General features: G+C 61.9%; 51 protein-coding genes and 1 tRNA gene (2 of these 52 running past the window's edge). 40 read left to right on the forward strand and 12 right to left on the reverse strand.

Going from position 1 to position 57,671, the window contains the following annotated elements; translation table 11 throughout:
• Positions 1-395: the beginning of a ribosome small subunit-dependent GTPase A gene (gene rsgA / locus F8O05_RS06595; RefSeq protein WP_158051966.1), read on the reverse strand. Its footprint begins 685 nt before the window's first position; the window shows 395 of its 1,080 coding nt (coding positions 1-395); it begins with the start codon at positions 393-395; the stop codon falls past the left edge of the window.
• A 17-nt stretch (positions 396-412) separates the two neighbouring features.
• Positions 413-1,861 carry a 3-phosphoshikimate 1-carboxyvinyltransferase gene (gene aroA, locus F8O05_RS06600; RefSeq protein WP_158051967.1) on the reverse strand — a complete coding sequence of 483 codons (1,449 nt, stop codon included), beginning with the start codon at positions 1,859-1,861 and terminating at the stop codon, positions 413-415.
• A 90-nt stretch (positions 1,862-1,951) separates the two neighbouring features.
• Here aroA and F8O05_RS06605 point away from each other — a divergent pair, with 90 nt between their 5' ends.
• Entirely contained in the window at positions 1,952-2,566 is a 615-nt protein-coding gene (locus tag F8O05_RS06605) for a sigma-70 family RNA polymerase sigma factor (protein ID WP_158052092.1), read from the forward strand.
• Positions 2,563-2,802 carry a zf-HC2 domain-containing protein gene (locus F8O05_RS06610; RefSeq protein ID WP_158051968.1) on the forward strand — a complete coding sequence of 80 codons (240 nt, stop codon included), beginning with the start codon at positions 2,563-2,565 and terminating at the stop codon, positions 2,800-2,802. The genes F8O05_RS06605 and F8O05_RS06610 overlap by 4 nt, the downstream gene beginning before the upstream one ends.
• Positions 2,803-2,932: 130 nt before the next feature.
• Here F8O05_RS06610 and F8O05_RS06615 read toward each other — a convergent pair whose 3' ends face one another.
• Positions 2,933-6,610 (reverse strand): multifunctional oxoglutarate decarboxylase/oxoglutarate dehydrogenase thiamine pyrophosphate-binding subunit/dihydrolipoyllysine-residue succinyltransferase subunit, encoded by a 3,678-nt coding sequence (locus F8O05_RS06615; RefSeq protein WP_225735781.1) that lies wholly within the window; start codon positions 6,608-6,610, stop codon positions 2,933-2,935.
• Between the two features lie 160 nt (positions 6,611-6,770).
• Here F8O05_RS06615 and guaB1 point away from each other — a divergent pair, with 160 nt between their 5' ends.
• From guaB1 to F8O05_RS06640, 5 genes are read left to right on the forward strand one after another with little or no spacing between them, the layout of a single operon-like run.
• On the forward strand, positions 6,771-8,207 hold the full coding sequence (gene guaB1 / locus F8O05_RS06620) for a GMP reductase (protein ID WP_158051969.1): 1,437 nt from the start codon (positions 6,771-6,773) through the stop codon (positions 8,205-8,207).
• 47 nt (positions 8,208-8,254) lie between these two features.
• The gene (locus F8O05_RS06625; RefSeq protein WP_158051970.1) at positions 8,255-9,610 is read left to right on the forward strand and encodes a hemolysin family protein; all 1,356 of its coding nucleotides are present in this window, start codon (positions 8,255-8,257) and stop codon (positions 9,608-9,610) included.
• Positions 9,607-10,644, forward strand: a complete 1,038-nt coding sequence (locus F8O05_RS06630; protein ID WP_192497067.1) for a hemolysin family protein — start codon at positions 9,607-9,609, stop codon at positions 10,642-10,644. Before F8O05_RS06625 ends, F8O05_RS06630 begins: the two co-directional genes overlap by 4 nt.
• A gap of 10 nt (positions 10,645-10,654) precedes the next feature.
• Positions 10,655-11,692 carry an ADP-dependent NAD(P)H-hydrate dehydratase gene (locus F8O05_RS06635; protein WP_158051971.1) on the forward strand — a complete coding sequence of 346 codons (1,038 nt, stop codon included), beginning with the start codon at positions 10,655-10,657 and terminating at the stop codon, positions 11,690-11,692.
• Positions 11,689-12,978 carry a glycosyltransferase 87 family protein gene (locus tag F8O05_RS06640; protein WP_192497068.1) on the forward strand — a complete coding sequence of 430 codons (1,290 nt, stop codon included), beginning with the start codon at positions 11,689-11,691 and terminating at the stop codon, positions 12,976-12,978. The genes F8O05_RS06635 and F8O05_RS06640 overlap by 4 nt, the downstream gene beginning before the upstream one ends.
• Before the next feature lie 21 nt (positions 12,979-12,999).
• Here the strand turns inward: F8O05_RS06640 and metX are convergent, their stop codons facing one another.
• Together metX and F8O05_RS06650 are read right to left on the reverse strand one after the other, a co-directional pair.
• Complete coding sequence (gene metX / locus F8O05_RS06645) at positions 13,000-14,211, reverse strand: homoserine O-acetyltransferase MetX (RefSeq protein ID WP_158051973.1); 1,212 nt, start codon at positions 14,209-14,211, stop codon at positions 13,000-13,002.
• 9 nt (positions 14,212-14,220) lie between these two features.
• Positions 14,221-15,552, reverse strand: a complete 1,332-nt coding sequence (locus F8O05_RS06650) for a bifunctional o-acetylhomoserine/o-acetylserine sulfhydrylase (RefSeq protein ID WP_158051974.1) — start codon at positions 15,550-15,552, stop codon at positions 14,221-14,223.
• Between the two features lie 126 nt (positions 15,553-15,678).
• Here F8O05_RS06650 and F8O05_RS06655 point away from each other — a divergent pair, with 126 nt between their 5' ends.
• The 5 genes from F8O05_RS06655 (at position 15,679) to F8O05_RS06675 (ending at position 21,774) form a co-directional block, all read left to right on the forward strand.
• Positions 15,679-16,461: a type 1 glutamine amidotransferase family protein gene (locus F8O05_RS06655; RefSeq protein ID WP_158051975.1), complete on the forward strand. Its 783-nt coding sequence runs from the start codon at positions 15,679-15,681 to the stop codon at positions 16,459-16,461.
• Positions 16,462-16,748: 287 nt separating this feature from the next.
• Entirely contained in the window at positions 16,749-17,402 is a 654-nt protein-coding gene (locus F8O05_RS06660; RefSeq protein WP_158052095.1) for a uracil-DNA glycosylase, read from the forward strand.
• A gap of 588 nt (positions 17,403-17,990) precedes the next feature.
• On the forward strand, positions 17,991-20,096 hold the full coding sequence (locus tag F8O05_RS14960; RefSeq protein WP_225735782.1) for an HNH endonuclease signature motif containing protein: 2,106 nt from the start codon (positions 17,991-17,993) through the stop codon (positions 20,094-20,096).
• Entirely contained in the window at positions 20,006-20,290 is a 285-nt protein-coding gene (locus F8O05_RS14965) for a hypothetical protein (protein ID WP_318655811.1), read from the forward strand. Before F8O05_RS14960 ends, F8O05_RS14965 begins: the two co-directional genes overlap by 91 nt.
• 32 nt (positions 20,291-20,322) lie before the next feature.
• Complete coding sequence (locus tag F8O05_RS06675) at positions 20,323-21,774, forward strand: amidase (RefSeq protein WP_158051976.1); 1,452 nt, start codon at positions 20,323-20,325, stop codon at positions 21,772-21,774.
• Between the two features lie 4 nt (positions 21,775-21,778).
• On the opposite strand, the gene F8O05_RS06680 is transcribed toward F8O05_RS06675, so the two are convergent.
• The gene (locus F8O05_RS06680) at positions 21,779-22,174 is read right to left on the reverse strand and encodes a Fe-S oxidoreductase (RefSeq protein ID WP_225735783.1); all 396 of its coding nucleotides are present in this window, start codon (positions 22,172-22,174) and stop codon (positions 21,779-21,781) included.
• Between the two features lie 152 nt (positions 22,175-22,326).
• On the opposite strand from F8O05_RS06680, the gene F8O05_RS06685 reads away from it, so the two are divergent.
• Positions 22,327-22,611, forward strand: coding sequence for a DivIVA domain-containing protein (locus F8O05_RS06685; RefSeq protein WP_158052097.1), 285 nt, complete (start codon positions 22,327-22,329; stop codon positions 22,609-22,611).
• Between the two features lie 154 nt (positions 22,612-22,765).
• The gene (locus F8O05_RS06690) at positions 22,766-24,082 is read left to right on the forward strand and encodes an FAD-dependent oxidoreductase (protein WP_158051977.1); all 1,317 of its coding nucleotides are present in this window, start codon (positions 22,766-22,768) and stop codon (positions 24,080-24,082) included.
• Between the two features lie 41 nt (positions 24,083-24,123).
• Here F8O05_RS06690 and F8O05_RS06695 read toward each other — a convergent pair whose 3' ends face one another.
• Positions 24,124-24,867 carry an SDR family oxidoreductase gene (locus F8O05_RS06695; protein WP_158051978.1) on the reverse strand — a complete coding sequence of 248 codons (744 nt, stop codon included), beginning with the start codon at positions 24,865-24,867 and terminating at the stop codon, positions 24,124-24,126.
• Between the two features lie 139 nt (positions 24,868-25,006).
• Here F8O05_RS06695 and F8O05_RS06700 point away from each other — a divergent pair, with 139 nt between their 5' ends.
• Together F8O05_RS06700 and F8O05_RS06705 are read left to right on the forward strand one after the other, a co-directional pair.
• Positions 25,007-25,780, forward strand: coding sequence for a gamma-glutamyl-gamma-aminobutyrate hydrolase family protein (locus F8O05_RS06700; RefSeq protein ID WP_158051979.1), 774 nt, complete (start codon positions 25,007-25,009; stop codon positions 25,778-25,780).
• A gap of 9 nt (positions 25,781-25,789) precedes the next feature.
• Positions 25,790-26,236, forward strand: a complete 447-nt coding sequence (locus F8O05_RS06705; protein WP_158051980.1) for a hypothetical protein — start codon at positions 25,790-25,792, stop codon at positions 26,234-26,236.
• 133 nt (positions 26,237-26,369) lie between these two features.
• On the opposite strand, the gene F8O05_RS06710 is transcribed toward F8O05_RS06705, so the two are convergent.
• Positions 26,370-26,684 (reverse strand): DUF4333 domain-containing protein, encoded by a 315-nt coding sequence (locus F8O05_RS06710; protein ID WP_158051981.1) that lies wholly within the window; start codon positions 26,682-26,684, stop codon positions 26,370-26,372.
• Between the two features lie 165 nt (positions 26,685-26,849).
• Positions 26,850-26,922: transfer RNA gene (locus tag F8O05_RS06715), tRNA-Arg, on the reverse strand.
• A gap of 73 nt (positions 26,923-26,995) precedes the next feature.
• On the opposite strand from F8O05_RS06715, the gene argS reads away from it, so the two are divergent.
• The 8 genes from argS to prfA all read left to right on the forward strand — a co-directional run bounded on the left by argS (position 26,996) and on the right by prfA (position 38,313).
• Positions 26,996-28,663 carry an arginine--tRNA ligase gene (gene argS / locus F8O05_RS06720; RefSeq protein ID WP_158051982.1) on the forward strand — a complete coding sequence of 556 codons (1,668 nt, stop codon included), beginning with the start codon at positions 26,996-26,998 and terminating at the stop codon, positions 28,661-28,663.
• 3 nt (positions 28,664-28,666) lie between these two features.
• Complete coding sequence (locus F8O05_RS06725; RefSeq protein ID WP_192497069.1) at positions 28,667-29,527, forward strand: LmeA family phospholipid-binding protein; 861 nt, start codon at positions 28,667-28,669, stop codon at positions 29,525-29,527.
• 176 nt (positions 29,528-29,703) lie between these two features.
• Entirely contained in the window at positions 29,704-31,071 is a 1,368-nt protein-coding gene (locus tag F8O05_RS06730; RefSeq protein WP_158051984.1) for a hypothetical protein, read from the forward strand.
• 79 nt (positions 31,072-31,150) lie between these two features.
• Positions 31,151-32,653: a diaminopimelate decarboxylase family protein gene (locus F8O05_RS06735; RefSeq protein ID WP_158051985.1), complete on the forward strand. Its 1,503-nt coding sequence runs from the start codon at positions 31,151-31,153 to the stop codon at positions 32,651-32,653.
• The gene (locus tag F8O05_RS06740; RefSeq protein WP_158051986.1) at positions 32,654-33,991 is read left to right on the forward strand and encodes a homoserine dehydrogenase; all 1,338 of its coding nucleotides are present in this window, start codon (positions 32,654-32,656) and stop codon (positions 33,989-33,991) included.
• Entirely contained in the window at positions 33,988-34,941 is a 954-nt protein-coding gene (gene thrB / locus F8O05_RS06745) for a homoserine kinase (protein WP_158051987.1), read from the forward strand. The genes F8O05_RS06740 and thrB overlap by 4 nt, the downstream gene beginning before the upstream one ends.
• Before the next feature lie 169 nt (positions 34,942-35,110).
• Positions 35,111-37,222 (forward strand): transcription termination factor Rho, encoded by a 2,112-nt coding sequence (gene rho / locus F8O05_RS06750; protein ID WP_158051988.1) that lies wholly within the window; start codon positions 35,111-35,113, stop codon positions 37,220-37,222.
• A complete protein-coding gene (prfA, locus tag F8O05_RS06755) occupies positions 37,219-38,313 on the forward strand; it encodes a peptide chain release factor 1 (RefSeq protein WP_158051989.1) in 1,095 nt (364 codons plus the stop codon). The genes rho and prfA overlap by 4 nt, the downstream gene beginning before the upstream one ends.
• Positions 38,314-38,564: 251 nt before the next feature.
• Here the strand turns inward: prfA and cysE are convergent, their stop codons facing one another.
• Both cysE and cysK read right to left on the reverse strand, forming a co-directional pair.
• The gene (gene cysE, locus F8O05_RS06760) at positions 38,565-39,161 is read right to left on the reverse strand and encodes a serine O-acetyltransferase (RefSeq protein WP_158051990.1); all 597 of its coding nucleotides are present in this window, start codon (positions 39,159-39,161) and stop codon (positions 38,565-38,567) included.
• A 30-nt stretch (positions 39,162-39,191) separates the two neighbouring features.
• The gene (cysK, locus tag F8O05_RS06765; protein ID WP_158051991.1) at positions 39,192-40,130 is read right to left on the reverse strand and encodes a cysteine synthase A; all 939 of its coding nucleotides are present in this window, start codon (positions 40,128-40,130) and stop codon (positions 39,192-39,194) included.
• 234 nt (positions 40,131-40,364) lie between these two features.
• On the opposite strand from cysK, the gene prmC reads away from it, so the two are divergent.
• From prmC to F8O05_RS06845, 16 genes are all read left to right on the forward strand, one after another.
• Entirely contained in the window at positions 40,365-41,249 is an 885-nt protein-coding gene (prmC, locus tag F8O05_RS06770; RefSeq protein ID WP_192497070.1) for a peptide chain release factor N(5)-glutamine methyltransferase, read from the forward strand.
• 12 nt (positions 41,250-41,261) lie between these two features.
• The gene (locus tag F8O05_RS06775; protein ID WP_158051993.1) at positions 41,262-41,939 is read left to right on the forward strand and encodes an L-threonylcarbamoyladenylate synthase; all 678 of its coding nucleotides are present in this window, start codon (positions 41,262-41,264) and stop codon (positions 41,937-41,939) included.
• Positions 41,940-43,211, forward strand: coding sequence for an MraY family glycosyltransferase (locus tag F8O05_RS06780; RefSeq protein WP_225735784.1), 1,272 nt, complete (start codon positions 41,940-41,942; stop codon positions 43,209-43,211).
• The gene (locus F8O05_RS06785) at positions 43,211-43,657 is read left to right on the forward strand and encodes a hypothetical protein (protein ID WP_158051994.1); all 447 of its coding nucleotides are present in this window, start codon (positions 43,211-43,213) and stop codon (positions 43,655-43,657) included. The genes F8O05_RS06780 and F8O05_RS06785 overlap by 1 nt, the downstream gene beginning before the upstream one ends.
• A 201-nt stretch (positions 43,658-43,858) precedes the next feature.
• Entirely contained in the window at positions 43,859-44,653 is a 795-nt protein-coding gene (atpB, locus tag F8O05_RS06790; protein WP_158051995.1) for a F0F1 ATP synthase subunit A, read from the forward strand.
• Between the two features lie 99 nt (positions 44,654-44,752).
• Positions 44,753-44,983 (forward strand): ATP synthase F0 subunit C, encoded by a 231-nt coding sequence (gene atpE, locus F8O05_RS06795; RefSeq protein ID WP_158051996.1) that lies wholly within the window; start codon positions 44,753-44,755, stop codon positions 44,981-44,983.
• A gap of 16 nt (positions 44,984-44,999) precedes the next feature.
• Positions 45,000-45,578 (forward strand): F0F1 ATP synthase subunit B, encoded by a 579-nt coding sequence (locus F8O05_RS06800; protein WP_158051997.1) that lies wholly within the window; start codon positions 45,000-45,002, stop codon positions 45,576-45,578.
• Entirely contained in the window at positions 45,578-46,369 is a 792-nt protein-coding gene (locus tag F8O05_RS06805) for a F0F1 ATP synthase subunit delta (RefSeq protein ID WP_158051998.1), read from the forward strand. Before F8O05_RS06800 ends, F8O05_RS06805 begins: the two co-directional genes overlap by 1 nt.
• Positions 46,370-46,416: 47 nt before the next feature.
• Entirely contained in the window at positions 46,417-48,057 is a 1,641-nt protein-coding gene (gene atpA / locus F8O05_RS06810; RefSeq protein WP_158051999.1) for a F0F1 ATP synthase subunit alpha, read from the forward strand.
• Between the two features lie 41 nt (positions 48,058-48,098).
• Positions 48,099-48,995: a F0F1 ATP synthase subunit gamma gene (locus F8O05_RS06815; RefSeq protein ID WP_158052000.1), complete on the forward strand. Its 897-nt coding sequence runs from the start codon at positions 48,099-48,101 to the stop codon at positions 48,993-48,995.
• Positions 48,996-49,026: 31 nt separating this feature from the next.
• Positions 49,027-50,493, forward strand: coding sequence for a F0F1 ATP synthase subunit beta (atpD, locus tag F8O05_RS06820; RefSeq protein WP_192497071.1), 1,467 nt, complete (start codon positions 49,027-49,029; stop codon positions 50,491-50,493).
• Positions 50,493-50,780: a F0F1 ATP synthase subunit epsilon gene (locus F8O05_RS06825; protein WP_404811359.1), complete on the forward strand. Its 288-nt coding sequence runs from the start codon at positions 50,493-50,495 to the stop codon at positions 50,778-50,780. Before atpD ends, F8O05_RS06825 begins: the two co-directional genes overlap by 1 nt.
• Positions 50,777-51,559, forward strand: a complete 783-nt coding sequence (locus F8O05_RS06830; protein ID WP_158052001.1) for a YaaA family protein — start codon at positions 50,777-50,779, stop codon at positions 51,557-51,559. The genes F8O05_RS06825 and F8O05_RS06830 overlap by 4 nt, the downstream gene beginning before the upstream one ends.
• Positions 51,560-51,727: 168 nt before the next feature.
• Positions 51,728-52,663, forward strand: a complete 936-nt coding sequence (locus F8O05_RS14765; RefSeq protein ID WP_192497072.1) for a DUF5684 domain-containing protein — start codon at positions 51,728-51,730, stop codon at positions 52,661-52,663.
• A gap of 97 nt (positions 52,664-52,760) precedes the next feature.
• On the forward strand, positions 52,761-53,855 hold the full coding sequence (locus tag F8O05_RS06840) for a DUF4192 family protein (protein WP_158052002.1): 1,095 nt from the start codon (positions 52,761-52,763) through the stop codon (positions 53,853-53,855).
• Positions 53,852-56,734, forward strand: coding sequence for an FtsK/SpoIIIE domain-containing protein (locus F8O05_RS06845; RefSeq protein WP_158052003.1), 2,883 nt, complete (start codon positions 53,852-53,854; stop codon positions 56,732-56,734). The genes F8O05_RS06840 and F8O05_RS06845 overlap by 4 nt, the downstream gene beginning before the upstream one ends.
• On the opposite strand, the gene F8O05_RS06850 is transcribed toward F8O05_RS06845, so the two are convergent.
• On the reverse strand, positions 56,718-57,671 hold the 3' portion of the coding sequence (locus tag F8O05_RS06850) for an asparaginase (RefSeq protein ID WP_158052004.1). It continues 63 nt past the right edge of the window; only the last 954 of its 1,017 coding nucleotides appear in the window; its start codon lies off the right edge, out of view; the stop codon is at positions 56,718-56,720. The two genes, F8O05_RS06845 and F8O05_RS06850, sit on opposite strands and share 17 nt — an antisense overlap.

Here is a 57,671-nt window from a genome sequence, read left to right on the forward strand (position 1 = left end):
TTCGCGACAATGATGCGCTCGATCCGGTCAGAATCATCGGCGGAACGGCGCAGCAGTGTCGTGCGTTCGGCGACCTTCACGATGCGCGCGAGCGAACCGGGGTCACCCGAGACATCACCCACGAGACCCACCCGGTCGCCGACGACGACCGACTTGCGGCCAAGCTCGCGGGCGGTCGTCGCAATCACGGTGCGTTCGCGCTTCTTGTGGCCCTCTTCGACGAGGCAGCGGTAGCGGCCCCGATCCACCGTGAGCACGAAGCCGTCGACGGCATCCTCGTGATCGGGCCGCTGCTTGGTGCGGGGGCGCGAACCCTTCCGATTCGCGCGCACCCGCACATCGTCTTCGGACCAGCGACCGTATTGGTCGTAAGCGTCAGTACGTTCCCAGCTCATTGGCGGCAGCTTTCCGGTTAGAGCTCGGTGGTGAGGAAACCGTTCGTGGTCGGATCGGTCTCGACCGGCGCGGAGGTGTCACCGGCGAGCATGCCCTCCCACAGCTCAACAAACTGGGGGAGCGTCTTCGAGGTGCTCTTGACGTCATCGAGCGTGATGCCCTCGACTGCGAGACCCACGAGCGCGCCCGAGGTTGCCATGCGGTGATCCTCGTAGCACTTCCACTCGGCGCCGTGCAGTTCGCCCGGGCGAATCACCAGCGCCTCGTCAAGTTCGTCCACTTCGGCACCGATTGCCGTGAGTTCGGTGGCAAGCGCGGTGACCCGATCGGTCTCGTGGCCGCGCAGGTGACCGATGCTCGTGAGCTTCGACTCGGAGGAAGCGAATGCGCACACCGCGGCGATATTCGGGACGAGCTCGCCCCCGGCATCCGAAAAGTCCATCGTGACGCCCTCGAAACTGCCACCCTGCACGATGCCGCGCTCGACCCGACAGGTGAGGAGGCCATCCGCAGAGAGCGTGACCTCGGCACCAAACTGCGGCAGAATCTCCCGCAGCAAGTCACCGACCTGGGTGGTCTCGAGCGGCCAGTTCGGGATGCGCACCTCGCCACCGGCGACCACGGTCGCGAGCAGGAACGGCGCGGCATTCGACAGGTCCGGTTCGATCGTCAGATCAATGCCCGAAATGGGGCCCGGCTCCACCCGCCAGGTGCGCTCGTCAATGCTGTGTGCATCCACCCCGCGATTGCGCAGCGACTCGAGCGTCATCTCGATGTGCGGGAGCGAGGGGACCGCGTCCCCCACATGCTTGAGGGTTAGGCCCTTCTTGAACCGAGGGGCGGCGAGCAGCAGGCCCGACACGAACTGGCTTGAGGAAGACGCGTCGATTTCGAGTTCGCCGCCTTCGACCTCGCCGGTGCCGTACATCGAGAACGGTAGGCGGCCGCGATTGTCATCGTTCACATCCAAACCGAGCCCGCGCAGGGCCTCAATCGTGCCGGACATCGGACGCTTGTGTGCCGCCTTATCACCGTCGAAGGTGACCGGGCCGAGCGCCAGCGCTGCCATCGGCGGTACGAAGCGCATCACATTGCCGGAGAGGCCGCAGTCAATCGAAACGCCGCCCTCGAGCTCTGCCGCCGGGGTGATCTGCAAGTTTGGTCCGTAACGGCCGGCACCCTCCTCGACCTCGCTGATCTGAGCACCCAGCTGGTGGACCGCCTCGCTCATGAGCTGCGTATCGCGGGCATGCAGCGGGTGGCGCAGCGTCGTAGGCTCCTCGGCAAGCGCTGCGAGGACGAGTTCCCGGTTCGTGATCGACTTCGAACCGGGAATCTCGACCTCGACATCGAGTGCTTCGGTAGCCGTCGGTGCGGGCCAAGGACCATCGTCAAGGACCAGCGGGTCATACTGCTGATCGCCGTAGATATCGAAATCGGGACCGGAATAATTGAAGATCTCCATCGGTTACACACCTTACCGGGCGAACGCAGGAGAAACGGAGGGCACGTGGCAGTCGGAATACTTGAGCGCGTCACCGTAGACTCGAAGACGATGAACGCTTCCGAGACTCGCAACGCTGAATACAGTGACGAAGAGCTGGCGGCACTGTTCGAAGAACAGGCAATGCCGCTGCTTGACCAGCTGTATGGACACGCCATGCGTATGACGCGCAACCCTGCCGATGCGCAGGACCTGGTGCAGGAGACCTTTACCAAGGCTTTTCAGTCTTTCCGGTCATTCCGGCAGGGCACGAACCTTCGGGCCTGGCTCTACCGCATTCAAACCAACCTGTACATCAACCAGTACCGCAAGGCGCAGCGCGAACCGTATCCGAATGCGCTCGAAGAACTTGAGGACTGGCAGCTCGGCGGCGCCGAGTCGTATACGGCTGAATCTTCGGCACGTTCTGCCGAGGCTGAGGCTTTCGACAATCTGCCGTCGGATGCGGTGAAGGACGCACTCGCCTCCCTCACCGACGAGTTCCGCATGGTCGTGCTGCTCGCCGACGTACAGGGGTTCGCCTACAAGGAAATTGCAGAAATTATGGACACCCCGGTGGGCACGGTCATGAGCCGCCTACACCGTGGCCGCAAGCTACTGCGCGAAAAGCTGCAGGACTACGCGACCGAATACGGCATCGGTGTTAAGAAGGAGGAAGACCAGTGAGCGACTGCGGTTGCGACAAAGCCAAAAACGGGCTCGAAGACTATCTGCGGAACGAAGTTGCCGCAGACTTCCGGGCCGAGATTGAAGCGCACCTGGAAAGCTGCCAGGACTGCTCGAGCGAAGCGCACATTCACACGGTGCTAACCGATGTGGTGCGGCGCACCTGCAATAGCGAGGCTGCTCCCGAAACTCTGCGCGAGCGCGTGCGGATCGCACTGCGCGCGACGAGCCACTAGCTTTACGTGATACGCCGGGCTTCTTCTTTGGGGAAGCCCGGCGTTTTTCGTTTCCGACGTTTCGGCCTCACGCTCGGGAAATGAGTTCGGCCCCTCCGGAAGAAATCCAGAGGGGCCGAAGTGCAGCTACCTAGTTGATTGCGGTCGAGATGAGGTCGGCCTGCTGGCTCTGGTGTGCCTTCATCGTACCCACCGAAGGCGCGGAGGCCTCCGGGCGGGTGACGCCGCGGATGGGGCGGTCGAGGTTCGGCACCAGCTGCGCCTGAATGAACGGCCAGGCACCCTGGTTCGAGGGCTCTTCCTGTGCCCAGACGAGCTCCGCATTGGGGTACTTCGCAAGTACGGCCTGGATCTCTTCCACGGGCAGCGGGTAGTACTGCTCGAGACGCACGAGGGCGATCGAGGTGTCACCGCGCTTTTCGAGCTGCTGCTTGAGCTCGTAGTGGAGCTTGCCCGAGTGCATCACGACACGGCGTACCGATGCGGGATCGGTAATGCGAGTGTCGTCGAGCACCGTGCGGAACCGGCCCGACATGAAGTCTTCGACGTTCGAAGTCGCACCGCGCAGGCGCAGCATCGACTTCGGAGTGAAGACCACCAGCGGCTTGCGCGGACGGGCGTAAGCCTGGCGGCGCAGCAGGTGGAAGTAGTTTGCCGGGGTTGAAGGCTGGGCGATCGTCATGTTGTCCTGCGCCGCGAGGGTGAGGAAACGTTCGATGCGGCCCGAGGAGTGGTCGGGGCCCTGGCCTTCATAGCCGTGGGGGAGGAGCATCACCACGCTCGAGTGCTGTGCCCACTTCTGCTCGCCCGAGGAGATGAACTCGTCAATGATGGTCTGTGCACCGTTGACGAAGTCACCGAACTGGGCTTCCCAAAGCACGAGTGCGTCGGGGCGCTCGACCGAGTACCCGTATTCGAAGCCGAGCACCGCGAATTCGCTCAGCAGCGAGTCGTAGATCGAGAATCGAGCCTGGTTATCGGAGATGTTCTGCAGCGGCAGCCAGTTCTGGTCGGTGAGGCGGTCGTGCAGCAGCGCGTGGCGCTGCGTGAAGGTACCGCGGCGCGAGTCCTGACCGGTGAAGCGCACCGGGGTGCCCTCGGTCAGTAGCGAACCGAGCGCCATCAGCTCACCAAAGGCCCAGTCCACGCCGCCCTCGCGGGTCATCTTGTAGCGGGCGTCGAGCACACGCTGCAGCTTGTTGTGGACGGTGAAGCCTTCGGGCACGTTCTGGTGCGCGTCACCGATGGCCTCAATGAGCTGTCGGCTGATGCCGGTGGTCTCCGGAACTGAGGCGATCTGCGATTCGCGCGAACCCACGGTCGACAGCTCGGTCGCGGTAATCGACTCGGTGTGGGCATTGTGGGTCTCGGCGAAGGCCTTCTCGAGTTCGGCGTGGAATTCTGCCTGCGCGGTCTCGTACTCTTCGTGGGTCATGTCGCCACGGCCAACGAGGTTGTCCGCGTAGATCCGACGAACCGAGCGCTTCGCCTCAATCAGGTCAAACATCAGCGGCTGCGTCATTGACGCGTCGTCGCCTTCGTTGTGACCGCGGCGGCGGTAGGAGATGAGGTCGATCACGACATCGCTGTTGAATTCCTGGCGGTACTTGAAGGCGAGCTGGCCGACGCGGGCAACTGACTCGGGGTCATCACCGTTCACGTGGAAGACCGGCGCCTGAATGGCCTTCGCCACATCGGAGGCATACATCGAGGTACGGCCGTCCTGCGGGGTGGTGGTGAAACCAACCTGGTTGTTGATGATGATGTGGATCGTGCCACCGGTGCGGTAGCCGCGCAGCTGAGACATCTGCAGCGTCTCGTAGACGACGCCCTGACCGGACATGGCCGCGTCACCGTGCACGAGTACCGGCAGCACCGAGAAGTTGTGCTCGCCGTAGCGGTCCTGCTTACCGCGGACGATACCCTCCAGCACACCGTCAACTGCCTCGAGGTGCGAGGGGTTCGCGGCAAGGTAGATCGGCATTTCGCGACCGTCGGGCGCGGTGTAGGTACCTTCGATACCGAGGTGGTACTTCACGTCACCGGTACCGGTGACCTTGCCAGCCTTGGCACCTTCGAACTCACGGAAGACTTGGTTGTAGGTCTTCCCGGCGATGTTGGTGAGTACGTTCAACCGGCCACGGTGGGCCATACCGATGGCGACCTCGCTGAGCTCAGCATCCACCGCATCCGCGGCGATCTGGTCGAGCAGCGCAATGACCGACTCGGAGCCCTCGAGCGAGAAACGCTTCTGACCCACGTACTTCGTCTGCAGGAAGGTCTCGAAAGCTTCGGCCTGGTTGAGCTTCTGCAGGATGCGCAGTTGCTCTTCGTGCGTCGGGGGAACATAGGGGTGTTCGAGCTCGGACTGGAACCAGGCGCGCTGCTCCGGCTCCTGAATGTGCATGTACTCGATACCGATGGTGCGGCAGTAGGTGTCGCGCAGAATCCCAAGGATGTCGCGCAGCTTCATCATCCGCTTGGTGCCGAAGCCCGCGGTCACGAACTCACGTTCGAGGTCCCAGAAGGTTAGACCGTGCGATTCGATTTCGAGGTCGGGGTGGGTGCGCTGTACGTATTCGAGCGGGTCGATGTCGGCCATCATGTGCCCGCGAACACGGTACATATTGATGACCTGCTGCACGCGAGCGGTCTTGTTGATCGCGGCCGCGACGTCGACGTGGACATCCTTCGACCACTTAATCGGGCGGTACGGGATGCGCAGCGAGGAGAAGATCTCCTCGTAGAAGTCGTGGCTGCCGGTGAGGAGCTCCGAGACAAGCTTCAGGAACTCGCCCGATCCTGCGCCCTGGATGACGCGGTGGTCGTAGGTCGAGGAAACCGTCATGCGCTTGGAAATCGCCATCTGGTCGATGGTCTCCTGCGCCATGCCTTGGAATGCCGAGGGGTAGTCGAGCGCACCGGCGCCAATAATGGCGCCCTGACCCTTGGTCAGTCGCGGCGCCGACTGCACGGTACCGATACCACCGGGGTTGGTCAGCGAGATCGTCGAACCGGCGTGGTCAGCAGCGGTGAGGGTGCCCTTGCGACCCTTCGCGATGAGTTCTTCGTAGGCGTCGACGAACTCACGGAAGTTCATGTCTTCGGCCTGCTTGATGCTGGGGACAACGAGCCCGCGAGAACCATCCTTGTTCGCGACGTCGATCGCGATACCGAGGTTGATGTGCGCGGGGGTGACCATCGTCGGCTTACCGTCGATGATGTCGTAGTAGACGTTCTGGCTCGGGAACATCTTGAGCGCCTGCACGATCGCGTAACCGAGCATGTGCGTGAAGGAGATCTTGCCACCGCGGGTGCGACGCAGATGGTTGTTGATGACGATGCGGTTGTCGATCATCAGTTTCGCGGGGATCTCGCGGTAGCTGGTGGCCGTGGGGATCTCGAGCGAGAGATCCATGTTCTTGGCGATGGCCTTCGACATGCCCTTGAGCGGTTCGAGCTTGGCCTCGCGCTCGGGGGAGGCTTCCTTCTTTACCGTCGGAGCCTCTGCCGGGATCGGCTGCTGACGAGCTGGGCGAGTGGTCGTCTTAGCTTGGGTCTTGCCGGATTCGGTCGCGGGGTGGGCGCCGTTGGTCTGGGCAGCAGGAGGTTTGGCGGTGGGAGCCGTGGGACCTGCGGCGCGCTCCTTCTGCGCCGCGTCATAGCGTTCGAGCGTGGGCCACCACGCTTCATCGACGCTGTTCTTGTCCTCTTGGAACTTGGCGTACATTTCCGCTACGAGCCAATCATTGGCTCCGTAGTCCGGCATGTTGCTTGGGGTTTCCAAACCTGATGTGGGGGTCGACACTAGGGAATCGCCGCCTTTTCTGCTTGTCGATGCTGGCCGATTAGTAGTTTTGAACGTCGGCACTGTCGAACAACTAGCATAGTCCGTCAAATGACGGAAGGCTGCACTCGTTTGTCGTGTTCTTCACGGGCTTACATCTCGCACGCAATAGTGTTGGATTATGCAGTTCTACGGACAACAGCCACAGCATGATCTGACGTATTCGGATGTCTTCCTTATTCCATCCAGATCGGAGGTCGGCTCCCGGCTCAGCGTGGATCTCGCAACCAATGACGCCACGGGGATGCAGATCCCACTCGTGGCGAGCAACATGAACTCGGTGACCGGTCCGCGCATGGCCGCGGCCATGGCTCGACGGGGCGGGCTCGCGGTCCTGCCACAGGACCTCAGCGCCGAGAGCCTCACCGCCGGCGTGCGCTGGGTGAAGCGTCAGCACCCGATCTGGACGGTGCCCTTCGCCTTCGACGGCAGCACCACGGTCGAAGAAGTTCTCGAGGTGGTCCCGGCCGTTGCGGGGCAGACCATCGCGGTGCAGGAAGGCGGCGAGACGAAGCTCATCCTGGAGGCCGCGCGGCTAGCGCCCATGCCGCTGGATGCGAACCTCGCCGACCTCGGGCACCTCGCGGCCCCGATGGTGGCGGCTGAGGAATTGAGCGATGCGCGAACCGCCTTCGATCGCCTGGAAGAGTTTCCTGACAAGTTTGTTGCGATCGAGAAAAACGGCGCGCTCGTCGGTGCACTCTCGCAGCGCGATGCACTGCGCTCGACGATCTACCGGCCAAACGTTGACGCTTCGGGCCGGCTGCGCGTGGCTGCAGCGGTCGGTATCAATGGCGACGTGGTCGGCCGCGCAACGATGCTCCAGGAAGCGGGCGCCGACGTGCTCGTGATCGACACCGCCCACGGTCACCAGGAAGGCATGCTGCGCGCGATCACCGCCGTCCGGGAAGCAGACCTCGGCCTACCGATCGTCGCCGGGAACGTGGTTTCCGCATCCGGAGCCCGTGACCTCGTCCACGCCGGTGCAAATATCGTCAAGGTCGGGGTGGGCCCGGGCGCAATGTGCACCACGCGCATGATGACCGCGGTGGGGCGCCCGCAGTTCTCGGCGGTGCTCGAATGCGCCGAGACCGCCCGCACCCACGGTGCCGGAGTTTGGGCGGACGGGGGAGTGCGCTACCCGCGCGATGTCGCGCTGGCACTTGCCGCCGGTGGCAACGCGATCATGATCGGCTCCTGGTTCGCGGGCACCTGTGAAGCGCCCGGCGTGGTGAAGCGGGATGCGGAGGGTCGCCTCTATAAGGAATCCTTCGGGATGGCCTCCACCCGCGCCGTCACCGATCGCTTCGTCAAACTCGACGCCTATGAGCGGGCGCGGAAGATGCTCTTTGCGGAGGGTATTTCGAACTCCACGATCCTGATGGACCCGAATCTGCCGAGCGTGGATGATCTGATCGACATCATCACCACGGGCGTGCGTTCCAGCTGCACCTACGCGGGCGCCGCGAACCTGCTTGAGTTTGCTGACCGCGCCAAGGTGGGCATCCAGTCGGCCGCAGGCTACGAGGAAGGGAAACCCCTGCCGGTCTCCTGGTAGCAGGCGCGCGTATTGCGAGTCAGTTACCAGTAGACTTTTCGCTAACTATGGACTGGATACTGCTGGCCGTTGGTTTTCTACTGTGTGTGGGAACCGGCATCTTTGTGGCCACCGAGTTCACACTCGTCAACCTTGACCGTCACGAACTAGAAGCGCGAAAGGCCAAGGGCGAGAAGCGTCTTGGCCCCGTCATCAGCGCTCTCAAAGAAACCTCCACCCACCTCTCGAGCGCGCAGCTCGGGATTACGCTGACCACACTGCTGACCGGGTACACGATGGAACCGGCCATCTCGAATCTGCTGGGCGACTGGCTGCTCGCGATTGGTATCGGCGAAGACTGGGTCAGCGGCGTCGGCACGGTGATCGCAATGGTTGTCGCGACCTTCCTCTCGATGGTCGTGGGGGAGCTCATCCCGAAGAACTTTGCGCTGGCGCTTCCCGATACCCTCGCGAAAATTGTGGTGCCCGCACAGAACGCCTTCACCGCGGTCTTCCGCCCCGCGATTACCGGGCTGAACGGCTCCGCAAACTGGCTCATCCGCCGCATGGGCATTGAGCCCAAAGAGGAACTTTCGGGCGCCCGCACCGCGGAGGAGCTCTCGAGCCTTGTCCGCCGCAGCGCGCTGGTTGGTGTGCTGGACACCGATAAGGCCGTGCTCCTGAACCGCACCCTGCGCTTCAGCGAACACACCGCTGACGAGGTGATGACCCCGCGACCGCGCGTGACCGTGATCGGTGCCGATGCATCCGTAGCCGAGCTCATCGAACTCGCGCACGTGACCGGCTACTCGCGCTTCCCGGTAATCGGCGAGGACATTGACGACGTCACCGGAATCGCGCACCTGAAGTACGCCGTTGCGGTACCGAGGGAACGGCGCGCATCCGTCCCCGTGGGGGCGATTAAGACCGACGCGGTCTTTGTTCCGGAAACGATCGCGCTGGATGCGCTGCTCGGTGAAGTGCGCGGCGAGGGCTACCAACTCGCAATCGTCCTCGATGAATACGGCGGGACGGCCGGAATCGTCACCCTCGAAGACCTCGTGGAAGAGATCGTGGGTGATCTCGTTGACGAACACGATCGGGCGCACGTCGACATCATTCGCAGTCGCGATCGAATCAGTTTCGACGGTCTGTTACGGCCGGATGAACTGCGTGAGCGACTCAATATTCACATTGACGAAGATGGACCCTATGAGACGGTCGCTGGCTTCATGATGCACCAGCTTGCTCGCGTGCCTTCGCTCGGTGAACAGATCGGGATGGACGAGGGCACGCTGACCGTGGAAGAAATGGACGGTCGACGCATCAGCCGCATCGGATTTGTCCCGAACGATACCTACGAAACGCGTGAGGAACGCATCCGTCGAGAACGCGAAGCCGACGAGAAGGGAGGCCGCTCGTGAGCGAGGACTTCATGGGAATCGTTTGGCTCTTCGTACTGCTTGTGTTGAATGCCTTCTTCGTCGCCGCCGAATTTGCTGTGATCACCGCGCGCCGCAGCTCCATCGAACCGCGTGCCGAGCGCGGTTCCAAGGCAGCACAAACCTCGCTGTATGCGATGGAACACGCCACCTTGATGCTCGCGACTTCGCAGCTGGGGATTACGGTGTGCTCGCTGATCATCCTGAACGTTTCGGAACCCGCGATCCACCACCTGCTCACCGGGCCACTTGAATGGACCGGAATGAGCGCCGAATGGGTGAGCATCGTGGGCTTTGCCATCACGCTGATCTTGGTGACCTATTTGCACGTGGTGCTCGGCGAGATGGTGCCGAAGAATATCGCGTTCTCGGTGCCCGATCGCGCAGTGTTGATTCTTGCGCCTCCGCTCGTATTCGTGGCGCGCATCTTCAAACCGATTATTTGGTTCTTGAACGAGGTCGCAAACCTCACCCTGCGAGCCTTCGGGGTGACGCCCAAGAGCGAAGCAACGAGCACCTACACCTTCGACGAGGTCGCGGGGATCGTCGAGCAATCCAAGCGCGAAGGTGTCCTCACCGACGAAGCCGGCACGCTCTCGAACACGTTCGAATTCACCACGAAGAAGGTCGGTGAAGTCGCGGTTCCCATCGAGCGGATTTACCTCCTCGAAGAGGGCGCGACGCCGCATGATGTGCAGCGCGCCGTCGCTGAAAAGGGCTTCTCGCGCTATGTCATCGCGCAGGATGGCGTGCCCGTGGGCTATGTGCACCTCAAAGACCTCATCGGTCACGATGATGAGCACTATGACGAGCCGATTCCAGAAGGGGACTTCCGGCCGCTGAGCTCGATGTATGTCGGCACAGAACTGGAGGACGCCCTCGCCTCGATGCGCCGCACCGGTCGCCACCTGGCACGGGTGATCGACAAGGACGGTTCGACACTGGGCGTGCTGTTCCTGGAAGACGTCATCGAAGAACTCGTCGGCGAAGTTCGCGACGCGACCGCGCGGCGATAGGCTGGCGCGTATGTCTGGAGTGACCGAGTCTGCAATGGCCGAGCCGCACGAATCCGAGCCGACTGCATCCGATCCGCAGTGGCACGACATCACCGCCGAGGATCTCCACGGCGCGATTCTGGCCCCCGGCCCGGAGGACAATAAATACACGCGCGGCGTGGTCCTTTTGGCTACCGGCTCGCAGACCTATCCCGGGGCTGCCGTGCTCAGCGCACAGGCAGCGGGGCATGCCGGGGCAGGGATGCTTCGCTACACCGGCCCCGAGAAGGTTGCCCGGGCTGTGCTCGCCGCGCGACCGGAGGTGGTGCGGGGACTCGGCCGTTGCAATGCCTTGGTGATCGGCTCGGGCATCCCGGATATCCGCGAGGATGAACGGCAAGAACTCATGCCGAAGACGCGAAAGCGAGCTGCCGTGGCCTATCCGACGGTGGTGGATGCGGGAGCGCTCACTTTCGTCGAGCCAGGCAGCCGCGACACCGTGATCACGCCGCATGCCGGAGAGCTGTCGACGCTGCTGAATCGGCTGGACATCGCGGATCTCTCACGCGCCGACGTGGAAGCCACCCCCGGGCGTGCCGCCGAGCTTGCGGCGACCGCGATCGGCTGCACGGTGCTGCTCAAGGGTCACGTCAGCCACATCGTGAGCGTGGATTCGGAACGGCAGGTGACCGCGCGCTACCGCGTCACAGCCCCGAACTCCTGGATGGCTACGGCCGGCACCGGCGATGTCCTCGCTGGACTGCTCGGCGCGCTCCTCGCGGCACGACACGCGCGCGAAGAGGGCGCGAACCTTGCTCTGGACGCTGCCTGTGCCGCGTGGCTGCACGGGCGAGCGGGATGGGTCGCCTCGCAGCGCAATGCCGGAGTGCCCCCGCAACTGCGCGAGATCCTTGCATCCACCGGCGAACTCGCCAACGGCATGGTCGGGATTCCCGTGGGCGCGCCGGTGCTTGCGCTCGAGGTTGCCCAAGCAATTCCTGCCGTGATCGCGGCCCTGCTGGCACAGCCGGTCTCGGCGCTGCTGGCGCCGCCGGTTTCGGTACTGTGAGCGCGGAGGTATCGCGGCGCCGATTCTCCCTCGCGCGTCCGAAATGGTTTGGCGTCAATTTCGAGATTGCGCTGATCTGGGGTGCGATGGCCCTCGTGCACCTGCTGTACGGCTGGGTGGGGTCCTGGCACGCATCCGTCCCTTTTAATGATGTCACGAGCGTCTACCGCGGGTGGCTCGATGGGGCGATTGAATCCGGTTCGATTCCGGGCATCCACGAGCCCTTTGTCTACCCGGTAGCGGCGTTGCTGCCAATGTGGTTGACCGACCTTGTGGGCGGGCACGAGCATTACACGGCGGCGTGGATCATCATCGTGCTGGTGCTCAATCTGGTTGCACTGTGGTGGCTCACCGGGCGAAATAGGCACGCCGTCGGGGCGTGGATGCGCCGAGCCGCGGCCTGGTTCTGGGTCGCGTTTATGTTCGCGATTGGTCCCATCGGATTGGGTCGAATCGACTCGATCACGGTGCCGATCGTGATCCTCGCACTGCTGACGATCCGCCAACGCACCATGGGTGCGGGGTTTGCGATGACCTTCGGGGCTTGGCTGAAGATTTGGCCAGCGGCACCCTTTGCGGCCGCGTTCGTCGTGTTCCGGCGTCGTTGGCGACTAGTGATCGGAGCGGTGATTGCCTGCGGGGTAGTGCTGCTCCCGATCATGCTGTTCGTCCCGGGCTGGTCCATCGAAAATCTTGCGAGCTTCATCACGGGCCAGACCGGACGCGGGCTGCAGGTTGAATCCTTTGCCGCGAGCATCCTGCTGATGATGAAGGCCTTCGGGGCACAGGGCTATTTCGTTGGCTTCAATCGCGAGATTCTCACCACTCAGATCAGTGGACCCGGGACGCTGCTGATCTCGGATGTCCTGACCCCGCTGATGTTCATCGTGATGGCGGCGCTGCTCGTGTACGCGGTGATGGTGAAGTGGGCGGGGAGCCGACTTGCGCGGCTGTTTCCGTCGCTCACGATGGCGCTTGTGACCACCTTTATCTTGGTGAATAAGGTCGGTTCGCCGCAGTTCTTTGTCTGGCTCGCGCCGGTGGTGATTATTGGACTGCTCTGGGATGGGCGGTGGTTCCGTTGGATTGCGCTCATTGCGCTGATCGTCGCGGGACTGACCCAGATTATTTACCCCTGGTACTACGGCTGGGTGACCGCGGCAATTCCCTGGGCGGCGTTCACGCTACTTTTGCGGAACCTGCTCGTCTTGGGGCTGCTGGTGGCGTCAATCGGGCGGATGTGGCCTGCGGGTGGGCGGAAGTCCAGGGCGGTCGTCGAAGCCTAACCGGTGGCGCTGGCAGGAACTTTACGCCTCGAGCACCCGTCGCAGGGCGGCGCTGACTTCCGGCAGCTCCAGCAAGAAGCCGTCGTGACCGAATGGTGATTCGATGACGTAGGCGTTGTCACCGGTCACCGAATTCGGCAGTCCCGCCGCAATCCGGTGCTGAGTGTCGACCCGGAAGAGCGTGTCGGAGTCAATACCAACCACCAGGGTCTTGGTTTGCACCTTCGCAAGTGCTGCCTCGACTCCGCCACGATTGCGCCCCACATCGTGGGTGTTCATCGCGGTGGTGAGGGTCACATAGCTATTTGCGTCGAAGCGCCGAGTGAACCGATTGCCGTGGAAGTCGAGGTAGGACTCCACCGCATACCGTCCGTGCCCGTGCTCGGGCGCCAAGGCAGATTGCCAAGAGCGGCCGAAACGATTGTCGAGCTCGGTATCCGAACGGTACTGCAGCATCGCCATCCGTCGTGCGAGTGCGAGGCCGCGGTTCGGTCCTTCCCCGGCGGGCGCATCATAGTAGTCGCCGTCGGCCCAGAGCGGATCGAGACGAATCGCATCCGCCTGCAAGGTGTTCTGCGCAATGGTCATAGCGTCGATCACCGGCGGCGCCGAAAGCACCACGAGGTTGTCGATCCGGTCGCCGTACATGCAGCCCCACTCGAGGGCCTGCATCCCACCCACCGAGCCGCCGATCACGGCGGCCAAGCGCGAAATGCCAAGCCCGTCGATCAGCGCGGCCTGAGCGCGGACCTGATCGCGGATTGTCGTGCGAGGGAAGCGGGCGCCATACTCGCGGCCATCGGGGGCGATGGAGGCCGGGCCCGTGGTGCCCTGGCAGCCGCCGAGCATATTCGCCGCGATCACGAAATACTCGGCCGGATCGAGGGCGAGGTCAGTACCGATGATCCCGGGCCACCAACCGGCGGTGGGATGTGCGGGACCCGCCGGGCCTTCCACGTGCGAGTCGCCGGTGAGGGCGTGCAGAATCAGGACGGCGTTGGAGCGGTCCGAATTGAGTTCGCCCCAAGTCTCGTAGGCGATACGAAGCGGGATCGTGCCGCCGTGCTCAAACTCGAAGTCGCCGACAGACAGGAACTGTCGGCGACCCGGGTCATCGCCCTCCAACCACGCACCCGTGGCTGGAGGGCGGATGGTGGAGGAACCACGTCTTGATCCGGGTAATTGCGAACCGTAAGGGTTGCCCTCTCGGAAAAGTGAGTCACTCCACTGCATTCGAACAGCCTAGTTGGAGACCTGTCCGATTGCCTGCTCAAGGTCCGCAATGAGGTCATCGACATGTTCGATGCCCACCGAGAGACGAATCAGGCCCGGAGTCACGCCAGCATCCAGCTGAGCTTCGGGGCTCAGCTGCGCGTGCGTGGTCGATGCCGGGTGCGTAATAATCGAGCGGACGTCGCCGATGTTCACCACGTGCTTGAAGAGGTTGACGCCCTCCACGACTCGCTTGCCGACCTCGAGACCGCCGGCGAGCTCGAAGGTGAGGAGCGCCGAGGCACCCTTGGGGGAGTACTTCTTCGCAAGCTCGTGGTTGTGGCTCGACTCCAAGCCGGGGTAGTTGACCGAAACGACCGAGGGGTGTGCTTCGAGCCACTCCGCAATGGCCTGGGCGTTCTGCACGTGACGTTCCATGCGCAGGCTGAGGGTCTCGATGCCCTGGATGATCTGCCATGCGGTCTGCGGGGCAACGGTGGTGCCCAGGTCGCGCAGGAGCTGGACGCGCATCTTCAGGATGTAGGCGATGCTGTCGCCGAGCGCACCGGTGTAGCTGAGGCCGTTATAGGTGACGTCGGGCTCCGTGAGCCCGGGGAAGCGGTCGGCGTGCTTGCTCCACTCGAACTTGCCGCCGTCGACAACGACACCGGCAACGACGGAACCGTGGCCGCCGAGGTACTTCGTCGCCGAGTGCACAACGATGTCGGCACCGTGTTCAAAGGGGCGGGTGAGGTACGGGGTCGCGACCGTGTTGTCGACGATCAGCGGCAGGCCAGCCTCGTGGGCGACATCCGAAACGAGCTCAATGTCGAGCACATTGATCGAGGGGTTACCGATCGACTCGGCAAAGAAGAGCTTCGTGTTTGGCTTGACCGCCGCACGCCACTCTTCGGCATTCGACTGGTCGCGAATGAACGTGACTTCAATGCCCTGGCGACCGAGGGTGTACTTGAAGAGGTTGAACGTGCCGCCGTAAATGGAAGACGAGACAACAATGTGGTCACCTGAACCGGCAATGTTGAGGATCGCGAGGGTCGCTGCAGCCTGACCTGAGGAGACTGCGAGGGCCGCGGTACCGCCTTCGAGAGCCGCGACGCGCTTTTCGAGCACGTCAGTGGTGGGGTTCATGATGCGGGTATAGATATTGCCCGACTCGGTGAGCGCGAACAGGTTGGCCGCGTGCTCGGCCGAATTGAACTCGTATGCGGTGGTGTTGTATATCGGCGTGACTACCGAATTGGTCGTGGGGTCAGTCTGGGCACCCGCGTGCACCTGCAGGGTTTCAAAACGCTCGGTCATCGATTCTCCTCGTTGATTGGCGGCGACATTGCTGTGCGGCATTGAAGGCACCGATGATTTGCCGCGAAAGTCGCACGCTGGCTATCTTGCCTGGTTGCACGCTAACGACCAACTCTTTGCGTAACGTGTCGACGCATCCGGGTCGCCCATCCGTGGCACGATAGCCGGGTGAGTATTCTGCTGGCCGGAGGCGGCGAGACCGAGGCACTGCGCCCGTTCGCCGAAACATTTGTCGCACACGTAAACGCGCGTGCCTCGCAATTACCCGCGAAAGTTGCGGTGGTGGCCGCGGTGGCTCAGCCCAAGGCTTCGCTTGCCGAGATTTCGACGCTATTTGATGGTCTCGGGGTCGAGCTGGTGCCCGTGGCGGCCTCAGTGGATGCGAAGGGCTCCGTCACGCAGGGATTCGACGGTGGGGAGCTACTCACCGCCGATGGCATCGTCGTCGCGGATGGCCAGCCGCTGTCCATCCTGTCGGCGCTGGAGACCCGCGTGCCAGATGTTCGCCGGTTGGTGCACGAACAGGTGCCGTTCTTTGGAATCGGTGGTGGGGCCGTCGTGGCCTCCGAAGTTGCAATTCTTGGCGGCACCGAAATTGGTGGCGTGCGCGTGGCCCCGGACGTGGCCGGGAGCAGCGTAATTTCGGGCGAGGTTCGCGCCGAGCAGGGGCTTGGGCTTGTTGACCTCACGATCCTCTCGAATGCGGCCCAACGCGGACTCGTGGGGCTCGCCGTCGCCTGCTGTGAAGCCGGCATCGTCGACCGCATCCTCGCGCTGGACGAAGCTACCGCCCTCGAAATTTCTGAAGCGGGGATTGAACTCATCGGCACCGGCTCGCTCTGGCATGTTGTTGGGGATGCAGGGGGAGTCACCGTGAGCTCCTCGCGTGCCGCCTCGGCTGAGCATGCGGATGAGGCTGGTGACGCTGGCGAGACCGAGCCGGGTCAGTAGCTGACGATGTAGTGGGACTTGGTGTGCCTGAGCAATTGGCTGCTCTGCGCAGTTCGCTGGTCTACGCAATTGGTTGGACTGAGCAGGTGGCCGGTTGGAGTAATCGGGTTGTCCGCACAATTGGCTGGGTTAAGCAATTTGTTGGACTGAGGAATTTGCTGCAGTTGGCTGATGGCTGGTTGGAGCAATTGGTCGGTCTGAGGAATTCGCTGGTTTGAGCAATTGGCTGACGCCTCGAAGGGAATAGTGAGAACGTGACGCTGACAGAGCTGGTGGAATCGAACCGGATGGACGCGGGGTGGGCTCGAGTGCTCGCGCCGGTCGAAGGGGACCTCGCGAGGATGGGCGAATTCTTGCGGGCTGAGAACTCGGCGGGTCGCGGATATCTGCCGGCTGGCGAGAACGTGTTGCGCGCCTTCTCGCAGCCCTTTGACGCGGTGCGAGTGATCGTGGTCGGCCAGGACCCATATCCGACCCCGGGTCACGCGATCGGGCTCTCGTTCGCGGTGAACCAGGATGTGCGACCAATCCCGCGCTCGTTGGTGAATATTTATCGTGAGCTCCAGGATGATCTCGGCATTCCGCCCGCGCCGCATGGCGACCTGACCCGCTGGAGTGAGCAGGGCATCCTGCTGCTGAACCGAGCACTGACCGTGCAGCCCGGGAATGCGGCCTCGCACCGTGGCAAGGGGTGGGAGGCGATCACCGAGTGTGCACTGCGTGGGTTGGCGGAGCGCGGGGGACCGCTGGTTGCGATTCTCTGGGGCAATGACGCGCGGAAGGCTCGCGCGTTCCTTGGTGAGGTGCCCGCGATCGAATCGGCGCACCCATCACCACTATCTGCGTCGCGGGGTTTCTTCGGCTCGAAACCGTTCTCGCGCGTGAATGAACTCTTGGTTGCGCAGGGTGCGGAGCCGGTGGACTGGCGGGTTGACGGGTAGCGACCGGTTGTAATGTCGGGGCACTCGTCGGGCGGTAATCATCGGCGGTGCGGTGCCCTTCAGCTGTAACCTTTGGCCGTGCTCACCGGCCGTGCCCTTTGGTTGCAACCTTCGGCCTTGCTTACTGGCCATGCTTACCGGCCATGCCCGTCGGTCGTGCCCTTGCGAAGTAACTTTCGGCGCGGAAATGTCGTAGGTGACGTTTAGCCTTAGGTCACCTCCGTACGCGGCCATCCACACTCATTCTCACCAATCGAAAATCGAATTACTATTCGATAATTGCGTGACTTATCACTAGTTTATTCTTTCGAATCTCGATAGGGTGGAATCACTAGCCAGTCTTCCGGGAGGTGATCCACGATGTCCGTGATCGATACCACGTTTGCCGACGATGACGACTCTAATAATCATCGTGCTTCCTCCAGTGCGTCGGATGCTTGGAGCAGGTTGGGTGCAGCCGGTACCGAGTTTGCTGAGAGCGCCACTGGGCTCTCCCGAACTTCCCTATGGGATGACATCAATGCCATAGGTGCTGCGGAGTCTGAGACAGCTATCAATTGCACATCCCCAGGGGTCACAGGCAATGATTTGGGCGACGCCACGACCGCACTGACTGGCGACAGCGCCAGTGCCCCCGGTGGTGCTGGTGCTGGTGGCGGTGCTGGCGCTTCCGCGTCTGGTGCGAGCTTCACGCTGCCGGAGGGAATGTCGAGTGATGGTGACCTTGCCCGGTTGATCGCGTCGTTCACCCGCCTCACGAACGCGTATGAGCGCAGTTTCCCGTTCTCGCACGGTGTGCTCGAGGACGACCTCGAAACCGTCCCACAGGACACGCTCTTCGACCTTGTCGATGTTGCCTCGGCCGTGAACCGGCAACTGTCCGCGATGCTCGCCGTGATCGCCCAAGAACTCGCACACCGGTGCCGAGACGAGCTCCTGTCCGAACGACTCGATTTCCAATACGGCTACCGTTCCACGCCCCAGTTCATCGCGGACTGTCTCCAAATCGAGCGCCGAGACGCGCACGCACTCACCAAAGTTGGAAAAGCCATCATCGGAGAGCGCTCCCTCAGCGGCGAACGCCTGCCAGCGAAAGCCGAGATCGTCGCCGACGCCGTCCGCGGCGGAGACTTGGGGTTTGCGCACGCGCACGAGATCGTGCGCACCACCGAAAAACTCCGCAAAAACCCGAAGGTGGACCCGGACGAGATCCACGAGAGCGAACAACTCTTAGTCGATATCGCCTGCGATGGCCTGCCGTTACCCGAGTTTCGCAGTGCGATCGCGCACTTGGAGGGGTATGTGAACCCGGACGGGGTTGCCCCAACCCTGGAGGCACAACGCCAACAGCGCGGATTGACCTTCCGGACCATGTCGGAGACGGGCATGTTCCACGTCAACGGGAAATTCGACGCCGCTGACGGTGCCTATATTCGTCACGCGCTGGAAGCCGTGGTGACGGGGACGTTGCGTGCGTGCCGGGGCCATAACCACCCCGACCCCGCTAACCCCGACCCCGCCAGCCCCGACCAGCCCGCCACCGCCACCGCCACCGCCACCGCCGCCACCGTCGGCGTCGGCACTGGCGCCGCGTCCGCTGCCTCCGCGGAGACTGCAGCGACGGCTTCTGGAGAAGAAACCCCTGCCAGCGGCACCACCGCAGCCAGCGACGCACCGGGAACCGGCAGCGATGCTTCGAGTGCCGCTGCTGATGCCTCTGTCTCCGCCTCCGCCTCCGCCGCCGCCGATGCTGTTGGTTTGGAGTCCGCGGCCGCATCAGGAACGAACCCCGCACCGGAGTACCTCAGCGAAGAGACCCCGTTCCCCGACGCGAGCTTCCGCTATGACCTCGACAAAGACCCCTACCGGCGAGACCAGTTCGCCGTCGAAACCAGGACAATCGCACAGATCCAAGCTGATGCGTTCGTGGATTTCGCGAAACACGTCATCGGCTGCGACCTCGCCAAACTCCCCGGCCCGTCGACCAGCGTGGTCGTGCGCATGGGGTTGGAAGACTTCCTCCTACCCGAAGCCCTCGCCGGCTTCGCATCACCGAGCGCGCATACCGAGACTGGACCCGATGCGACGCTCGATGCCGGGGCCACGTCCGACATCAAGGCCACAGGCGACACCGACGAGGTCGCTCCCGAGACCGCTGCTGAACCCACCGGACAGGCATCTCACCGACCAACCAGCAGTTGGCCAATCGACACTGGCCCCGCAAGGCCAGACCCGGCCGCAGCGTTCCGCCCACAACCGCCCAGCACCTGTACCACCAGTAGCCCCGCGCAAACCGGCTATCCCGCGCGAGTGCATACCCGGATCGCGACGATCGACGGAAACTGTGGCGGCACAATCATCGACGTCGGCACCGCTCGCATGCTCGCCGCGGGGGCCGGAGTGATCCCAATCGTGCTCAGCTACGACTCAATCGTGCTCGACATGGAACGCGAAGTGCGCCTATTTACTCGACAGCAGCGCCAGGCGCTCGTCGAACGTGACGGGGGCTGCGCATTCTGCGGTCTGCCGCCCGGAATGACCGAGGCCCATCACATTGCCTACTGGAATGCGCATGAGGGGCGACCGATCTCGATAACGGGATCCTGCTGTGCTCCTCGTGTCACCGGCGGGTGCACGCGGGCTGGGAAATCCGGATCGTGCACGACCCCGCGGCCACCAAGAACGCTGCGCTGAACGCGATACGCAAAGGCGGCGGGACCGTGTGGTTCATTCCACCCGCAAACGTCGACCCACTCCGAGAACCACGACTCGGCGGCCGCAAGCGATTCGACCTCGGCTATCGGAAGGCGCATCCACCGGTGCCGATCCCGGGCTACGAGAACGCGTCCTGGAACAACCGGGGGCCAATATTCCGACCCAAAATCTAGGAAGCCAGAAACGGAAGACTAGGGTGAGTGCCATGAGCGAACTTCACGATCTCTCGGCCGTCGATCAACGCCGCATGCTCGCTTCGGGGGAGCTCCGCAGCCTCGACCTCGTGAACCACTATCTCGATCGCATTGCCGCGAAAAACGACGATCTGCGCGCATTTATCACGGTCACCGAAGACACCGCGAGAGAACGCGCAGCGCAACTCGACGCTGACCGTGATGCAGGCGATCCAGCAGCCAGCGACATCACCGCGGCCCCACTGTGGGGCATGCCATACGGTGACAAGGACCTCACCGATCGCGCCGGAGTGCCCACCACCTACGGATCACGAGCAATGGTTGGTTACGTGCCAACCGAATCCGCCGTAACTCCGCAAGCGATGGATGCGGCAGGCGGGATCTCACTCGGCAAAACCAACACCCCCGAATTCGGATTCCCTAGCTACACCGAGAACCTCCTTGACGGGGGAGTCGCCCGCAACCCCTGGGACCTCACCCGCGGCCCCGGCGGTTCCTCAGGCGGCGCCGCTGTCGCGACCTCCGCAGGACTATTGCCCTTCGCGCCGGGCAGTGACGGCGGCGGTTCGATCCGCATCCCCGCAGCAGCATGCGCACTCGTGGGGCTCAAACCTTCACGAGGCCGCGTACCCGGCGGCTCCGGGGTGGATGCACTGGCCGGGCTCAGCGTCGAAGGCCCAATCGCGCGGTCCATCGAAGACGTCGCACTCCTACTCGACGGGATGATTCCCCGCCGCGAGAACGGCCGACCCCGTGACCAATTCTCGCTGACAGCACCCAATAGCGAGACTTCCTACCTCGACGCACTCCACGAGCCGCAACGCCGTCTCAAAATTGGTTGGAACACCTGGTCACCCTGGGCCACCGACTACGAGATAACCCTCGAAGACGGTGCCGCCAGCGCACTCGAAGAGACCATCCACCTGGCCGAAAAGCACGGCCACCAAGTCGAAAAAATTGAGCCACGACCGTTCCCCGACTACGTACGTGCCTTTCGCGCGATCTGGCAGGGCGGTGCATCCGCCATACCCCTCGACGACGCGACACTCGAACACATCGAACCGCTCACCCGCTGGATCATCGAAGAAGGCCGAAAGCTCCCGGCCCGAACCGTCGTCGAAGCACTGCGCACACTATCCACCTTCGAACGGCAGATCATTGCGGACTACGACCCGTACGACATCGTCCTCACACCATCGCTCGCGATGTCACTTCGACCAATCGGCTGGTACGACCAAACCGATGGCAACCACAACTTCATCCAACAGTGCCAGTACACGCCCTATACGAGCTACCTTAACGTAGCGGGACTACCGGCAATCACCTTGCCAGTCGCGGCAGACCCACTGCCCTGGGGCGTTCAGGCAATCGGCCGGCCCGGAGCCGAATCAACACTGCTGCGCTTCGGCCGCGAAATCGAGCGCGTGCTCGACTGGGCCCACCGCCACCCGCCGGTATGGTGACCGCCTATCGACCGACTTTGCTGCCCCGACGCACATAGCCGCCATCCTCGAGACCCGCTTCGATCTCAAACCGGTTCTTGAGGGGATTCGCACCGGCAAATGCGTAGAGAATCGGAAAGAGCATCCCGTAGCGTCGCCACTGGCGGACGTGCACCTCTTCATGCTTCAACACCCGCGCCGACACGTTCTGGTTCGTGAGATAGACCCGACCCACACAGACTCCACCGCGCTTGAACGCCCAATTCAGCAACCCGCGCAGCACGATCAACGAATTATGCCGCTTGACCTTGCCCGTCGACAGTGGAAGTCCATAGACAAGCGCAACGCCCGTGGCGAACGCGGCACCGAGTCGAGAAATGGGGGAGTCAAGCAGGATTTCCTTGGTCAGGCGGAGGATCATGCTTCGATCATTGCATCTCATCACTGGCGAGCAACATTTCATACCCGTCTCGATCCCAATGAATTGGCCGTTTCGGTACCCAGTAACGGCCATGTCTGGCGTAACATTGCCATCGGTCCTGAACTGGACGCACCAAATCTACGGAGGCAGAAATGCGAAGTGATGAAGTGCTGAAGGAGAAGTTCCGTGCCACAAAATACTCGGTAGGTTACGACCAGCAGGAAGTCGACCACTTCCTTGACCGAGTAGTGGATAGCCTCCGGAAATACGAATCCGGAGAGTCCATTGAGCGCCAGCCCGTGACTGCCCACACCGTGCAGTCAGTTCAATTCGCTCCCACGCGTTTTCGTGAAGGCTACGACCCCCACGACGTGGACCAATTCCTCGACCGCCTGAGCCAGGCGTTCAGTGAATTCGAGCGCGGTACGGATAACTAGCTCTCTCTCAGCTTTACCAATAAATCGGCGCCCCACCAGTCAACTGGTGGGGCGCCTTGCCGTATGGCGACAGCTGCCGACAACAATCGGCGTGGCTGTTGCCGAGAATCTCGACACGGGCAATAATCAGTATCATCAATATAAGGAGTACAAATTGCCTCGTGAGAATCCGTTCAAAGAGCTGACCTCTACGGTTGCCGTGGTCGGGTCTGGCCCAGCCGGCTGCTATCTCGCTCAGGCGCTGCTCAAATCCGCGCCAAACCTAGAGATCACCATGTTTGACCAGCTGCCAACGCCCTACGGGTTGGTCCGTTTCGGTATCGCGCCGGATCATCAGGGCACGAAGGGCGTTGAGCGGCAGTTCGCGCGGCTCTTCGAAAAGCAGGGCGTTCGGTTTGCCGGGGGAGTGAGGGTCGGCTACGACTGCACTCTCGAACAGCTTCGGGAGCGATCCGACGCGGTAGTCGTCGCCACGGGGATGCATGCGGATGCTGGACTCAATATTCCGGGGATTGATCTTCCCGGCGTCTACGGCGCAGGCCGGATCACCCGGCTCCTGAACGGGCACCCACTTGAAGGCGATGGGCTCGAAGGTGACGGCATCGAGAGTCTCGGCGAATTCGTGAGCGTCATCGGGATGGGCAATGTGGCCATCGACCTCGTGCGGCTGCTCGCTAAAGAAGAGACTGACTTCGAGGGGTCGGACGTGATCGACGAGGTTCACCAGGAACTCGCGAAGGATGTCCGTGAGATCAATGTCATCAGCCGCTCGGCTCCCCGAGACTCGAAGTTTGACCCGGTGATGGTCGCGGAATTACTCGAGCTGCAGGGTGTGGCCCACACCGTACACACCGCCGGAGAGCTGCCAGAGACAGGCGCTGCAGACGCTGCCGACGCTCCGGAGCTGCATCCACGTGAGGCCGTGGTTCGACAACTCATCGACCACGAGGCGACCGGCGAGGCACGCGTAGAGGTGCACTGGTGGTTCGAGACCACGCCCGTGCGCCTGGAGGGGGCGGACCGGGCGGAACTGCTCGTGGTGGAACACGACGGTGCGGAACACACACTCGAGACCGATTCCCTGCTCACCGCGATTGGCTTCCTCGGCACGCCCGAGCAGTCGCTCATCGAGGTCAGCGAGGATGCTCGCGCCACCGGCCGTATCGAGCCGGGGCTCTACGTCACCGGCTGGCTTCGTACCGGGCCGCGCGGTGCGCTACCCGACCAGCGTAGCCAAGCGCGAGAGCTTGCCGAGCGCATCCTCGAGGACGTACTCGACGCATCCAACCGAGGCGTCAAAGCAGCGGGACTTGGCGACCTGGAATTCCCCGAGGCCACCTCATATCAGGATTGGCAGGCCATCGATGAGTTCGAGCGGGCGAGTGCTCAGCCCGGACGGGTCCGCAAGAAAATCACCACGACCCAGGGGTTCACCGACGTCATCGAAACCCACCGTGACATGCAACGCTGACCCCGAACTCGTGCCGGGGCAGCGCACAGTGTGAGTACGAGCTAGCGCTGCATTGCGAGCCACTCGCGATAGGTCTGCGTGCCGAGCCTCGCTCCCGGGCCGGGCAGCAGGCTGCCATCGCGCATGCTGCGGCCGAAGCGGCCCGGTAGTGGGAATTCCAATACCCGATTCGAGCTATACGTCACGCTGAAATATTGCCGGACCATATCGGGCACCGTGATCTCCTCCGGCCCGCCGAGATCTTGCGCGTATCCGATCGGCTCTGCTGCGGCCAACCGGACAAGTTCCTCAGCGACCTCGTGCACCGCAACTGGCTGCGAACGCATCGTCGGGATAAATCGAAGATTTCCCACGCCGTAACGCTCAGCGATCTGTTTGCCGAATTCATGAAACTGAGTGGCACGCAGCACCGTCCAACCGCCGGGCTCGCGGCGTAGGATTTTCTCCTGCGCCGCCTTGCCCGCGTAGTATCCCGCATTCGTCTTCGCCGCACCGATGATCGAAATCGCCACGTGGTGACGGATGCCGAGTTCCCGTTCTGCCGCGAGCAGGTTTCGAGTGCCGCGGGCGATGAACATGACTGCCTGTTTAGCCTTGGCCGTGGCGATCGAGGAAGCATCGATCACCGCATCCACACCCTCGAGCGCGGGCAAGACCTGTTCGAATACCGTGATATCGACACCGGCACGACGTGACAGAGCCGCCGTCTCATGACCGGCTGCTGCCGCGGCCGTGATGACCGCGCTGCCGAGCAATCCCATGCCGCCGATCACTGCGATCTTCATGGAAGCTCCCTTGCGTATTGCCAATCACCGTCAGCAGCAGGCTACTCGCCCCGGCACAAGGCCAGCGCATAGTTGCAGCGCATAGTTAAGGGCACCGGATAGTTATTAGAAGCCCGTAAGACCTGCTATAACGAATGTTATGAGTGCTCAAGTTCCCTTCCTGCTGGTCGTTGACGGCACCAATGAGCGTGCCGACCAGACCTTCACGAACGTGCTCGACACGCTCACGCAGCAGGTTGTTGCCGTGGCTCGAACGGTGGGCTGGTTGCCGAATCGGCTCTACATCGGCGATGTGTCAGAGGAAGCGGTTCGCGAAGCTTATAGCCGAGCAGACGCGGTGGTCATCATGGGTGGCGAAGACGTCACCCCTGAACTCTATGGTCGCGGGGTCGACTATCCCGAGTCGGGAAATCACCTGCGCGTGGCGGATGAACGAACCACCGAACTCGTGCGCGAATCGGTCGCCAATGGCAAGCCCGTTTTCGGAATTTGCCGCGGCCTGCAGCTGATGAACGTTGCATTAGGCGGCACTCTCATACAGCACCTCGAGACGGCGGATGCACACCGAAAGACGGGCCGAGAGGAACACGAGTTCGTGAAGCATCCGGTGTCGCTCATTGAGGGGTCGAAGCTACGCGAGATCCTGGAACAGCCGGAGATCGACACTGAGTCCTCGCATCACCAGGCAGTGGATGCGCTGGGTCAGAATCTTCGGATCGCTGCGGTTGCGCCCGACGGCACGGTCGAAGCAATCGAGCATGAAACCGCACCGGTGCTTGCGGTGCAGTGGCATCCCGAGTCCCTCGGTTCAGACCCGGGACAGCTGGAAACGCTACTGCGGGGGCTCCTGGAGTACCTTCGCGCCTACAACCAAAGTGCGATCCCTGCGGCGGAAGCACCTACGGCCCTTTAGCCTCGGGTTATGAACTCCGAGCCGCAACCAAATCAGTCCGCGCAGAACTCCCAGTACGCCGATAACCCGTACGCGAATAATCCGAACTACGGCGGCTACACCGAGGCGCAGCAGGCCGACACGACTTCTACATCGAGCACCGGCGGTTCGCCCGCGTTTGTCGTCGCGATCATCACCCTCACGGTAGCCGTCGTTGTGTCCTGGTTGAGAACAATCCTGTTGTTCTTCGTGGTCTCCGCTCCGATGATGGGGCTCATCAACATCTTCCTGTCGCTGCTAGTCATCGCACTGGCTGTGGTTGGTGTGATCATGGGCAGTATCGGCATGAAGCAAGACGCGGGTCGCGTGAAGTCGGCAATAGGATTCGGCATTTCGCTAGCCATTTTGGTGACCGTTGCTGCTGGCTGGATTGGGAGCACGCTGGTGAGCTTCGTGGGTACTGCTGTGGCCGTTTAGGTACCGGCATGCCACGGCTTGAGCACTGAGAGCCGAGCATTAAGAACCCAGCACTAAGAACACTGCGTCGGGCATCCTCTCGGTAAAGATGCCCGACGCAGTGTTTAGGTGATGGGGTGGTGTGCCCGAGTGGCTACTCGCCGGTCTGGCCGGCCGGGACGTTGACGTCGAACTCCACATTGGTGCCGTCAACATTCGTGACGGTCATGATGACGTCATAGCGGCCGCCATCCTGGTCGTAGAGGTCGCAGGTCAACTCCGCGCCAACCTCACCTTCGAGGTCTCCGGGGCAGTCAACTTCAGGGGTGAAGCCGAGCTGGCCTTCGAGGCTCGCTGCGGCTTGTGCCTCGACTTCGTCGGCAGCGACGGTCAAGGATGTGCTGCAACCGGCGAGCGCGAGGCCGACGACTGCGAGGGCGCCAAAACTTTTCAATGCAGTGCGTTTCATGCTTCTAAGCTTGGCGTGGTTTCCTCGGTTATACCTGGTCGGCACGCCAAGTTCATGCGGAAGACTTACGCGGCCTACGACTTCCATGCACGGATGTGCGCGGCAAACAAGGCCCGAACTCCGGGCCGATATTTAATCGGGCTGGAGTTCGGGCCTTGCGAGTCGTGCCCCCGACAGGAGTCGAACCTGCGACCTACGGTACCGGAAACCGGCGCTCTATCCACTGAGCTACGGAGGCAACTCCGAAAGCTTAGCAGCATTCCGGAGGTCCATTGAGCAAGCACGTGCCGCAAGGCCTACCATTGACCCTGATGAACGACGCGACTCTCACCTCTGCTCTGGCCGCATCTATTCGCGCGGCACTCGACCGCCGTGAAGGTGGACAAGAGATCACCCTCTCTGAGGACGACCTCAAGCTTGAACGACCCAAGAACCGAGATCACGGTGACTGGGCCTCCAACGTAGCCATGCGCTTTGCGAAGCGTGTCGGCACGAACCCCCGCGAACTTGCGCAGGAGATCGCGAGCGGCCTTGAGGAAGACCCCTCGGTGAAGAAGGTCGATGTTGCAGGTCCCGGGTTCATTAACATCACCCTCGACGAGGCGGCAGCCGGTGAACTCGCGCGCGAAATTGTAGCGGCGGGGGAGACCTACGGTTCGAACCAGGCGCTCACCGGCCGCAACATCAACCTCGAGTTCGTCTCGGCAAACCCAACCGGGCCCATCCACCTCGGTGGTGCGCGCTGGGCCGCGGTCGGCGATTCGCTCGCCCGGGTGCTCGCCAACGCCGGCGCCGAAGTGACCCGCGAGTACTACTTCAATGACCATGGAGCCCAGATCGACCGCTTCGCGAACTCGCTTGTCGCCGCACACCTCGGCGAGCCGACTCCCGAGGACGGCTACGCGGGCCAGTACATTATCGACATCGCCAATCAGGTGGCGGCTGAAAACGCGGCTGAGCTTGCGGCAGCAAGCGATCGTGACGCTAAGCAGGAAGTTTTCCGCAAGCACGGCGTTGAGCTCATGTTCGGGGCTATCCGCGAGAAGCTCGAAGAGTTCCGGGTGCACTTCGATGTGTTCTTCCACGAAGACACCGTGCACACCGACGGCTCGGTTGAGGCGGCGATCCAGAAACTGCGCGGCCTGGGCCGCATCTTCGACGAAGACGGCGCTGTATGGCTACGCACCACCGACTTCGGTGACGATAAGGACCGCGTGATCGTCCGCTCCAACGGCGAACCCACCTACTTCGCCGGTGATATCGGCTACTACCTCAACAAGCGCGAACGCGGCTTCGATGAGTGCCTCTACATGCTCGGCGCCGACCACCACGGTTATATCGGCCGCATGATGGCCATGGCTGAGTCCTTCGGCGATACCCCCGGCGTGAACATGCAGATCCTGATCGGCCAGATGGTGAACCTTGTCAAGGACGGCGAACCCGTGCGGATGTCGAAGCGCGCCGGGAACATCGTCACCCTCGATGACCTCGTCGATGCCGTTGGCGTGGATGCCGCCCGTTACTCCCTCGTGCGCTCCTCGACGAACACCTCGATGGACATTGACCTCGACCTGCTGGTGAGCCGCTCGAACGACAACCCGGTCTACTACGTGCAGTACGCGCACGCCCGCACCAGGGCCGTGAATCGCAATGCCACGGAAGCCGGCATCAACGGGGACAACTTCGACCCCGCGACCCTCACGCATCCCACCGAGAACAACCTGCTCGGGCAACTGCGCGAGTTCCCGCGCATCCTCGAGGTCGCCGCAGTCGAGCGCGAGCCGCACCGCGTCAGCCGCTACCTCGAGGACCTCGCCGCCGCGTACAACCGCTGGTACGACCAGACTCGCGTAATCCCGCAGGGTGATGCGCCGGTCGAGGCCGTGCACTCGAGCCGCTTCGTGCTCAACGAGGCAGCAGCACAGGTGCTTCGCAACGGCCTGACAATGATCGGCGTGGTTGCGCCGGACCGGATGTAACTGGTGACGCAGCACGCGCAGCAGCCGCATTCGAGCAGCAGCGGTCACGACCAAGAACTGCCGGACTACGGGCAGCCCGCGTACGAACTACCCGGGTACGGCGAGCAGACGCATAGCCGTAAGCGGGGCGTGCACTGGGGCTGGGTGATCGGCACCCTCACGGTGCTGCTGGTCATCCTCGTGGTGGTCGCCGAAATTCTGGCGCGAATCGTGGTTGGCCAAGTTGCCGCGAGTCAGATTGAGGACGCGATGCCGGAGGCAGTACGCGCAGATGTGGAAGCCTCCCCGACCGGCTGGTGCGTACTGTGCGAAGTCATTGGCGGGGAACTGTCCGGGCTCGACGTTGAGGGCAAGAACGTGGAATTCGGTGGCGCCCGCGGCACCATTGATCTGCGCGCGGAGGGAATCACCCTGACCGATCCCGTGGCGCTCGATGGCGCGGAAGGCACGGTTGAGATCGGTGAGGCCTCGCTGAATAAACTGCTCGCCTCGACGGCGGAAGAATACGGCTTTACGGTGCACGGACTCGATCTCAAAGACGGTGTCTTCGGGTACACGACTGAAGTTCAAGTGTTCGGTATCGAAGTGCAGATTCGGGTAGATGCGAGCGCCCGCATGCAATCCGGTGGCCGCATCCAAATCAACGCCGAGAGCCTGTCCATTCAAACCGGGGCCGCTCCGACCGATATTCAGCTCAATCCCGAGAACTTCACCCTCGAATTCTGCGTGGCCGAGCACCTGCCTGAAATGCTCGAAATCACCTCGGTGGAGGTGGTGGATGACGCCCTGGTCATCGGCTATCGAAGCACCGAACCGTTCACCCTCACCGAGGATGCCTTTCAGACCCGCGGAAGCTGTAGTTAGACAGCAGACGCTGCAGACGCAATCTGGTTCGGCAATTGGCGTTGGGCCGAACGCTATTCGGGCTCATCCCGACGATGGAATTCCCGCCCAGGAGATAGGGATGCCCCTGACTGGGTGGTTCAATAGTGGTGTGCGCGAGGTATCGCGAATCCCCGTGGATCGAAGGAGTAGTAGCTATGACGTACGACCCGAACGCTGGTAACCAGAATCCCTGGGGCCAGAAGCCGGGCGACCCGAACAATCCCGGGAATGCTTACGGCCAGAACCAGTACGGCCAGAACCAGTACGGCCAAGACTCATACGGGCAGGATTCGTACGGTCAGCAGGCCCAGTACGGGCAAGATTCGTACGGACAACAGGGTGGCGACCAATACGGTCAGCAGAACCAGAGCGGCTCCGGCCAGTCTGGCGCAGCTGGCGAGTACGGTTCCTACGGTGCTTCGCAGTCCGGGTCGTATGGGGACCAGGGCTATAGCGGCTCCGGGGACTATCCCCAAAATCAGACCGTCTATGGCGATAGTGGCCAGGGCTATGGGCAGGATGCATCTCAGCAGCAGTCCTATGGCTACGGGCAGGATGCATCCCAGTCGTCCTCGGGCTACGGCCAGTCAGGATATGGCCAATCGGGCTACGGTCAGGGCGGTTACGGTCAAAGTGGCGCGGGCGACTACGGCGAGTCAGGCGCCTACGGCCAATCGGGTGGGTATAACCAAGGAGCCGGTTACGGGCAACGTGGTTATGACCAGAACGCCGGGTACGGTGCCGGAGGAGGCGCGGGTGCGTACGCACCCGCGGCGGCTGGCCCCACGCAGCCCAAGAAGGGTAAGGGCCTGCTGATCGGCCTCATCGCCGGTGGTGTCGTGGCGCTGCTGGTTGTGGTCGGACTAATTTGGGAATTTGCCGGTCGCGGTGGCGCGGGTAACACCTATGTCGCACTCTTCGAAGAGCAGGGCATCGAGATTAATGGTGAACAGGCCGAAGGTGATCTCAAGGGATCCTTCGGCGGCGGCTCGTACGTCTTCGAATCCTTGGGCGGTGAATTCTCCAAGGTCGAAGTCGCCGGCCCGGAACTCGTGGCTAATGACATTCCCTATGACATCACCTACACGCTGCTTGGTGCGCCGTCGAACGGTGAGGGAACCGTGGACCGCGTCCGGGTGGACGTGGATGTTCCGGCCGACGCAATTATGGACGTGTTCTTCAATGAGTCGGAAGCTTCTGAATTTGAAGGCATGGACGTGCAGCTCACCAGCGACGGCCTCAGCATGTCGATGGAGCAGTACGGGTCCACGATGGAAATGACCATGCAAATCTCCGCGGTGGAGGGCTGGATGGTCATGGAAATTACCTCGATGACCGTTGACGGTGTCGACTACCTTGAGGAATTCGGTGCCGAAACCAAGGAACAAATCGACCCCTGTGAGGACACGGATTACGAGTCCTACGTCACGGAAGCTCAGGTGGATGAAGAAGGTATGCACTTCCAGTGGGAGGTCGACGACGTTGCGACTTCTTATCTCGCGATGACGACCTGCATGAGCTAAGAGTTCGGTGCATAAACCGGCTTGACGGAAGTTCGGCCAAGCGCGGCGGAGGCGTGTAGTTGCCGGTAGGATAGCCGGGATGCACACCTCCGCCGCTTCTTTTCAGCCCAGCCCACTTGCGCCCGAATGGCTCGAATATCCCGCAGATAACGTGAATCACCTCGATGAGGCGGTTTGGTCGACCACGGCGAGCCGCACCGATGACGGTGAACTGCAAATTGGTGGCATTCGTGCCAGCGCACTGCTGGAACAGTTCGGTTCGCCGCTGTACGTGGTCGATGAAGCTGACGTTCGCGGCCGTGCAGCCGCCGCCGCACGTGATTTTGCTGCCGCCTTTGCCGAAATCGGTGCGGAGGTAGAACTCCACTACGCCTCGAAAGCATTCCTCTCGATCGATATCGCACGCTGGATGGCCGAAGCTGGTCTCGGTTTGGATGTTGCCTCGGGTGGCGAACTCGAGGTCGCGCTGGCAGCGGGGACAGATCCGGCCCATATCGGGATGCACGGCAACAATAAGTCTGTCGCGGAGATTACTCGAGCGGTCGAGGTCGGTGTGGGGTCGATCATTATTGACTCGCTGCAGGAGGTCGAGCGGATTGCCCAGGTAGCTCGGGAGCTCGGCAAGGTGCAGCCGGTGATGGTGCGCCTGAACGCGGGCATACACGCATCCACTCACTCATATCTTGCGACCAGCCACGAGGACCAAAAATTCGGGCTCACCTTTGACGTTGCCAGGCAGGCCGTCGCGCGCATCCGCGAACTCGATTCGCTTTCCCTGTTGGGGCTGCATTCGCACATCGGTTCCTCGATTTACGAGGCCGCAGGCTTTGGCGCCGCGGCCGAAAAACTCATGCGCTTCCGCGCGGAGCTGCTTGCCGACGGTCCCGTCCCCGAGGTGAATCTCGGTGGCGGTTTCGGTATCGCCTATCTGCCGAGCGACAATGCCCCGAAGCTCGCCGACCTTGCCCGAGGCATTGCCGCGGAGGTGGCCAAGGCCTGTGAAGACACCGGCAGTGATCTGCCGAAGATTACCTTCGAGCCTGGCCGATCAATCGTTGGCCCGGGCGGCACAACGCTCTACACCGTCGGTACGACCAAGGCGGTGTCGGTGCCCCTGCAGCACGAGGACTCACCACAGGAAACGGCGTCGCAGGACAACCCGGCAGTCGAGCACCAGCAACAGGGCGAGCACCGGGATAGCGCCGAGCGTCTCTACGTTTCCGTGGACGGTGGCATGAGCGACAACATTCGCCCTGCGCTCTATGAATCTGACTACACCGTGCGCCTGGCCAATCGTGAATCCACCGCCACACCGCAACTCGTGCGCGTGGTTGGAAAGCACTGCGAATCAGGCGATATCGTAATCAACAGTGACTATCTGCCAGCAGATGTGGCTCCCGGCGACCTGCTTGCGGTGCCCGCGACCGGTGCCTATTGCTGGGCCCTGTCCAATCACTACAACTATCTTGACCGTCCCGCCGTGGTGGCAGTTCGAGACGGTGCTGCCCGCACCCTGATCCGCCGCATCACCATTCAAGACCAGCTTGCCGCAGACGCCGCCTGGTCACCCAAGGAGAGCTAGATGAACGAGAAACGCGCCATCAAGGTTGCCCTGCTCGGAGCAGGTTCAGTGGGCAGCCAGGTCGCCCGGCTGCTGCTTGAGCAGGCGGATGAGTATGAGCGACGAGTTGGCACGCGCCTCGAACTTATTGGGATTTCGGTTCGTAACCCCGATGCCAATCGCGACGCCGACTTGCCGCGAGAGCTGTTCACCACGGATGCGCAGACCCTGATCGTCTCCGCCGATATCGTCATTGAGCTCATGGGCGGCATCACCCCGGCCCGTGAATTGGTGACCCTCGCGCTGGAATCCGGTGCTGACGTGGTGACCGCCAATAAGGCACTCCTCGCACATCACGGGGCCGAGCTCTTTGAACTTGCCGAGCGTGTTGGCGCACAGCTGTACTACGAGGCCGCCGTGGGCGGCGCAATTCCGATCATTCGACCGCTGCGCGAAAACCTCGGCGGTGACAAAGTTGAGCGCATCCTCGGCATCGTCAACGGCACCACGAATTACATCTTGGACCGGATGCACACTCGCGGCGACAGCTTCGACGAATCGCTGCGTATCGCCACCGAACTCGGCTACGCCGAAGCTGACCCGACCGCGGACATCGAGGGCTATGACGCTCAGCAGAAGGCCGCGATCCTCGCATCCATTGCCTTCCACACCAAGGTTCCGGTAGACCAGGTCTACCGGGAAGGCATCACCCAAGTTTCGATCGAACAGATTGAGGACGCGAAGCGCGCCGGATACGTCGTGAAGCTGCTCGCCATTTGTGAGCGCCTCACCGACGAACAGAACGGTGGTGAGAAGGTCTCGGCCCGGGTCTACCCGGCACTTGTCCCTGAAACCCACCCGCTCGCAAGCGTGCACGGTGGCAATAACGCGATCTTCGTTGAGGCGAAGGCCGCGGGTTCCCTAATGTTCTACGGCGCCGGTGCTGGCGGTGTTGAGACCGCTTCGGCAGTGCTCGGTGATCTTGTTGCCGCAGCACGCCGCCACCTGCTCGGTGGGCCCGGTTCGGGCGAGTCGATGGATGCAGACCTGCCTATCGTGCCGGTGGAAGAAATCCTCACCAGCTACCATATCTCGCTCGCCGCAGAGGACGAGGCGGGCATCCTCGCTGGAATCGCGCAAACCTTCGCCGCACAACAGGTTTCGGTCGCCACACTCGAACAGGCTGCACCGACCGAAACGGACGATGAAGAAGGCACGGGTGATTCGCGTGCCACCCTTGTGATCGGTACACACCTGGCAACGGAAGGCGCGCTTTCTGGCCTTGTCAAGGCTCTTGCCGACAGCCCTGCCGTGCACCAGATCAACGGTGTGCTGCGCGTTGAGGGCGTGCACGCATGAGCGCGGTAACACCGGGCCGCTGCGTAAAGGTCCGCGTCCCCGCGACGAGCGCCAACCTCGGTCCCGGCTTCGACACGCTCGGCCTCGCCCTGGCGGAATACGACGAATTGACCGTCGAGGCACTGGCACCGGGAGAGCTCGATATTGAGGTTGAAGGGGTCGGTGCGGATGAAGTGCCGACCGATGAATCCCACCTGGTGATCAGCACCATCTTTTACGCACTCCAGCAGCTGGGGTTCGACAAGCCGGGGCTGCGCCTGCGCGCGAACAACACCATTCCCCACGGTCGCGGGCTCGGCTCGTCCGGGGCAGCGATCGTGGCCGGTATTGTCGCGGCAGCTGGCCTCGTGGAGGACCAGCAGCAGGTCTCGGACGACACGCTTCTGAAACTCGCAACCACCCTCGAGGGGCACCCCGACAACGTCGCGCCCTGCCTGTTTGGTGGCCTGACCATTGCTTGGGTGACCGCGAGCGGCGAGCCGCGCTCGAAGAAGCTGATGGTGGACCGCGGTGTCTCGATCGTTGTGCTGGTACCCGAAGAAACCATGTCCACCTCGGTGGCTCGTTCGCTGCAGCCCTCGCAGGTGCCGCACGCGGATGCAATCTTCAACCTATCGCGCGCGGCACTGCTGGTCGCTGCGCTGTCGCAGAGTCCCGAGTTGCTTTTCGAATCGACCGAAGACCGGCTGCACCAGAGCTATCGCGCCGCGGCAATGCCGAAAACCAAGGAACTGATCGACGATCTGCGAGCTGAGGGCCTGGCTGCAGTGGTATCGGGCGCCGGGCCGAGCGTGCTCGTGCTCTGCGACGACCCCGCCGACCGTCTGCGTGCAGCTGAGATTGCCAAATCCCGTACCGATACAACATGGACGGCATATCTCACGGCAGTTGACATTCAGGGTGCTACAGTTGAGGAAGTTTCAAAACAGACGGTGTCACCGTCGGCGTAGTGCTCTATTGCACGGCCTGAGGAACGAATTGATGTGAGGCAACACCGTCATTCCATGCGGATCAGTTCTTGCCGGTTTTGCGTAAGGACGCTCGGAATGCACCATGCCTCGCTTGTTTACATGTGCTGTCTCTTCGACGAGCGCATTTCAACCCAAGGAATTTTCAACTATGACTGACACTCCAGAAAACGCCGACGTGAAGTCGGCATCGGGAGCAACGGAAGATCGTCCGCTCGGCTCGATGCGGGTTGCCGATCTTCAAACCATCGCGCAGGGACTCGGCATCAAGGGTGCCGCGCGGATGCGCAAGAACGTATTGATCGAAGCCATCGAGGCCGCTCGGTCGGGGGCCGCAACACAGGCCGGCGGCGCATCCGCACCGGCCGAGGCACCAGCGACCACGGGCAAATCGACTCCGGAGGAAAAGCCGGAGGAAGCTGCGGCGAGCGCGAAGGCTCCCGCGAAGGATGCTCCGGCCAAGGAAACTGCTGCGAAAGAAGCTGCAGCCAAGGAACCTGTCGACCAAGCGATCGATGAGACCGTCAAAATCGAATTGCCGCAGCGCAGGGCCAAGGCCCCGGCCAAGAAGGACGAGGGTGCAACTGCCGTTGCGGACCTCCTCGACGAGGCACTCGACAACGTCGGCAAGACCGCGGATGCCTCGAAGTCTGATGTCTCGAAGTCTGAGGATCAGAAGGATGCCGCCACGAGCGAGCGCCCTGCGCGCGGCCAGCGTGGCCGCCAGCAGCGTGGCGAACAGCGTGGTGATCAGCGTGCCGACAAGGGCGGTGACCAGCGCGGTGCTGACCAGCGCGGTGCAGACCAGCAGGGCGCAGGCTCAGCCGGCCCGAAGACGCTGGACGACATCATCCTGCCGCCCGCGCGTGATGAAAACGCCGACGAGGACACCTCGGAGGGGCGCGACAACCAGCAGGGCGGCCGCAAGCGCAGCCGGAACCGCAACCGCGGCAAAGGCCAGCAGGCTGATGAGCAGCCCCAGCAGAAGGAAGAGCAGCAGGGCCCGGCCAAGTCGGGGCCCCGTGGCGACGATCAGAACGGTAAACAGCAGAACACGCGCCAGCGCGACCGTAAGCGCAATCACCGCGACGATGCCGACCCGGAGATCGCACCGGATGACGTACTGCTGCCGATTGCGGGCATCCTCGATGTCCTCGACAACTACGCGTTCGTGCGCACCTCGGGCTACCTCGCGGGTGTCAACGACGTCTACGTTTCGCTCGGCCAGGTGAAGAAGTACGGTCTGCGTAAGGGTGATGCGATCGTCGGCGCAATCCGTCAGCCGCGCGAGGGGGAGCACCACGGTGGTCGCCAAAAGTACAACGCACTCGTGCGCGTGGACACCATCAACGGTGAGACCCCGGACGCGAACCGCGAACGCGCCGAGTTCGACAAGCTGACGCCGCTCTACCCGAGCGAGCGCATCGAACTCGAAACCGAGAGCGGTCACGCCGCACAGCGGATGATTGACCTGTTTGCACCCATTGGTAAGGGCACCCGCGGGCTGATCGTGGCTCCACCGAAGTCCGGTAAGTCGATCATGCTCGAGCGCATCGCGAATGCGATCGCGCAGAACAACCCCGACACCCACCTCATGTTGGTGCTGGTTGACGAGCGCCCCGAGGAAGTCACTCGCCTCGAACGCACCATTCACGGTGAAGTTGTGGCCTCGACCTTCGACATGCCAGCCGAAAACCACACCACCATCGCCGAACTCGCCATTGAGCGCGCCAAGCGACTGGTTGAACTCGGCCTCGACGTGGTGGTGCTGCTCGACTCGATCACGCAGCTGTGCCGCGCCTACAACCTGACTGCACCCGCATCCGGCCGCATCATCGCCGGGGGAGTGGACGCCTCTGCGCTCTACCCGCCGAAGCGATTCTTCGGCGCCGCGCGCAAGGTCGAAAACGGCGGTTCGCTCACGATCCTCGCCACCGCGATGGTTGAGACCGGTTCTCGTACCGACGAAGTGATCCTCGAAGAGTTTGCCGGGACCGGAAACATGGAAATCCGTCTTTCGCGTGAAATCGCCGACAAGCGGATCTTCCCGGCCCTCGACATGCAGCAGTCCTCGACCCTGCACGAAGACCAGCTACTCAGCCCCGACGAGCTCGAAGTGACCTGGCAGATTCGCCGCGCGCTGCACGGTGATGCACAGGCTTCGCTCGAAGCTGTGCTGGAACGGATCTCCTCGACTTCCTCGAACGAAGAGTTCCTCGCCTCGGTGCGCGCGAACCCGATTAGTACGGTGACTGCAAAGTGAGCCGCGCCGAATTTAGTGATTCCGTCAGTGCCCTGCGCACCGAATACGGTGAGTTGCAGGACCAGCTCGTCGACCCTGAGCTGCACTCCAACGCTGCCCTGGCGAAGAAGGTAAACCGCCGCTACGCGGAGGTTTCGCAGATTCTCGCGGCCGATGATCGTGCCGCCGCGCTTGAGGACGACCTCGAGGCGGCACGGGAACTCGCCGACGAAGATGAAGCCTTTGCGGCCGAAGCCGAGAGCCTTGAAACGGAACTCGCGGAGCAGATTGAGAAACTTCGTCGACTGCTGATTCCACGTGACCCGGACGACGGGCGTGACGTGATTATGGAGATCAAAGGCGGCGAGGGTGGCGAGGAATCGGCACTCTTTGCGGCAGATCTGCTGCGCATGTACACCCACTACGCGGAAGAGCGGGGGTGGAAGATCGAGCTGCTCGACAAGACCGAGTCCGATCTTGGCGGCTATAAGAACGTCCAGATCGCGGTGAAGTCCTCCTCCTCCGATCCCGCCGATGGCGTGTGGGCCTCACTGAAATATGAGGGCGGCGTACACCGCGTGCAGCGAGTGCCGGCGACCGAGTCGCAGGGCCGCATCCACACCTCGACGACGGGCGTACTGGTCTTCCCCGAAGTGGATGAGCCGGAAGAGATTCAGATCGATCAGAACGATCTGAAAATCGACGTGTATCGCTCTTCAGGGCCCGGCGGCCAGTCGGTGAACACCACCGACTCGGCGGTGCGAATCACGCACCTACCGACCGGCATCGTGGTCTCCATGCAGAACGAGAAGTCGCAGATCCAGAACCGTGCGGCAGCCATGCGCGTGCTGCAGGCTCGACTGCTAGCTCGTCAGCAGGAAGAAAAAGCGGCAGCAGAAGCCGACCAGCGCGCTTCGCAGATCCGGTCGATGGACCGTTCTGAGCGCATCCGTACCTATAACTTCCCGGAGAACCGCATTGCGGATCACCGCACCGGGTACAAGGCATACAACCTGGATGCAGTGCTCGACGGAGCGCTTGGCCCGGTCATCGAGTCGGCAGTTCTTGCCGACGAGGAGGCCCGCCTCGCCGAACTTAGCGATAGCAACTAATACACACACGCTCATTGAGCCGAAAAACGCTCGAGAGTCCACACGGACTCTCGAGCGTTTTTTCGCCGCGTCACCCACGACGCGATGCCGCGATATCGTCCCCGGTAACCTCACTGACCCGGGCACCAGCTTCGCCGAGCCGTGGTCTTTGCACCGAGCCGTGCCGTTTAAACAGCTCGGCTCGGTGCAAACGGCACGGCTCGACGCCCGCAAAGCCCGGCTGGGGGCTGTTGCTGGCCGGGTGGGTGCAGCTAGATGATCCAGTCGCCGGGTTCGTGTGCGAGTTGCGGCGCGCGGCTGCGAGCACGTGCGGGAACACCGGTGAGGATGGAGTTCGGGGGAGCGGATTTGGTGACGACCGAGTTTGCGCCAACGCTGGAGTCGGAACCGATCTCGATCGGCCCGAGCAGCTTCGCGCCCGCACCAATCATCACCCGATCGCCGATCGTGGGGTGCCGCTTCACTTTCTTAGTGGAGACCCCGCCGAGAGTGACCCCGTGGTAGATCAGCACGTCATCGCCAACCTCTGCGGTTTCGCCGATCACGACACCCATGCCGTGATCAATGAATAGCCGTCGGCCGATTTGGGCGCCAGGGTGAATCTCGATCCCGGTAAGGAAACGAGTGAACTGCGAGACGCTGCGGCCGAGCAGCTTACGGTTACGCACCCACAGGGCGCGGGCAATCCGATACCCCCAGACCGCGTGGAGCCCCGAATAGTTCAGGACAATAGAGATCTTGGACAGTGCCGCGGGATCACCCTTGCGCACCGCGTAGATGTCCTCCCGAATCGTTCGGAAGAAAGCATCCACGCGGTGGCGGGGGCGATACGTTTGCGAATTGACCATGTGGCTATTCTGCCTGATCAGCGGAGGTGCTTAGCCCTCACGGATGTCATCAAACAGAACACTGGAGAGGTAACGCTCGCCGGTGTCGGGAACGATCACGACAATGTTCTTGCCCGCGTTCTCGGGACGGTTAGCAACTTCGAGTGCTGCCCAGACGTTCGCACCGGCGGAGATACCCGAGAAAATCCCCTCCTGCTTGGTGAGTTCCTTCGATACTCGCAGTGAGTCATCCAGCGTGACATCGATGACCTCATCGATGATGCCCTGGTCGAGAATCTCCGGAATGAAGTTGGCGCCGAGGCCCTGAATCTTGTGGCCACCGGCACGACCTTCGGTGAGCAGCGGCGAGTCAATCGGCTCAACCGCGACGATCTTCACCTCGGGCTTGTGTGCCCGAAGCGCCTGACCCGCACCGGTGATCGTGCCACCGGTACCGATTCCGGCCACGAAAATGTCAACCTTGCCGTCGGTGTCGGCCCAGATCTCTTCACCGGTGGTTTCGCGGTGAATCTCGACATTGGCCTGGTTTTCAAACTGGCTGGCAAGAATGGAATTCTCGGTCGCGGCCTGAATCTCCTGTGCCTTCTGGACCGCTCCGCGCATCCCATCAGCCCCAGGAGTGAGCACGAGCTCGGCACCGAATGCCTTCATCAGTGCGCGACGCTCGAGCGACATCGTCTCGGGCATCGCGATGATGACCTTGTAACCACGAGCCGCCCCAATCGCGGCAAGCGCGATTCCGGTATTGCCGGAGGTGCCTTCCACGATCGTGCCGCCAGCCTTCAGCTCGCCCGAACGCTCAGCCGCGCGAACAACACCCCAGGCGAGGCGGTCCTTCACACTTGCCGTGGGGTTGTTGAACTCGAGCTTTGCGTAGACGTTCGCATTGGACTCGTTGACGCGGTTGAGTCGTACCAGCGGGGTTCCACCAATAACGTCGGTGATGTCGTTATAAATCTTCTCGGCCATTTCTGCCTTTCTTGCAGCACGTGTGTCTTGCGGCGCCAGTGCCATAAATTGGCAACCTCAGCCACAACCGAACAAGAATAAAGTTAGTCGCCACGCCCTCCATAACCATTGAGAAACCAGGGGATCTGTAACACTCGGTCATGTGGCCGGGTATCTGCAGCACTCTGCGCAAGCATCAATACTCTGCGCAAACATCAGTGCCACTGACAAACCATGCCGGGGGAATCCATGGATATGACGCAACTTAGAAGCCAGGTACGCGAGGAACTCGCGTTTTCGGGCTTTGAGCATCCCAATCGTGAGGCCGATCTCTTGCTCTCTGCAATCCTGCAGCGGAGCCTCGGTGATATCGAACTTGACCACCTCATGGGGCGAGACCTCGCGAGCGAAGACATTAACCGAGTCCTCCGGGCCACACGTAGCCGCGCACGACGTGAACCGCTGCAACATCTCGCCGGTACCGCCCCCTGCTATGGCTACGATTTTCAGGTCGGACCTGGAGTGTTCGTGCCCCGCCCCGAGACTGAATTGCTGATTGATTTTGGCCTGAATTTTTTGCGCGGCAGGGAATGGCAAGCTTCGCAGCAGCAGGCGGATGCTCCGCTGGTGGCTGATCTTGGCGCCGGCTCGGGTGCTATCGCGGTGTCGATCGCAGCATCCCTGCCGGATGCGCGGGTGATCGCATACGAAGGCTCACCATTCGCGCTGCCGTGGCTGGTGCGGAATATTCGTTCCCTGGCACCCCAGGTGCGGGTGGAATATGGTGACTGGCATGAGCGCATCCATGCCGATTCGACGAGGCGCTTCACCGCAATCCTCTCGAACCCGCCCTATGTGCCCGCCGGGGACATTCCCGCAGACCCGGAAGTGCGCCTTTTCGACCCCGAAATGGCCTTGTACTCGGGCTCCGACGGCTTGGATGATATTCGCCGGATCGCACAAACCGCGGCGCAGTTACTGCTGCCGGGTGGGCTCGTTGCGGTGGAACACACCGAGTCGCAGGGCAGTGCGGTGCGAGAAATCTTCAGCGAAGCGGGCCTTATCGAGGCCAGCACCGAACGCGATCTCACTGACCGGGACCGATTTAGCTGGGCACGGTATCCCGCACTTCCGGCTTAGAATGTGAAGGTTATGGCAGATATCTATCAGTTGTCCGCGCCAAGCGAGTTGCTCGCGGGGATGCGTGAAGCGCAGCGGGCACTCGGCCTCGGCGAGGTGATCGTGATTCCTACCGATACGGTGTACGGGATCGCGGCCGACGCCTTCAAACCAGCGGCCGTGCAAGCGCTCTTGGATGCAAAGGGTCGCACGCGGCAGTCTCCGCCACCGGTACTCGTGGGGAGTGTAGCCACCATTGACGCGCTGGCTTCGGAAGTGCCGGAGATTGTCCGGGAGCTGCTCGCCAAATACGCGCCGGGACCACTGACCGTCATTTTGCCCGCCCAGCCGAGCCTGAGCTGGGATCTGGGGGATACCCACGGTACGGTCGCACTCCGGGTACCAGACCATCCGCTCACCCTGGAACTGCTGCAGTCAACCGGGCCACTGGCAGTGTCCAGCGCGAACAAACACGGCGAACCTGCTCCGTCGAACGTTTCGGATGCGGTGGCCCAACTCGGTGCGGATGTGAATATCTTCTTGGATGCGGGGGAGGTTGGCGGAGCGCCCTCCACGATTCTCGACGCTACCGGGCTCACCATTCACGACAGTCCGATCCCAGCTCGAATCGTTCGCCAGGGGGCACTCTCGCGTGAGGCGATTGCCGAGGTCCTGGGAGAACTGCTCGAACCTGAAGAATTGGCGAGCTAGTTGCGCTTTCTCGGCCTGATCATCATCGTCGCAGCAGCCGTAAGTTTCGCCCTCTGCGCGGTGGTCTACCGACTCGCAATGCACTACAAGTGGTACCCACAGGTACGTGCCCGCGATGTGCACCGTACCCCGAAACCCCGTCTGGGTGGGATCGCGATGTTTATCGGATTCCTCGTGGCCCTTGCCGTGGCTTCCCAAATCAGCTGGTTCGACATCGTCTATGCGTCGCCCACGCGTGTCTTGGGGGTCATTGGTGCGGCAGCACTCATCGTGATCGTCGGTGTCATCGATGATTTTGTTGATCTCGACTGGATGGTCAAGCTCGCCGCGCAAATGGTCGCAGGTCTCGTCTTGGCGTTTTCGGGAGTCGCGATCACTTCCCTTCCCATTGGTGGCATCACCGTGGCCTCGCAGTGGATGAGTATTGCTTTCACCGTGCTCGCCGTGGTGCTGGTGATGAACGCGGTGAACTTTATCGACGGACTCGATGGACTCGTCGCGGGTATCGCGATCATCGGTAATGGGGTCTTCCTCGTCTATACCTTCTTCTTAAGCGAATCGATGCAAACCAGCCGCTTCTCGCTGGCCGCACTCATATCCGCGATTGTGGTCGGCATTTGCGTGGGCTTTCTGCCGTGGAATTGGAATCCCTCGAAAATGTTCATGGGGGATGGGGGAGCGCTGCTCGTCGGGCTCCTGATGGCCACCTCCACCATTGCGGTGACCGGTGAGGTCGACCCCAGCCTCATCAGTAAGGATGCGCTCTTCCCCGCATTCCTCCCGCTCGTGCTGCCCTTTGCGGTACTGATCGTGCCCCTGGTCGATTTCACGCTCGCGATTGTGCGCAGGCTTTCCGCGGGCAAGTCACCGTTTTCTGCGGATCGAAAGCATCTCCACCACCGGCTCCTTGACATGGGGCATACGCAACGTCGCGCGGTGCTGCTGTTTTACGGTTGGGCGATTGTCATTGGCGTTGGGGCGCTGCTGACCTTTACGATCCAGCCCATCTGGATCGCCGTGCTCTTTGTGACCTTGGGCATGATTATCTGTACGGTATTTACCGTGGCGCCACTCTCGCAGCGGAAACGACTCGAGACGCAGGCGCAGCGATCGCCCTACGGCGATGACGATGACCAATTCGATCCGCTCGACCGACTCGGTCTCGAGCAGTCAGATAAGGTTCGCGCGAACCATCCCGCCCCCGTTGCACTCGGCAAACGCATTCGCAAACTCACGCAACGGCCGCCGCGACCCCCGAAAGAGGAGCAGTAATGTCCACTGATAATTCCGTGCCTTCGAGCGTGCCAATCATGCACACTGTGCTCCGCTGGTCAATCATTCTGACCGTTGCGGTTGCCCTGGTGGGCGGTCTCGTGGGCTGGTTCGTGGCTGGCTGGTCCGGTGTGTGGTCCGCAGTGATCGCTGCTGCGGTCGTGCTGCTATTTACCGCGGTCACGGCGATTTCGATTATCTTTGCCGCGAAAATGCCGAGCACGTATTTCATGGCCGTGATTTTGGGTGCCTGGTTGCTCAAACTCATTGCCTTCATCGGTGTGCTCGCCATCGTGCGTGCGTTTGACTTCACCCACGATTGGATGCTTTGGGGCACGATGCTCGCGGCACTCGTCGGCGCCCTTGCCATTGACGTCGTCGTAGTCCTGCGTTCACGACAGCCTTATGTCAGTGATATTGAGCTCCCCGGTCCGGAAACAAAGTAACGCAAGGCCCGTTCCTGGCAAATTTTCGTGACCCAACCTTGCCCAGATCGTCATGAACCTGGAAATTTCTTGATAGGCTGATGAGGTTGGCAGTTACAAATCTGTGATCGCCACACTGCACCGTCACATGCCGCGCATCCATGAATTTTTTGGTGCGCCTCGAGACAGGAGATTCCCCTGATTCCCACAGCCCTGAATCTGTTGACGGGTATCGCGGTCACCGCCGGTGGCGAGTTCCACGCACCGAATGTGGATGAGGAGTACTTCCCTCCCGCGCTGTTATTTGACGGCACTCCTTTTGAGATCAACCGAATCATCATGGTTCGTCTCATTGCCGTCGCAGTACTGATGCTGATCTTCTGGATCGCACTCCGGAAGCCGAAGGTGGTGCCGGGCAAGCTGCAGTCACTCGTCGAAATGGGAGTCGGCTTCGTTCGTGACGGCATCGTGTACGACATGCTCGGCGAGCGTATCGGCAAGAAGTACCTGCCGTACATCCTGATGGTGTTCTTCGGTGTGCTCTTCATGAACATCACCGGTATTGTCCCGTTGCTGAACGTGTCGGGTAACGCCATTATCGGTATGCCCATCGTTCTCGCAGTCGTGACCTACATTGCCTTCATCTACGCGGGCTTCCGTGAAGTTGGTGGCGCGAAGTTCCTGAAGAACGCGCTGTTCCCCTCGGGAGTGCCTTGGGTGATGTACATCCTGCTCACTCCGATTGAGCTCGTGAACACGTTCATCGTCCGCCCCGTATCGCTGGCACTTCGACTCTTCCTGAACATGATGGTGGGTCACCTGCTGCTGGTGCTGACGTTCTCGGCGACCTGGTTCTTCTTCGGCCTGCTCAATGTATGGAGCGCAATGGGCATCATCACCCTCGCGGGTGGCTTCTTCATGACGCTCATCGAGATCCTCGTGTCGGTCCTGCAGGCCTACGTATTTGCACTGCTCACGACCAGCTACATCCAGCTCTCGGTTGCGGAAGAACACTAGTTCCGCGCTCGAGTTAATAGACCAACCTCGATACTCAATTACCTCAAACGACGATTTCCGCTGACCTGGCGGTAATCGCCCAACCGGAAGGAAACCCCTGTGGACACCACCACATTCGCCGAAGTAAGCGGCAACATCGCAACCATCGGTTACGGCCTCGCTGCAATCGGCCCCGGCATCGGCATCGGCATCGTTGCTGGCAAGACGGTCGAAGGTATGGCTCGTCAGCCCGAGATGGCAGGTCGCCTCCAGACCACGATGTTCCTTGGTATCGCATTTACCGAGGTGCTCGCGTTCATCGGTATCGCGACCCCGTTCATCTTCGGTTAGTTAGGCACTTCCACCAATGAGCATCATTAACAACGGACCCGCAGTACTCGCTGCGGAAACCGACAGCAACAGCTTTGGCTGGGACCCCAGCCTGCTTGTTCCCGCGGTGTACGACATCGTGTGGTCGCTTGTTGTGTTCGTGGTGCTCCTGCTGTTCTTCTGGAAGTTCGTCCTTCCGCAGCTGAACAAAATCCTTGAAGAGCGCGCCTCCAAGATTGAAGGCGGCATCGAGCAGGCAGCGGCCGTACAGGCCGAGGCTGACGCACGCAAGGAAGAATACGAGCAGCTGCTGGCCGAGGCCCGCACTGAAGCCGCAGAGATTCGCGAAAAGGCACGCGCCGAAGGTGAATCGATCAAGGCTGAGAAGAAGCAGGAGACCCAGAACGAGCTCGACCGCATGACGAAGGCTGCCAAGGACCAGATCGAGGCGGAGCGCCAGTCGGCGATCGTCTCACTGCGTCAGGAAGTCGGCTCGCTTGCGCTTGACCTCGCTTCGGGCGTTGTCGGCGAAAGCTTGAACGACGACCAGCGTTCCAACGTCTATGTCGACCGCTTCCTTACCGAGCTCGACCAGAAGGCGGGGACGAACCGATAATGCGTAGCGCGACACAGCACGCACTTGCCGCGGTAAAGCGGGAGATTGACACGGTCACTCAGATCGACGCCGATTCGGTGCGCGGTCTCTTTGGTGTGGTCGATACCCTCGCTGAATCAAAGCCATTGGCGTCGGCGCTTGTCGAACGGGGGGCAACCCCCGAGTCGAAGCGCACTCTGGTTGAGCGCGTGTTTGGATCGCAGCCGGGTGGCGCAGCCGTCCGAATTCTCGCGACTGTGGCAGCACAGAAATGGGATTCGGCCGAAGAGTTGATTCAAGTCACTCAGGAAGCTGCGATCCGCGCGCTCGCTCAGGCCACCGGCAACCACGAACAGCTCGGTACCGAGCTGGACGCCTTCCTTGACACCGTGCTTTCGAACGGCGACCTCGAGCTTTCGCTCGGGACGCGCCTGCAGGCTGCGGACACCAAGGTTGCGCTGGTGAACCGCCTCTTCGGCCAGCGACTGAGCGTCGACACGATGCGCCTTCTGGCCTCGCTCTTCACCCACTCGGGTGGACGCCGTACGCGCCGTCTCGTGAGCTGGGCTCGTCAGATCGTGGCTGACCAGGCTAACCGCTCGGTTGCCGTGGTAACCGTGGCGCGTGCGCTCGGCGACCAGCAACTGGCTCGCCTCAAGGCGGGGCTCACTGCTCGCTTCGGGCGCGAAGTTGCGGTCAACCAGATCATCGATCCAGCCGTAATCGGTGGCATGCGCATTGAGTTCGGTGACGTCGTTATCGACGACACCGCGGCGGCTCGCCTCCACGACCTTCGCCTGCAGCTCGCATAGCTGCGCACGTGAACTTCGGGGCTCAGCCCCAACGACAAGGGAAGAACATGTCAGAACTTACGATTAATCCGGACGAGATCCGCGATGCTCTTTCGAGCTTCGCGAGCTCGTACCGTCCGCAGGGTGCGTCGGCCACCGAAGTCGGTACGGTAATCAGCGCCGCCGACGGTATCGCCCGTATCGAGGGTCTGCCCTCGACCATGGCTAACGAGCTCATCAAATTCGAGGACGGCACCCTCGGTCTCGCGCAGAACCTTGACGAGGACGAGATTGGTGCCATCGTGCTCGGCCCCTTCGCCGGCATTGTGGAGGGTATGACCGTTACCCGCACCGGTGAAGTTCTCTCGGTTCCCGTGGGTGAGGGCTACCTCGGCCGCGTGGTAAACCCGCTGGGTGAGCCCATCGATGGCCTCGGCGAGATCACCGGCATTGAAGGCCGTCGTGCCCTCGAGCTCCAGGCCCCCGGCGTGATGGACCGTAAGTCGGTTCACGAGCCGATGGAAACCGGTATCAAGGCAATCGACGCGATGATCCCCGTTGGCCGTGGCCAGCGTCAGCTCATCATCGGTGACCGCCAGACCGGTAAGACCGCAATCGCGATCGACACCATCATCAACCAGAAGGCTAACTGGGAGTCGGGTGACCCCACGAAGCAGGTGCGCTGCATCTACGTTGCCATCGGTCAGAAGGGTTCGACCGTTGCCGCCGTTCGTGGCGCCCTTGAAGAAGCAGGTGCCCTCGAGTACACCACCATCGTGGCCTCGCCGGCATCTGACCCTGCTGGCTTCAAGTACCTCTCGGCATACACCGGTTCGGCCATCGGCCAGCACTGGATGTACGGCGGCAAGCACGTCCTCATCATCTTCGATGACCTGTCCAAGCAGGCCGAGGCATACCGTGCCGTTTCGCTCCTGCTGCGTCGCCCGCCGGGCCGTGAGGCCTACCCCGGTGACGTGTTCTACCTCCACTCGCGTCTGCTCGAGCGCTGCGCAAAGCTCTCGGATGAGCGCGGTGCGGGTTCGATGACCGGTCTGCCAGTCATCGAAACCAAGGCAAACGACGTGTCGGCATACATCCCGACCAACGTGATTTCGATCACCGACGGTCAGATCTTCCTCCAGTCGGACCTCTTCCTCGCGAACCAGCGCCCCGCCGTTGACGTGGGTATTTCGGTCTCGCGTGTTGGTGGTTCGGCACAGCAGAAGCACATCAAGAAGGTCTCCGGTACCTTGAAGCTCGAGCTCGCGCAGTACCGCGACCTCGCTGCCTTCGCGATGTTCGCTTCGGACCTCGACGCCGCCACCAAGCGTCAGCTTGAGCGCGGTGCTCGCCTTACCGAACTGCTGCGTCAGAAGAACTACAACCCGATGCCGATCGAAAAGCAGGTCGTTTCGATCTGGGCCGGTACCAACGGCAAGATCGACAACGTTCCGGTTGAAGACGTGCTCCGCTACGAAGCGGAACTTCACGACTACCTCGCTCGCAACACCTCCGTACTCGACGACCTTCGCACCAGCGGCAAGCTGGAGCCTGAAGTGCTCTCGGCAATGGAGACCGGTATCGACGAGTTCTCGAAGACGTTCCAGCTCTCCGACGGTAAGCCTCTCTACTCGGTAGGTCGCGAAGAGTTCGACGCGATCGCTGAAGAGGACGTCGAGCAAGAGCAGATCGTCCGGGGCAAGCGCTAAGCCGCGCGCACCTGACGAGAGACTAGAGGTACAGGAGAACCATGGGATCACAGCTTCGCGAATATCGCGCGCGGATTAAGTCTGCGCAGACGATGCAGAAGGTAACGAGCGCCATGGAGCTGATTGCAACCTCGCGCATTGCAAAGGCACGCGCGCGGATGGAGGCTTCAAACCCCTACAGCCGCGCCGTGACGCAGGCAGTTTCGGCAGCCGCGACTCACTCGGCGACCATCGAGCACCCGCTCCTTACGGAGCCGGAGAAGGTTCGCCGAGCGGCAGTCGTGCTGTTCACCAGTGACCGCGGTCTCAACGGTGCGTTCTCACAGAACGTACTCAAAGAGACCGAGGAGCTGACCAAGCTGCTGCGCGAGCAGGGTAAGGAAGTTGTGTACTACCTCGTCGGCCGTAAGGCCGTCGGGTACTTCACCTTCCGTGACCGCGGCTTCGAAAAGGAGTGGACCGGCTCGACTGAGCAGCCGGTATTCACCACCGCGAAGGAAATCGGCACCACGCTCGTGGAACGCTTCACGACCCCCTATGAAGAGGGCGGCGTGGAGGAGATCCACATCATCTACAACCGCTTCAAGAACATGGTGGTGCAGGATGCGACAGTCGTTCGTATGCTCCCGCTAGAGGTAGTCGACGGCGTGGAAGAACCCTCGGACGACGAGATTCTTCCGCTCTACGAGTTCGAACCGGATGCGGATTCGGTGCTTGACGCACTGCTTCCGATCTACATCGAATCGCGACTCTTTAACGCCATGCTGCACTCGGCTGCTTCTGAGCAGGCAGCCCGTCAGCGCGCGATGAAGGCGGCGTCTGACAACGCACAAGAACTGGTTAACGACTACACCCGACTGGCGAACAACGCGCGCCAGGCCGAGATTACGCAGCAGATCAGTGAAATCGTGAGCGGCGCGGACGCGCTCGCTTCCTAACCCGCGCTGAACACGAAGAAAAGGAACGCAAATGACGACGAACGCGACGTTCGATCAGCAGGCGGAGATTAAGCCCGCCGCTGTCGGTCGCATCGCGCGTGTCACGGGCCCGGTGGTTGACATCGAGTTCCCGCACGACGCAATGCCCGGCATTTATAACGCACTCAAGACCGACGTTTCGATGGGTGAAGAGAGCTTCGAGCTCACCCTCGAGGTCGCTCAGCACCTCGGCGACGACCTCGTTCGCGCCATCGCGATGAAGCCGACTGACGGTCTGGTCCGTGGCCAGGAAGTTCGCGACACCGGTGAGCCCATCTCGGTTCCCGTTGGTGACGTGACCAAGGGCAAGGTCTTCGACGTGACCGGTAAGGTCCTCAACGAGTCGATGCTCACCGAGCCTTACGAGATCACCGAGCGCTGGCCCATCCACCGCGAGCCGCCGGCCTTCGACCAGCTTGAGTCGAAGACCGAAATGTTCGAGACCGGTATCAAGGTCATCGACCTGTTGACCCCCTACGTACAGGGTGGAAAGATCGGTCTGTTTGGTGGTGCCGGTGTTGGTAAGACGGTGCTCATCCAGGAGATGATCACCCGTGTTGCCCAGGACCACGGTGGTGTGTCGGTATTCGCCGGTGTGGGTGAGCGTACCCGTGAGGGTAACGACCTGATCTTCGAAATGGAAGAATCGGGCGTTCTCGAGAACACCGCACTGGTCTTCGGCCAGATGGACGAGCCGCCGGGGACCCGTCTGCGCATCGCGCTGACCGGCCTCACGATGGCTGAGTACTTCCGTGATGTGCAGAAGCAGGACGTGCTCCTGTTCATCGACAACATCTTCCGCTTCACGCAGGCCGGTTCCGAGGTTTCGACCCTGCTGGGTCGTATGCCTTCGGCTGTGGGTTACCAGCCCAACCTGGCCGACGAGATGGGTATCCTCCAGGAGCGCATTACGTCGACGCGCGGTCACTCGATCACCTCGATGCAGGCGATCTACGTTCCCGCTGACGACTACACCGACCCCGCTCCGGCGACCACCTTCGCCCACCTCGACGCAACCACCGAGCTCTCGCGTGCGATCGCTTCGCGTGGTCTGTACCCGGCCGTGGACCCGCTCGCTTCGACGAGCCGCATCCTCGACCCGCAGTACGTCGGTGAGGACCACTACCGCGTGGCCACCACGGTGAAGGAGATCCTGCAGAAGAACAAGGAACTCCAGGAGATCATCGCGATCCTTGGTGTTGACGAGCTCTCGGAAGAGGACAAGATCACGGTTGCTCGCGCACGCCGTATCCAGCAGTACCTCTCGCAGAACACCTACACCGCGCTGCAGTTCACCGGTGTTGAGGGTTCGACCGTGCCCGTCAAGGAGACCGTCGAAGCCTTCGACGCGATCACCAAGGGTGAGTTCGACCACATTCCCGAGCAGTGCTTCTTCAACGTCGGCCCGATCGACGACGTGCTCGAGGCATACGCCAAGCTCCAGAAGGAACTCGGTTAGTGTCAAACGCAGAGAGCTTTGGTGTACCAATGCTGAACGTCAACGTGGTCAACGCCACCGAACAGGTGTGGGAAGGCAAAGCCAAAGAGGTTATTGCCTACACCACCGAGGGCTCGATCGGTATCCGCCCCGGCCACACACCCGTTCTGGCAACCCTCGCGGTTGGTGAGGTTCGGGTCATTACCGAAGAAGGCAAGACGATTTCGGCTACCGCCGAGAACGGCTTCCTCTCGGTCTCGAATGACCTGGTAACCGTGATCGCTGGCGAGGCTGTCGTTACGGCGTGAGTGAAAAACTCCTAATTCTGTTGCCGCCATCCGAAACAAAAACGGATGGCGGCAACAGTTTGTTTCCCAGTGCATCCAGATGGAGCGAACTCGACCCCATCCGTGAGGAGATCACTCGCGATCTCGTCACGCTCTCACAGTCCAACGAAGCTGCTGCGGCAAAGGCCCTGAAGATTTCCGCGAAGCTCGCAGAAATTGAGCTCACGCGGAACCAACAACTGCTCGACGCTCCACCGCTCAAAGCCGCGGTAGAGCGATATACCGGAGTGCTCTACGACGCCCTTGACGCCGCATCCCTCACCCAAGTGCAGCGGCAGTGGCTTGAGGAACACGTGGCTATCCACTCGGCGCTCTACGGGCTCGTGGGGGCTGGGGACGGCATCGCGGCCTATCGACTCTCACACAATTCGAAGCTTGCCGGCGAGAGCCTCAAAGCGCGCTGGCGGGATGCGATTTCGGATGCGCTGGCCGAGCATCCCGGGCCGATTCTCGATTTGCGTTCCAAAGGGTATGTCGACCTGGGGCCGCTGCCGGAGTCGGTACGCGGGGCCTGGGGGAACGTTGCCGAGCGTCAACCCGACGGCTCGCTCCGTTCGCTGAACCACTTCAATAAGCAGGCCAAGGGTCAGTTCGTGCGTTTATTGGCGCAACGCTTAGCCGGTACCGCCAATGAACCGCTCACGCTCGAAGCGCTTTCCGCCGTCGTGGCCCCCGAATTTGAGGTGTACCGAGATCAGGAAGCCACGGTCAATATCGTCAGACATCATCCGCAAGCATGACACGAGTTAGATACCCGGTCGTGAATCCACGTGATTGAGGCAATATAACCTGGTGAACTCACGGTAAATCAAGGCCCGTGGGCGGCTGTTCGGGCTAGTCTAAGTGTGAAATCTGGTCGGCCTATCTGGCCGTCTCCGACGAATCGAAAGGCACGGTAGGTACCTCTCATGTCGTACTCGTCCGACGAATCCGTATACGGGTTCTTATTTGCGTACATCGGGTTCGCGCTCATCTTTGCATTGCTGTTTTATGCGATCTCGGCATTCTTCCTCATGAAGATGTTCGAGAAGATGGGGATCGAATCATGGAAGGCCTGGGTTCCGGTCTTCAACAATTGGGTCTTCCTCGAAGCCGGTGGCTATCCGGGTTGGATTATCCTGCTCAACTTTGCGGGTTTCATTCCGTTCATTGGTTGGATCGGTGGCATTGTTGCGCTGGTCTTCCTGGTGATGGCGGCGTACCGCATTGGTATCGGTTTCGGTAAGAGCGGCGCTTGGGCGGTTCTCTATTTCTTCCTGAGCCTCGTGTGGATGGGTATCCTCGCCTTCGACAGCTCGAAGTGGCGCGGTCTTCCTGACGGCGCACGTCCCGGACCGACTGCAGCGGGTGCAGCAGTAGGCGTGGCACCGTACTCGGCCTCGGGTTACCAGGCGCCGCAGCAGGGCTACGCCTCGCAGGGTTACCAGGCTCCCGGCCAGCAGCCCGGTGGGTACCAGGCGCCCGGTCAGCAGGGTGGTTACCAGGCTCCGGGTCAGTCGCAGGGTTACCAGGCACCGGGTCAGTCGCAGGGTTACCAGGCACCGGGTCAGCAGTCGGGCGGCTACCAGGCTCCTGGTCAGCAGGGTGGTTACCAGGCTCCGGGTCAGCAGTCGGGCGGCTACCAGGCTCCTGGTCAGCAGGGTGGTTACCAGGCTCCGGGTCAGCAGTCGGGCGGCTACCAGGCTCCCGGCCAGCAGTCGAGCGGTTACCAGGCTCCGGGGCAGTCGGGCCAGACCGGTCAGGCAGCTGGCTCGGGTGACGCGGGAACCCAATCGGGGGAATCAAACAACCCCTACGGTTCGAATAACCCCTACGGCAACAGCTCTGACGGATCGAATAACTAAGCCATAGTTCTCCACATTTGGGGGTAACTCGGCAGTTGTCCACAGAGTACGAGGGCAGGTGAGCAAGTCGCTCACCTGCCCTCGTACTGTGTGCGGCATGAACCAGACAAAACGAATCCGCTCAGCCCTCGATATTCTCAATACAGTTCCAGAGATGGTCGGCTATCTGCCACAGAACTCTCTCGTGATTCTGCCGCTGACCAACGGCCACGGTCGGGCCTGCATCCGGATGGATTTGCCGGCGCGTGAGTCCAGCGTGGGGGTAGAGGAATACACCCTGCACGTCCTCCGGCAGGTGATGCAGCTTCCAGACGCCAATGAGGTGTTTCTGGTGGTCTATTCTGACGCCAATATTGAGGACTCGAACGTTCCGTTCGCTGATCTACAATATGCCGTGTGTGAGGGACTCGACCACTTCGGCATCCGCATCAAAGGTGTGCTTACCCGCGCGGCAAATGGCTGGTCTTCGCTCGACGGCGGTCACAGCGGTCCACTCGAAGAATTGCAGTCGGCGGCACAGGCCCGCGTCCCTGCGAGTTTCGAGGAATTTGCCGCCATTGCACCCGCAAACGAAATCGCGCAAGACAATCTGGCCTTCGCCCTGCAGCAATTTGAGCTGCTTGGTTTGGAGCTCGATTTGCCCACGGCCATTTTTGCCTGGGAGAAAATGCTTGCCTTTCGAACACAACTCGAGCCGGAAAGCCTGCTTGCCAATCAGGCAATTTTGGCTGCCACTCTTCGGGAGGACTTGCTGACCGAATGTCTGCTGGCGCACGCGGCCTATGGGACAGACGTGTCCGAGGAACTTGAGCGAGTGTGGCGGGCATTGGATGCGGATGAAGAGCAAGAGGTTGATGGCCTGATCACAGATCGGCTCGAAACCGAACCGGTTGACTTGCCGCGGGTTACCGAGGGAATCGCCTTGCTGCGGGAACTGATCGGCGCCTTCCCCGAATCCGAACTGGCGAACGGCTACGCGGCCCTGGCCTGGCTGGAGTGGGCGCGCGGCTCGAGTTCCCTCGCGAGTCACTTTGCCCGCGGCGCCCTCACACGAGATCAATCGCATCCGCTCGCGTTGGCGGTATCTCTGGCAGCTGACGGTGGGGTGAGCCCGGGATGGATCCGGCAGGTGGGCGTTACCGGTGGGTTCACCGAAGAAGACTTTGAGGAACTCCTGGGAGCTGGCCAGTGACGCTCTTAGCCGAAGCTCCCGCGGATCAGGAAGAGCCGGCAGTTCAACTGCCTTCGCTTCCCGACGAACCACCGCCGAATGGTTTCCCGGTATTGATGACCGTGGCTCCCGTGGTGGTATCGCTCATTCTCTTCGCACTGCTGCGAACACCCTACGTCCTCATGTTCGCGATCCTAGGTCCGGTGCTGGGAACCGCCAATGTCATCGATCAGCGTCTTGGTCGCAAACGGCGCAGAAAACGCGCACAGGCACAGTTCGAGGAAGATGCTGCCAAGGCACGAGTAGAAATCGCCCGTGCACACCGACGAATCCTGGCACGAAAGCGAGCCGCGCATCCGCTCGCAATTGACCTGGCCAATGGAGCCCGGCGAGTTGAACCGGGAATCGTCGTGGGTACAACCATTGCCAAGAGCGGGTTGCGCCTCGACGGTGCCGGTTCCGACGCGCAAAGTCGTGAACTGGCCGAACTGGCAAGTCGACTCCACGGGGTGCCGATCACGGTTGAGGGACGCGGCATCTGTGTTTCAGGTCCGCGAGTGGAGGTTACGGGAGCGCTGCGCGCGCTAGTGGTGCAATTGCTGACTGAGAACCCAGCCGCGCTCATCAGCATCACCGGAGAGCGATCGCAGACCGTGGTGGTGGAATTGCAAAGAGCGGGTATGAGGCTCGTCAAACCCGAGCTGGCAGAGATCTATATTTGTGCGCACAGTGCCAGCGCTGAGGCAAAGGCCTCCTGCGCGGCAGACGATGAAGCAATCGGAATTGCGATTGAGACCGGTGGTAGCGCCGTGCTCACGGAAAGCTCGGGCCGCGTTACAAAGATCATCGCCGACTCCTTGGGCGCAGCCATGCTGCTGAGTTGGCTCCCCAATGTCGTTGCGGCTCAACGAGCTCGCGCTAACTCGACGGGCACTCTCCCCATCGCTTGCGACCTCGGTGACCTCACTCCCGCAACCGAGGGTCAACTCGCCGCGCATTTTCTGCTGGCAACCGAGGGACCATGCCGTATCGATTTGGTCGGCGACGGGCCACATGCGCTGATCGGTGGCACAACCGGCAGCGGCAAGAGCGAGCTATTGATTGCCTGGACCGCGGCGCTGGCGAGTAGCTATACGAGTGACGAATGCAATCTGCTGTGCATCGACTTCAAGGGCGGCGCGACCTTCGACGCTGTTACCGCGCTGCCACACTGTGTCGGCGTTGTCACGGACCTCGACGATGACGAAGCCTTGCGCGTCGGTGCGAGTCTGCGCGCGGAAATGCGGCGACGTGAATTCGCCCTGCGAGATCTGCGCGTCCGCGACATCGCCGACCTCAAGCCGGGTATCTTGCCCCGGCTGGTTGTGATGGTGGATGAATTCCAGGCACTGCTTGAAGCGCATCCTGATCTGCAGGATGTGTTCGGTGACTTGGGTGCTCGGGGACGCAGTCTCGGTATCCACCTGGTGCTGTGCACACAAAGGCCAACGGGAGCATTCCGCGAGAGCCTATTGGCGAACGCCGCGATTCGCATTTGCCTGCGAGTAGAGCAACCGAGCGACTCGATGACGCTCTTGGGCTGTGCGGACGGCTCAAAGATTGACCGAGAACTTCGCGGACGGGCATTGGTAACGCTAGGGAATGACCCCGCGGTGGAAGTGCAAGGGGCCATCGCCCGTCCCGAACTGATCGCAGAGCTGGCGAAACGGGAGCAGACGAGGCGTCAAACAGACGCGCTTCAGCCCGTGCGAAAGCCCTGGCTGCCAGCGCTCCCGGAGGAACTTCCGATTGCGAACATTTCGGAGTTGGGACGTCCGCAGACCATCCCGTTTGCGCTTGGCGACCTCCCCGAAAAACAGCAGCAACCCATTGTGAGCCTCGAGCGGCCCGGGCAGCACATCTTCGTCATCGGCATGGCGGAGAGCGGTAAATCCACCGTGATCGAGACCATCGGTGAGGCGGCGCTGGCTCGGGGAATCCGCGTGTGTACCATTGGTGGTCACGGGGTAGAGCACGCCTGGGACAGCCTGGAATCCTTGCTGCGCACGCCGCCTCGGGAATGGACCGTGGTTCTCCTCGACGATCTCGATCTTCTCGAACAACAGCTTGATGAGGAACACCGCGCAGAATGGGTCGATCGCCTGCAGCGGTTGCTCCGAACCGGCACGAGACTGAATCTCAGCGCGGTCCTGACCGCGCGACGAAGTTCTGGATCGTTGCAGAGGATACGGAGCCTGTGTGACGACACGCTCTACCTTGCAGCACCCTCCCGACAGGAGTGGATCTTGCAGGGCGCAGACGCCTCCGACTGGGCGGACCACCTACCACCGGGACGGGGACGTCTTGGCAAGTTGTTGATTCAGGTGGCAAAAACGACCGGCAGCAGCGGCGCGGGGAGCGGGGATTCCGCGCACAGCAGGGAACCGGTGGCCGGGGACTCAGTGATGGGGGTCCCGGTGACCGGTAGTCTCGCGGACACTCAATGGCAGCCCTTCCGAGTACCCGCAGCGGGACTTGTGGTGACCGGCCGACGCCTTGCACCAGTACGGCAGGCACTCATGGCGCTCGGGTACTCCGTCGGCGCGGTGCCGAGTGCCGCCGCAGTGCGCAGCGGCGAACTCGAGCTGGAACTCGGCGGGACGGTCATCTTGGGCGACACGGACCAGTGGAATGCGGCATACGGCACGCTTCCGAAATTTGCCGAACACGTGCCGGTACTGCTGGTTGGCGTGACGCCAGGGGAGTGGCGCAGCACATTCCGGGGTGATCCGCTGTACCCCGCCCTCGAAGAGCCCTTCAACCGTGCGCTATTACGCCTACCGAACGGTGCCGTCGAGCGGGTCGAATTGCTCGACGGCAGCCCAGTTCGCGTACAGACCTGCGCTAGGAGCGCTCGATGATGCTGGGGATGTCCGAACCGAGCATGATTGCACCAACCGGTTGGCCGCCACCGAGCACGCTGAGTCCAAGTTTCGGGAGGACGGCTTCTGCGGCAGCGGGGGCTATGGACCCCGCCGCGACGAGCAGCTGCAGGCCGGGCAGCACATTGGCGCGGGTTGAACCATCGAGAGACTTGATGGCAACCGACGTGCCATCGGGCGCAACCAACACGAGCACACCCTCGGCACCGGTCTTTGCGAGCACACCGAGCTCTTCAATCACCACCGTATCGGGTCGGTTGTGGCCAGCAATCGTCCAGGGGTGTCGCAGGGTTGCCTGCCAGATCTTCGCGGCATTGCGGAAGATTCCAAAGGGTGACGAGGCTTGCGATGTGGCGAACCGAGACATCGCTCGGGCAAGCCCGGTGAGCGATACCGCATGAATCGGTGCGCCGCAGCCATCCACAGAGTTGATGCTCACCTGTTCACCGGCAAAGCGGGCCAGCGTGTCGCGGACGAGCTTCTGCAGCGGATGGTCAACACCGAGATAGTTCTCAATGGGCCAGCCGGCCGCGGTGCACGCGGCGAGAAACCCGGCGTGTTTGCCAGAGCATTCCATAAAAATTCTTGCGCTGGGTTCCCCGGAGCGGATGAGTGAGTCGCGGGATGCTCGGTCGGCTGGCCACGCTGCGGGACACTGCAGTGCCGACTCATCGAGCCCGGCTCGCCCAAGAATGTCACGGACCAGCGCGATGTGGAGGGGAGTGCCGACGTGGGAGGCACAGGCGATCCCGAGGTGCTCGCCGTCGAGCGGGGCGCCAGCCTCGAGCGAGGCCAGGGCCTGAATGAATTTCAGCGTTGAGCGAGGGAAGATCGGGGCACGCACATCGCCAAGCGCGAGGAGCGTCTCGCCCTCAGCATCCACGACCGCCGCTGAACCGACGTGACGTGATTCAAC

Source organism: Gulosibacter chungangensis (assembly GCF_008831155.1).
Taxonomy (GTDB): Bacteria; Actinomycetota; Actinomycetes; order Actinomycetales; family Microbacteriaceae; genus Gulosibacter; species Gulosibacter chungangensis.

What these genes read in the sequence shown, in the direction of transcription:
- F8O05_RS06675 (WP_158051976.1), top strand. Translation starts at nt 20,323, where the DNA reads ATGAGCGAACTTCACGATCTCTCGGCCGTCGATCAACGCCGCATGCTC.
- guaB1 (WP_158051969.1), top strand. Translation starts at nt 6,771, where the DNA reads ATGCAGTTCTACGGACAACAGCCACAGCATGATCTGACGTATTCGGAT.
- F8O05_RS06695 (WP_158051978.1), bottom strand. Translation starts at nt 24,867, where the DNA reads ATGAAGATCGCAGTGATCGGCGGCATGGGATTGCTCGGCAGCGCGGTC.
- rho (WP_158051988.1), top strand. Translation starts at nt 35,111, where the DNA reads ATGACTGACACTCCAGAAAACGCCGACGTGAAGTCGGCATCGGGAGCA.
- F8O05_RS06840 (WP_158052002.1), top strand. Translation starts at nt 52,761, where the DNA reads ATGAACCAGACAAAACGAATCCGCTCAGCCCTCGATATTCTCAATACA.
- F8O05_RS14765 (WP_192497072.1), top strand. Translation starts at nt 51,728, where the DNA reads ATGTCGTACTCGTCCGACGAATCCGTATACGGGTTCTTATTTGCGTAC.
- F8O05_RS06740 (WP_158051986.1), top strand. Translation starts at nt 32,654, where the DNA reads ATGAACGAGAAACGCGCCATCAAGGTTGCCCTGCTCGGAGCAGGTTCA.
- F8O05_RS06700 (WP_158051979.1), top strand. Translation starts at nt 25,007, where the DNA reads ATGAGTGCTCAAGTTCCCTTCCTGCTGGTCGTTGACGGCACCAATGAG.
- cysK (WP_158051991.1), bottom strand. Translation starts at nt 40,130, where the DNA reads ATGGCCGAGAAGATTTATAACGACATCACCGACGTTATTGGTGGAACC.
- F8O05_RS06705 (WP_158051980.1), top strand. Translation starts at nt 25,790, where the DNA reads ATGAACTCCGAGCCGCAACCAAATCAGTCCGCGCAGAACTCCCAGTAC.
- atpA (WP_158051999.1), top strand. Translation starts at nt 46,417, where the DNA reads ATGTCAGAACTTACGATTAATCCGGACGAGATCCGCGATGCTCTTTCG.
- F8O05_RS06805 (WP_158051998.1), top strand. Translation starts at nt 45,578, where the DNA reads ATGCGTAGCGCGACACAGCACGCACTTGCCGCGGTAAAGCGGGAGATT.
- F8O05_RS06635 (WP_158051971.1), top strand. Translation starts at nt 10,655, where the DNA reads ATGTCTGGAGTGACCGAGTCTGCAATGGCCGAGCCGCACGAATCCGAG.
- F8O05_RS06815 (WP_158052000.1), top strand. Translation starts at nt 48,099, where the DNA reads ATGGGATCACAGCTTCGCGAATATCGCGCGCGGATTAAGTCTGCGCAG.
- F8O05_RS06660 (WP_158052095.1), top strand. Translation starts at nt 16,749, where the DNA reads ATGGACGCGGGGTGGGCTCGAGTGCTCGCGCCGGTCGAAGGGGACCTC.
- prmC (WP_192497070.1), top strand. Translation starts at nt 40,365, where the DNA reads ATGACGCAACTTAGAAGCCAGGTACGCGAGGAACTCGCGTTTTCGGGC.
- metX (WP_158051973.1), bottom strand. Translation starts at nt 14,211, where the DNA reads ATGCAGTGGAGTGACTCACTTTTCCGAGAGGGCAACCCTTACGGTTCG.
- F8O05_RS06730 (WP_158051984.1), top strand. Translation starts at nt 29,704, where the DNA reads ATGACGTACGACCCGAACGCTGGTAACCAGAATCCCTGGGGCCAGAAG.
- F8O05_RS06710 (WP_158051981.1), bottom strand. Translation starts at nt 26,684, where the DNA reads ATGAAACGCACTGCATTGAAAAGTTTTGGCGCCCTCGCAGTCGTCGGC.
- F8O05_RS06800 (WP_158051997.1), top strand. Translation starts at nt 45,000, where the DNA reads ATGAGCATCATTAACAACGGACCCGCAGTACTCGCTGCGGAAACCGAC.
- F8O05_RS06650 (WP_158051974.1), bottom strand. Translation starts at nt 15,552, where the DNA reads ATGCCGCACAGCAATGTCGCCGCCAATCAACGAGGAGAATCGATGACC.
- F8O05_RS06785 (WP_158051994.1), top strand. Translation starts at nt 43,211, where the DNA reads ATGTCCACTGATAATTCCGTGCCTTCGAGCGTGCCAATCATGCACACT.
- F8O05_RS06735 (WP_158051985.1), top strand. Translation starts at nt 31,151, where the DNA reads ATGCACACCTCCGCCGCTTCTTTTCAGCCCAGCCCACTTGCGCCCGAA.
- F8O05_RS06680 (WP_225735783.1), bottom strand. Translation starts at nt 22,174, where the DNA reads ATGATCCTCCGCCTGACCAAGGAAATCCTGCTTGACTCCCCCATTTCT.
- atpD (WP_192497071.1), top strand. Translation starts at nt 49,027, where the DNA reads ATGACGACGAACGCGACGTTCGATCAGCAGGCGGAGATTAAGCCCGCC.
- F8O05_RS06775 (WP_158051993.1), top strand. Translation starts at nt 41,262, where the DNA reads ATGGCAGATATCTATCAGTTGTCCGCGCCAAGCGAGTTGCTCGCGGGG.
- thrB (WP_158051987.1), top strand. Translation starts at nt 33,988, where the DNA reads ATGAGCGCGGTAACACCGGGCCGCTGCGTAAAGGTCCGCGTCCCCGCG.
- F8O05_RS06605 (WP_158052092.1), top strand. Translation starts at nt 1,952, where the DNA reads ATGAACGCTTCCGAGACTCGCAACGCTGAATACAGTGACGAAGAGCTG.
- F8O05_RS06685 (WP_158052097.1), top strand. Translation starts at nt 22,327, where the DNA reads ATGCGAAGTGATGAAGTGCTGAAGGAGAAGTTCCGTGCCACAAAATAC.
- cysE (WP_158051990.1), bottom strand. Translation starts at nt 39,161, where the DNA reads ATGGTCAATTCGCAAACGTATCGCCCCCGCCACCGCGTGGATGCTTTC.
- argS (WP_158051982.1), top strand. Translation starts at nt 26,996, where the DNA reads ATGAACGACGCGACTCTCACCTCTGCTCTGGCCGCATCTATTCGCGCG.
- F8O05_RS06625 (WP_158051970.1), top strand. Translation starts at nt 8,255, where the DNA reads ATGGACTGGATACTGCTGGCCGTTGGTTTTCTACTGTGTGTGGGAACC.
- aroA (WP_158051967.1), bottom strand. Translation starts at nt 1,861, where the DNA reads ATGGAGATCTTCAATTATTCCGGTCCCGATTTCGATATCTACGGCGAT.